The sequence below is a fragment of the Thalassotalea hakodatensis genome (assembly GCF_030295995.1).
Lineage (GTDB): Bacteria > Pseudomonadota > Gammaproteobacteria > Enterobacterales > Alteromonadaceae > Thalassotalea_C > Thalassotalea_C hakodatensis.
Map to the genome: position 1 here is coordinate 288358 of NZ_AP027365.1, position 57671 is coordinate 346028.

Genomic DNA, 57671 nt, shown 5'->3' on the forward strand with positions numbered 1-57671 from the left:
GGAGTTTACTTTCAATGACTATATGGCGAGTATAGTTGGCAAATAGCGTGTTTATCACCTCTACGCAAGCACAACGTTTTTCCCTGCATAGATTTTGCGAAATTCGCTCGGTTTCATTGCTTTAAATTGTAAAAAACGGCGATTGAAATTGGAAATATTATTAAAACCACAAGTATCACTAATGGTGTAAATTGGCTTTTGACTATTTATCAACAACGAACATGCCTTGCTAATACGTAATTGATTAACAAACTCAGTGAATGTTTGCTCAGTGCGGTGCTTAAAAAAACGATGAAAATGGTTGGTGCTCATATGTACTAATTCTGCAAGGTGTTCCGCACGAATAGTTTCGGTGTAATGTTCATGGATGTAACGAATAACTTTATCCAATTTATCGGTTGAAGGATCAGAGGTGAGCACAACGCTGTAGCCACTGCTTGATAACGGCTGCTTATCTGGATCATTGGCCATAATATCTAATATGTTAAGTAAGCCGATGAATCGTGTGCTAGCGTCAGCATTTTGCATGGTTGAAAATACCTTAGCGGCATTAACAACGGCTTGTTTACCAAAGGTTATCCCTCTTTTTGACAACGATAGCAGTGGTTTGAATTTTTCTAAATCAGGCATACCAAATACAAGACTTTCTAGCCAGCTGATAGGGAGTTGAGCCACATAAACTTGCTGCTTTTTCCCTTTGACGGCAGGGGAAGAACACCAAGTATGGGGTAAATGAGGCCCGAGAAAAGCCATATCAAATTCATCGTAATTATCAATATTATCACCAACATAACGTTGACCTTTGCTATTCAGCGTTAATGCTATTTCGTACTCAGGATGGTAATGCCAATGAAAACCAATATGTTCTTGCTCATATAACCAATAACGCCATGAGGAATTTTCGGAAGGAATAATTTTTTCAAATAATAATTTCATGGTGTTAGTGGTGTTACGAGTGCTAATAGAAAAGTATCAGTAAATGATGGAAAAGTATATCAATAGATGATTGATACCCAGCACACTAGTATTCAGCACGTTTTTATTGATCGTTTACATTCAAACACTGAATATTTTAAGCATCGTTAAAGGTATTGTTGCAGTGAAGATATTGTTCAGCACGTTTATATTGTGGTTGAGAGATAATATGTTCAAAACGGATTTAATGGTTAACACTGGATGAGGCAAGGACTGTAAGGTGACTTCCAGAATATGTATAACACTCACCTCATAAATTAAATGTACTTAACTATTAAGTTTGGAGAAAATAGTGCAACGTTATATCGCTCTTGATGCCTTCCGTGGGCTCACCATCGCATTGATGATTCTGGTTAATACGCCTGGTACATGGTCACATGTTTATGCGCCGTTACTACATGCAAAATGGCATGGATTGACCCCAACAGATCTGGTTTTTCCATTCTTTATGTTTATTGTCGGTTCGGCAATGTTTTTTGCTTTTAAAAAAGTCGACTTTCAATTAGATGCCCCATTAGCCTTTAAAGTGATCAAGCGCGGGTTTTTAATTTTCTTAATCGGTTTTTTACTCAACATCTATCCTTTCACTGGCGATCCTGATACGTGGCGCATTATGGGTGTGTTACAACGTATTGGTATTGCCTATATTTTCGCTGCTTTTATTGTGCTGCTATTTAGACAGCGTGGGGTGTTAATTACTTCTGCTCTTATCCTTGTTGGCTATCACTTTTTGTTAATGACGGTCGGTGAAGGGGCTTACACATTAGAGAGTAATTTAGTACGCCAAGTTGATATTGCTGTGTTAGGAGCTAATCATATTTATGGTGGCTTCGGCGTACCGTTTGATCCCGAAGGGCTCGTGAGTACGATACCTGCGATTGTCAGTGCTTTATTTGGCTTTGAAGTTACTCGCTTTATTAGTCAAATAAACGATAAACGTGATTCTATGATTAAGCTCATTCAACTAGGTTTTCTAGCGCTTATTGCTGGCTTGGCCCTAGACTTCGTTATACCTATTAATAAAGCATTATGGACAAGCTCCTACGTCATTTATACGGCAGGTTATGCTTGCTTAACCTTAGCGGTTTTTGTTTATCTGATTGATATTAAAAAATATGAAAAGCCAGTTAAACCTTTATTAGTATACGGCACAAATCCATTGTTTATTTATGTGTTGTCTTGGGTTTGGGTAGCAAGTTATAACTTTTTCCCTGTTGGTGACGGGACTATTCATCACTTTATGTTTAATAGCTTAGCTATTGTTTTTCCTGAAAAACTCGCCTCGTTTTTGTTTGCCTTTTTGCATGTTGTGTTTTTCTGGTGGTGTTCAAAATGGTTATATGAACGCAAGATTTTTATTAAAATTTAGCAAACTCGCGTTGAAGAATTCTGTGAGCGTGAACTAAAAATGTTGCTATAAGTGAAAACTTTTCTACTGGTGAACAAGTGAGTAATACAGTAAAACTAAAGTGTGTTTCAAATAATTAACACGCTGATGGAATATTAATACAACAATAAGGACACTTACATGAAGACAAATTACACAGGAGTCGCACTTGTACTCGTTACGTTCTTTGCTATTTCTTTTATCACCAATATTCTGGGACCGCTATTTCCATCGCTGGTTAAAGATTTTGATATTAGCCTAGCTGTCGCGGGTTTTTTACCGTTTTCTTTTTTTGCTGCTTACGGTGTGATGTCAATCCCTTCGGGTATTTTAGTGGATAAATACGGTGAAAAATTCGTCATGTTAGCCGCTTTTGTCATGGCTGCTACCGGGTCTTTCCTTTTTGTGTTGAACCCTAGTTTTTTTATGGCGATGGGGTCGTTATTTTTAGTGGGTACTGGTATGGCAATGTTGCAGGTAGCAATTAATCCATTATTGCGCGTATCAGGTGGCCAAGAGCACTTTGCTTTTTACTCAGTGCTAGCTCAATTGCTTTTCGGTGGTGCTGCAACTCTAAGCCCTATTGTGTATAGCAATGTTGTTCAGGCGATGGCAAGTGGTGAAACGTCTGGCATCATAGGTTTTTTCAATAATAATGTTCCAGCGAATATGAGCTGGCTTTCAATGTATTGGATTTTTGCCGCTGTATCTGTCGCAATGCTTATCTTAATTACGTTAATTAAATTGCCAAAAGTTGAGTTAAAAGAAGACGAAGCTGTTGGTGCGATTGGTATTTATAAGCAATTATTGAAAAACAAATCAGTGATATTATTTTTTATCGGTATTGCTGCATATGTCGGTACAGAGCAAGGTGTTGCTAACGCCATTTCAATTTTCTTAGAACGCTACCATGGTTTAGATCCCGTTATCGTAGGCGCTGAAGTCGTTAGTGATTTTTGGTTAATGCTGACACTAGGTTGTTTGTTAGGTTTGGTGTTGGTTAAGTTATTAGATAGCCGTTTAGTCTTGAAAATTTTTTCTGGGGCTGCAATGATAGCGCTGTCATTTGCGTTATTTGGTAGTGCAGAAGTCTCGGTGAATGCATTTCCGCTAGTGGGTTTTTTCCTATCGGTAATGTGGTCAGTAATATTTTCACTGGCGTTGAATTCAGTCGCAGAGCATCACGGTTCTTTCGCTGGCATCTTATGTACCGGTATTGTCGGTGGTGGTTTAGCATCACCTTTGATAGGTGCAATAGCCGACATAACTGGCGATTTACGTGTGGGTATGATCGTGGTGTATATCACCTTAGGTTATATTTTTACTATTGGTTTTTGGGCAAAACCTTTAGTGGTGAACAAAACAATTAAGTTGTTTAACAAACACCATGCTGATTCAACAGTTACGTAATATGAATAGAGATAAGAGAAGCTTTTAAAATGGCTGCTCATTTGGGGCAGCTAAACGATAAGGTAATAAACACATGAAATTATCACGAATATTTTTGGCATGCAGTGCAATGGCTTTTGCTATTGCAGGTTGTAGCCAAGAAGGTACTGTCAGTAAAGTAGATACAGATAAGCCGTCCAAGCTAGCAAGCATAGATCAAGCCTCGCTTGATACGTTAGCGACAACACTTGATGTAAAATACCAAGTGTTAAGTAATATTGAAACTGATTGCCCTGATCGTGATGGTAAAGCAGTTAAACATTGTTTTAGTGCTCATATTAAATTTACTTCGCCAGAAGATATTAATGTCAATGATTGGCACATTTACTATTCACAGGTTTATCCTATTTATGCAGGAAAATCAGATACTCTAGACATTGAATTTTACAATGGTGATATACATCAAATTTCACCAACAGATAAGTTTTCTGGCTTTAAGGCCGGTGAAACCCAATCAATACAAGTGTATATGGCGGCTACTCATGTCACTCACTCACAATTAATGCCAAATTATTGGATAGCGGGTAATAGCCTGAAGCCAGCAGTCATTGATAGCACACGAACAACCATTGATCCTGAAACAAAATTAGAACTAACACCTTGGATAGAGCCTTACACGGATATTCCAAAGCAAATAAAATCAACACCAGAAGATATTAACCAATATGCAAATGCTGAGTGGTTATATGAGCACAATGCTGATGTTGAAGTAGATAGCCGTCAGTTGGCGACTACCGTTATACCGACCCCTCGTGAATTAACCGTCACTGATGCTGAAAAACAGCTTGATGTTTCACAAGGTTTAGCAGTGAGTTATCAGGGTTTAGAAGCATCTGATGTCAGCGCAGCATTCGATCGTTTAGCAACACTCGGTGTTGAACAATCAGATAACGGCATTGCAGTTAGTATTCGTATCACTAAAGGGCTACGAACTGCTGAGAGCTATCAATTAACCACTTCTGATCAAGGCGTTACTATTGCAGCAGCTGATTTAGCGGGTGCTTTTTACGGAGTACAAACGTTAGCAAGTTTATTACTGGTTGATGAACTTACATTGCCTTATGTCAATATTAACGATGCGCCGAAATATTCATACCGTGGACAACATATGGATGTTGCACGTAATTTTCATAGTAAAGAGATGATCTTTCGTCTTATTGAACAAATGGGTGCATATAAGTTAAACAAATTGCATATGCATTTAGCGGAAGATGAAGGATGGCGTATTGAATTACCGAGCTTTCCTGAGCTGACAGATATTGGTTCAAAACGTTGTTTAGATTTGTCAGACAAACATTGTATGCAGCCGCAATTAGGTGGTGCAGATGCAAGCGAACGTGATGGTTACTACAGTGTGCAAGATTATCTTGATATTTTGAATTATGCGAGTCGTCATCATGTCCAAGTTATTCCTTCATTAGACATGCCAGGCCATTCACGAGTTGCAGTGAAAGCGATGGAATCGAGATACCATCGCTATATGGCAGAAGAAAATGAAGTTGAAGCGACTAAATACTTATTATCAGATTTAGAAGATAAAACAGAATATCGTTCCATTCAACATTATAACGACAATACCATTAATGTGTGTTTAGAGTCGTCATATGCGTTTGTTGATCAAGTATTAGAAGATTTAATTTCTTTGCATAAACAAGCAAAACATCCACTTAATATGTATCACATTGGCGCTGATGAAACAGCAGGCGCTTGGGTTGAATCGCCTGCATGTAAGGCATTAGTCGCTGATACAAGTAACGATGTTTCTGATATCAAACATTTAGGCGCGCACTTTATTGAACGTGTTTCTAACATGATCGTCAGTAAAGACATTTCTGTTGGTGGTTGGAATGACGGCTTAGGTGAAACGCACGTTGAGAACATGCCTAAAGATGTGTATTCGTACATTTGGGGAGCTTTACCATGGGGCGCGCATAAGATGGTGAGCGAGCAAGCACATCGTGGTTGGAATGTTGTGTTATCAGTGCCTGATGTTTTTTATTTTGATTTTCCATATGAAGTAGATCCTAAAGAACGTGGCTATAATTGGGCTTCACGTCGTATTGACAGCCGTAATGTGTTTAATTTTATCCCGGATAATTTACCGATAAATGCGGAGTTTCGTTTAACAACGTTAGGTAAACCTTTTGAAATTGATGATACCGTGCAAAAAGATGAAGATGGCAATGTGGTACATAAACCTTTACCAGAAGGTTTTACCGTAGCTGGCGTTCAAGGACAAATCTGGAGTGAAACCATACGCAGTGAAGAGCAAGCCGAATACATGCTTTATCCGCGTTTATTGTCATTAGCCGAGCGCGCTTGGCATGAGGCAGAATGGTCAGTACCTTATAACTATAACGGTGCTAAATACTCTAAAGATACAGGTTTGCTAACAGAAGAGCTAAAAGCGCAGCGTGATGCAAAATGGCAAGCATTTGGCAATGCCATCGCACAAAAAGAGCTGATTAAGCTTGATAAACTTGGCGTGTTTTATCGTGTACCGACTGTTGGCGCAAAACTAATAGACGGCAAATTGCATATCAATAGCTCATTGCCTGGTTTACCTCTTGAATATCGAGTCAATGGCGGTGAATGGCAAGCTTATGATGCACCGGTTGCGGTATCTGGTAGTGTAGATGTAAGAGCACGTAATGCTGCCAAAGATCGTGCAGGTAGAAGTTTCAACGTTCAGTAATATACTCAAATATGACGCCGAGTATCCATTAATGCTCGGCATATCTTCTAACGTTATTAGGTTTTCCAATGCAACCCACTTCGTTTGTTACTTTAGACATTGGCGGTACTAAAGTAAATTTTGGTCTATTCCGCGACGGCATTATTGAACATAATCAAGAAATACCCTTTTGTGCGCATGGTAGTTCAGCACAGATACGTCAGTTTTTAATTGATGGCATTGCTGCAATGATTGCTTCAGATACTACAGCTATCTGTATCGGCGTACCTTGTATTGTTGATGTTGAAAATGGCATCGTATTCGATGCGGTCAACATTCCTGCATGGCAAAAATATCCACTAAAAGATGAATTGAGTGACTATTTCGATTTACCCGTATACATCAATAATGATGTAAATTGTTTTGTTGCAGGAGAAGCCACTTTTGGTGATGTTGCCCGTTTTGAGAAAAATGTAGTTGGAATTTGCCTAGGTACTGGCTTTGGTACAGGGTTTTATTTAAACGATCAATTGTATGCTGGCCATAACTGTTGTGCGGGTGAGCTCGGCGGCATTCCGTATTTAAAGGGAACACTTGATGATTATTGCTCAGGTTCTTTTTTTACTAAAATACACCAAGTAAATGGTGCCGAATTGGCTGAAAGAGCACGCTCGGGTGATGTTGCGGCACAAGCTATTTTCGATGAATTTGCTCAGCACTTAGCAAAAGGCATCAGCTATTTAATGTTTACGGTTGATCCAAAAGTGATTGTTGTTGGTGGCTCTGTCGCTAAATCGTTTGATTTGTATATTGATTCACTTAGGCAGTCATTAGATAGTTTTCCTTATAAAAAAGTACGAACTAATCTAATTATCGTAAAAAGTGAACTAGATAACGCTGCTCTTCTTGGCGCAGCAGCCTTATATATAGGCAGTTGTTAATGCAGGTTCTACCTGGCTAGACATCATATTTTCAACAGATGGTAATAAATCAATCATCGTTAACATGTCAGCGGTATTACCGCGTGTTGCGTTAAAAATACGTAATAGTATTTGATTTTTACGACAGAAATTTTTCAATATCAACAACATACCTAAGCCCGCTGAATCAATATAAAGTGTGTTTTTAAAATCAATATCAATGTGAGTAGTCTGTTGACGACATATTCTTTTCAAGGCGCAAACAGTTTGATGGTGAGCAAAGGTAAACGTTTTATTTACTTCTAATAAAACAATAAGGTTTTGGTAACTAACCTTGGGTGCAGCGTTCATTAAAAAACCTTGTAACGAACGTCCATGTTGACAGTAAATGACCTAGAAAAGCGAGCTAGAATTATACGTGCTAACTCGTCCGACCACAAGTATTTGTCATCAATATAAAATAAGCAGTTAGCAAATTTTTTGAAAATGTAGTGGCATTGAAACAACGTTTTACCCTTATTTATATCAATAAAATTTATCTTTTATCTAAAAATAACTAATTATATTTATCTAATGGTTGGCGATACAGTCAGTTGATGACGCACGCAACAATCTGATGAATATGCTAAATGCATTACACTGCTACATTGATGGGCAGTTTCAACCAAGTGAAACTTACTTTGATAATGTTAGCCCGATAAACGGTGAAAAAATTGCGGATATTGCTGAAGCGAGTCCACAGCAAATTGATGCCGCAGTTCAGGCTGCAAAACAGGCACTTAATGGTGACTGGGGCCAAATGAGTGTTCAGCAGCGAAGCGTGTTATTGCATAAAGTCGCTGATCGTATTGAAGCAAGGTTAACCGAGTTTATTGACGCAGAAATAGCGGATACTGGCAAATCACTTCATCAAGTTGAAACCATCGATATTCCTCGTGCCGCAGCAAACTTTCGTACCTTTGCAGATCTTGCAAAATTTCATTCTGGTGAAACGTTTATGACGGAAACAGCTAGTGGTGAGCAGGCGCTCAATTATTCGGTTAATAAACCGTTAGGGGTTGTCGCGATTATTTCACCATGGAATCTCCCTTTACTGTTGGCAACCTGGAAAATAGCGCCAGCACTGGCTTGCGGAAACTGCGTGATTTTGAAACCTTCTGAAGAAACATCATCGACAGCCTTTTTATTAGCGCAAGTTATGGATGAAGTAGGTATGCCTGAAGGTGTGTTTAATCTGATATTAGGTCGTGGAAATAGGGTAGGTGATTTACTCACCGAGCACGGTAAAGTGGATGCGATCACATTTACTGGGTCGTCATCTACAGGGCAACATATCATGAAAAGGGTAGCCTCAGGAGTTAAATCGATTTCTTTTGAACTTGGCGGTAAAAATGCTGCTATCGTTTTTCAAGATGCAGATATTGATAAAGCCGTTGCCGGCGTAGCTCGCTCTTCCTTTACTAATTGTGGTCAGGTATGCCTATGTACTGAGCGCGTCTATGTACACCGTGAAATATACCAAGAATTTGTCGAGCGCTTAGTAAAAGCAGCCAAAGCAATAAAAATAGGTTACCCGAAAGAGCCAAATGTGCTTATTGGGCCATTAATTTCCAAACAACATCAACAAAAAGTATTGTCCTATTACCAACAAGCAAAAAAATCAGGGGCAAAGGTTCTTACCGGGGGAGGTGTGCCTAATTTTGGTGATGAACGTGATAACGGTTGTTTCATTGAGCCAACCATTATTACGGGGTTGTCGGATGAAGATCCGGTCAATCAAGAGGAAATTTTTGGCCCGATATGTCACGTCGCAATGTTTGATAGTGAACAAGAGGTGATCAGTCGAGCTAATAACACAGTTTATGGCCTTGCCGCCGCTATTTGGACGGAAAACTTATCAAGAGCGCATCGAGTAGCACCGAAAATGGAGGTTGGTCTTGTGTGGGTAAATACTTGGTTTTTACGTGATCTTCGAACACCTTTTGGTGGCGTTAAATTATCGGGCATCGGTCGAGAAGGGGGCGCGCATTCTATGGCATTTTATAGCGAACCTACCAATATTTGTATCAACATTGATAAGAGCGAAAAATGACGATGGAAAGTAAAGTATTAGCAAAAAAAGCCGTACCGCGAGGAACATTTCCACATGTAAAACGTGCAGGTGATTTTATCTATATTTCAGGTACGAGCTCAAGACGGCCAGATAACAGCTTTGCTGGCGTGGAAGTGGATGAGTTCGGTGCAACGACCTTAGATATTCGTGCTCAAACTACCGCAGTAATCGAAAACATTCGTGATATTTTACATTCCGTTGATGCAGAGCTCTCAGATTTGGTCGAGATAAGTACGTTTTTGGTCAGCATGAATGACTTTAAAGGCTATAACGAAACCTACAGTGAATTTTTTGATTTTGATGGCCCAACAAGAACAACCGTTGCTGTGCATCAACTTCCACATCCTCATCTATTAATAGAGTGTAAAGCAATCGCCTATAAGCCCTTAGCAAAGAGCGAGAAATAGCTATGAAAGCAAACTTAGCTGCGTTTAATTTTATGCAGTGGATCGAAGAGCATAAAGAGCTATTGCAGCCACCTGTCGGAAACGTACAAGTTTGGCAAAATACCGACATGATGGTTACCGTTGTCGGTGGTCCAAACCAGCGAACTGATTTTCATGATGATCCCGTTGAAGAATTCTTCTATCAACTTAAAGGCGATATGGTATTAAAAGTGATTGAGGACGGTCAGTGTAAAGACGTATTTATCCGCGAAGGAGATGTTTTCTTCTTGCCTAAACACGTTAGACACTCGCCACAACGTCCTACGGTAGGCAGTATTGGTTTAGTGATCGAACCTAAACGACCTAAAGGCGTGAAAGATGCCTTTGAATGGTATTGTTTTGAATGTGGTGAATTAGTGCATCGCACTGAAGTGCTGTTGACATCAATCGTCGATGATCTCCCTCCTTTGTATCAGGCTTTTTATCAAGATAAACAAGCAAGAACTTGCCCCCACTGTCAAACGATACACCCTGGTAAAGAGCCACCGAAAGGTTGGGTATCACTTGAGGAGCACAGCTAATGCAGGTGGTTGATATACATTCACATTTTTTCCCAAAAGAATGGCCGAGTCTTCAAGAGAAATTTGGTGGTAACGATTGGCCTTGGTTACAACATTTACCGAATGAAAAAAATGAAAGTGGCTTTGCCAAAGCGATGTTAATGAAAGGCGATAAACCATTTCGTCCTATCTATGCCGCTTGCTGGGATCCTGAAATAAGATTGGCAGAAATGGACGCCCAAGGCGTTTCGCAGCAAATTATTTCTGCCACGCCGATTTTATTCGCTTATGAAAAGCCCCTTGAACAAGCGGTGTACTGTGCGCAGATATTCAATGATGCCGCGCTAGAGATTTGCCAACAAGGTAAAGGGCGTTTGTTTTCTATGGCACAAGTGCCTTTACAAGATGCAGATGCTGCGTGTGAAGAAGCAAGTCGAGCAATGAACACCGGTCATGTTGGTATTCAAATTGGGAATCACGTGGGCGAGAAAAACATGGATGACGAAGGCGTATTAACCTTTCTTCAACATTGTGCTGCAGAGAACATACCGGTTTTTGTGCACCCTTGGGACATGATGGCAGCAAGCCGCACGAAAGATTACATGATGGGTTGGACGGTAGGAATGCCTGCTGAAACGCAGCTTTCGATCGTGTCGATGATTTTGGGTGGTGGCTTTGACCGTATTAGCCGCGACTTAAAGATTTGCTTTGCCCATGGTGGTGGTGCATTCGCTTTTTTACTTGGCCGATTGGAAAATGCTTGGCTTCATCGAGATATTGCCCGTGGTAAGTCTGAATATCCGCCTAGTCATTACTTAGATAGATTTTATTTAGATACCGCGGTGTTTGATCATGATGCGCTCGAATTATTGGTTAAGAAAATGACCACCGATCGTTTGTTGTTTGGTACTGATTACCCTTTCCCGTTAGGTGAGCAAAAAATGGGCGCATTAATTAAAACCGCGCCAAATTTATCGGATGCCGAAAAGCAACAAATGCTCGCCACGAATGCACAATTATTCTTTTCTTTGCCGACTTGTTAATTGAGAATGTTATGACCTTTGAAAATACCCTAGCTTATGCACAAAAACTTGATAATGAAGATCCATTAGCGAGTTATCGAGATAAATTCTATCACCCGGTCATAGAGGGAAAGCAGGTTTTGTATTTCACCGGAAACTCTTTAGGTTTACAGCCGAAAGCAGCAAAAGAATATCTACAAGTAGAACTTGATGATTGGGCTGCATGGGGAGTAGAAGGGCATTTTCACGGTCGAAATCCTTGGGTGAGTTATCATGAACTGTTAACACCAGCAAGTGCAGAACTTGTTGGTGCAAAAGCATCAGAAGTGGTGTGTATGAACTCGTTGACCACCAACTTACATTTATTATTTGTCAGCTTTTATCGTCCGTCTAAGCAGCGTTTTAAAATTATCAGTGAAGCTAAAATGTTTCCATCTGACCGCTACTTACTGGAAACTCAAGTAAAACATCATGGCTTTGAACCTGATGAAGCCATTATCGAAATTTCACCGCGAGAGGGTGAATTTACCATCAGAGAAAGCGATATTTTAGCCGCGATTGAAGAGCACCGTGATGAACTTGCCTTAGTGTTTTTCGGTGGGGTTAATTATTTTACTGGCCAGCTATTTGATATGAAAAAACTAACCGCAGCTGCACATAATGTTGGCGCATTAGCGGGTTTTGATTTGGCACATGCTGTTGGTAATGTGCCATTGAAACTTCATGATTGGCAAGTAGATTTTGCCGCTTGGTGTACTTACAAATATCTCAACGGAAGTGCTGGTAATGTCGGGGGAATTTTTGTGCATGATAAGCATGGTCAAGATACCGAAATTCCCCGTTTTGGTGGTTGGTGGGGGCATAATAAAGAACGTCGGTTTTTAATGGAAAACACCTTTGAGCCCATGGCAGGCGCTGAAGGTTGGCAATTAAGCAATGTGCCGATAATGGGGATGGCGGTGTTGAAATCATCACTTGATATTTTTGAAAAGGCTGGCATGGATGCGCTACGAAAAAAGAGCCTTACACTCACCGCCTTTTTGCAATATGTGTTTAATGATGTTGTTAACAAGTTTACTCATATTAAACTGCAAATTATTACTCCCGTAGCACCAGAGCAACGAGGATGCCAATTATCAGTAAAGCTTATTGGTACCGATAAACGATTTTTTAATCAATTAACTAACGCTGGTGTGATCACTGATTTTAGAGAGCCAGATGTGGTTAGGCTTGCCCCCGTGCCGCTGTATAATTCCTTTGAAGATATCTATCAATTCGGTCAACAATTAAACGCCTTGCTTAAGGAAATGGCCAATGATAGCTAAGCCATCTATTGCGATTAACGGTGCTGGGCCTGTTGGCGCATTATTAGCGCTGATGTTAGCTAAGCGCGGTTACCCTATTGATCTATTCGAATCTCGACCAGATTCACGAAAAAGCAATATCTATCAAGGTAAATCGATTAATTTAGCGCTTTCCGATCGTGGTTGGAAAGCGTTAAATGCAGTGGGCGTTGATGAAGAAATTCGTCAACAAGCGATTCCCATGTATTGCCGTGTCATGCACGATATTGAAGGGAATATCACCAAACAAAATTATGGCAAAGATAGTCAAGCCATTTGGTCTGTTTCTCGCTCAGGTATTAATGAGCAATTAATGACATTAGCCGAACAGCAAAACAATGTGTCACTACATTTCTCTCATCGACTCACCCAGCATGATTTTGACACAAACACCGCGACTTATATTGATGCAAATAAACAAATCAAACAACATCAAACCGATTTACTTTTTGGCGCTGATGGCACGTTTTCTAAAGTAAGACGATTAATGCAAGAACTGCCGCTGCAGCGAATAAGCTATAGTTTAGAGTACATGCCGCAAAGCTACATTGAATTAACCATTCCGGCTGGGGAAAACGGCGAACATCTGATGGAAAAAAATGCGCTTCATATCTGGCCACGTAAAGATTTTATGCTGATCGCATTACCGAATGCTGATGGCTCGTTTACTTGCACCTTGTTTATGGATCATCAAGGTGAGGTTTCATTCTCTGCGTTCACTGAATATGAAACAGTCGCAGCGTTCTTTGAACAGTATTTTGCCGATGCGCTACCGTTACTCGTTAATCCGATAGAAGAATTTCTTGCGAAGGCACCTTCACCGTTATGTTTGGTACATGTTTACCCTTGGTTGGTTAATCATCAAGTAGCACTTATTGGTGATGCTGCACATGCAATGGTGCCATTTTATGGTCAAGGCATGAACTGTGGCTTTGAAGATTGTCGTGTGTTGTGTGAGCTACTGGATAATTTTCAGGGAGACTGGCAGCAAACATTAATGGCCTACCAGCAGGAGCGAAAAGAAAATGGCGATGCGATTATTGAATTAGCAAAGCGTAACTTTATTGAAATGAGTGACTTAGCCGGCGATGAACGCTTTCTGTTACGTAAGAAAATTGAAGCTCGCTTTCATCAACGTTATCCTGAATTATGGATCCCGCTCTATTCAATGGTGACATTTTCACCCAATATTTCATACAAAACTGCACTTGAAATAGGTGACATTCAAGCCAAAATTATGGATGAAATTATGCAGATAGATAATATTGAAAAATGCTGGCAAGACGAATCTGTAATGACAACCCTATATGAATTGAGCCGCGATTCTATTCCGCTAATTCAGCAGGAGAGATAACATGAACTGCCCATATCATCCCTCTCAATCGAAAAAGACAACATCAAATTATCGCGAAATGGAAGAGAGCATTCATACTAACTTTGAAGATGATATGTCGTACGGTGATTATTTATGCCTTGAGCAAATTTTAACCGCACAAAAGCCACTATCTGCACAACATGATGAAATGTTATTTATTACAATTCATCAAACCAGTGAATTATGGTTAAAGCTCGCTGGGCATGAATTAACTGCTGCCATTACAAATATTCAACAAGCAGACTTTGGTCACGCTTTTAAAGTGATTTCTCGCGTTAAACATATACTCAATCAATTAACCCAGTCTTGGAACATTTTATCAACATTGACGCCTGTTGATTACTTGAAATTTCGTGATGCGTTAGGCCACTCATCTGGATTTCAATCATATGGTTATCGTAAACTTGAATTTTTATTAGGGAACAAAAACGCGAGTTTATTAGCGGTGCATAAAAATCAACCGGAAAGTTATCAATCTTTAAATGCTGTGCTTCATGCGCCAAGCTTATACGATGAAGTACTTCGAGCATTAGCAAAAAATGGCTTGGCTATTGATAAGCACGTACTTGAAAGAGATTTTACCCAACCCTATCAGCAAGATGAATCTGTGCTGCAAGCATGGTTAAACGTTTATCAACATGCTGATGAACATTTCCAGATGTATGAGCTTGCTGAAAAATTGATTGATATTGAAGATGCCTTTCAGCAGTGGCGGTTTAAACATATGTATACGGTGCAACGTATTATTGGTCATAAAGCAGGAACAGGTGGTTCGTCTGGTGTCAGTTTTTTAAAGAAAGCATTAGATATTAGTTTTTTTCCTGAACTGTTTGCTTTACGTACTCATTTATAATTGTGAAATTATTTTTATCGTTATAGCATGATATATCAGTAATATTGATATGTTGAAACTCAGTGGACATTAGCAAAAGCCAATTAACGATCAGTCATTTAAAAATGATTTGTCAGTTAGCTGAAAGTGAAACGGTAAAAGAGGCGGCTCAAGCATTATTTATTTCTCAGCCGGCATTAACCAACCGTATTCGCGAGGCTGAAAAACGTTTAAATAGCCAATTATTCTACCGCCGTGGTCGTCGAATTTATATGTCGAATGCGGGTAAACGTTTGCTGGTATCAGCCAAGAAAATTTTACAAGAATTAGCGCGCGTCGAACATGATATTTCTCGCTTAACTCATGGTGTTGAGCAGGTGCTACGCATTAGTATGCCGCACTATGCAAACTTTTCATGGCTACCTGATGTACTTGAAGGTTTTTCGTTAAGCTACCCTCAAATAGAGCTTGAAATTACTTCGCAATCACCGGTTAAACCGCTTCAAGCTTTGCATAATCATGATGTAGATGTGGCTATTATTTCTAGTGCTAAGGCCGAGTTAGAAATAGATGCAGAGCAATATGTTGCTAAAGTGATCACGCAAGATGAGTTAGTCGCTTGTTTATCTAAGCAACATCACAAATCAAATCAGGCGTTTTTGATGCCGGAAGATTTCGCCGATCAAACCTATGTGACAAATTCAACTGAAGCAGAAACTGAACGTGAATATGAGTTGTTTTTTAAACCAGCAGGGGTTATCCCGCCAAAAGTGTTACAAGTAGGTTTTAATGATGCCATTCTCGCGTTAGTTAAAGCAAATGTAGGTGTGTCTATATTTTCTCAACGTCAATTAACCCGTTATCTACCTGACGCTTCCTTAACAACATGTCAATTAGGTGAAGCCGGGTTACCGGTATTTTGGCATGTTGTTTATCGCAAACATGATCCTATTATTGCGCCGGCAGAAAAATTATTTTCTCTTTTATCTCAACATTATAACTAAACATTATAGTGTTATGAGTAAATTTATGCCTTTTTGTGTTACTAAGTAACCATTAGTTTGATATATTGTTGTTATATTTTAACATTGATGTCTGTTGAAAGGCGATAATATGACAACAAGCAAACAGCAACTGCATGTAAATAAAGGCTTTGGCGATGTAACCGCGTTAGAGGGCTCTGGTTGGAATATTCTTAATGAAGAGGTTGGCTTACCCGTAGCGGTACTTGATGAGGCATCTTTACAGAGTAATGCGCAGTGGATGCAATCTTTTAGTGAGCAAGCCGGTGTTAAATTAGCTCCGCATGGTAAAACTACCATGTCCCCAGAGCTTTTTAAGCAACAGTTGTCACAAGGATGTTGGGGCATAAGCTTGGCAACTATTCCTCAGGTGGTAAGTGCTTACAAACAAGGCGTTAAACGCTTTATACTTGCCAATCAATTAATCGGTAAATTTCACTGTCAGCAACTAGTGGAAATTTTACAAGATCCTGATGTTGAATTTTATTGCTTTGTTGAATCAGTGGCTAATGTTGTGTTTTTAGGTGAATTTTTCCAACAGCAAAAAGCAACGTTAAACGTGTTGATAGAAATAGGCGTGCCAGGTGGTCGTTGTGGTTGGCGCGATGTTGACAACATTGAGCCACTTGTTGATGCAATTTCAGCACAACCTGCGTTGCAGTTATCGGGTGTTAGCTTTTATGAAGGCGTGATTCACGGTGAAGATGCACAAGCAAAGATAGTGCATTTTATTGAGCGTATTAAGCAATTGTTTAATACGCTACAGCAACAAGGCCGATTCAACGGTGAAAATGTGATCATTACTGGTGCTGGCTCCGCTTGGTATGATGTCGTCGCTAACGCATTAACTCAAGAACAATCATTAAACTTTACCGCCATTATTAGACCTGGTTGCTATTTGATACATGATACCGGCATCTATCAAGATGCGCAGCAAACGATCATGCAACGCAGCCAACTAGCGTGTGATATTGGCGGCGACCTGATTTCTAGCCTTTACGTGTGGGCGTATGTTTATGCTACGCCTGAACCAGGATTAGTCATTGTCGGTTTAGGTAAGCGAGATGCTGCGTTTGACGCAGGGTTGCCAACCCCTACCTTGTATTATCGCCCTGGTAACGACAAACCACAGCAAGTACCTAATAGCTGGGAGTCGGTAAAAATAATGGATCAACACTTGATGCTCAAGGTTGACGAAAGTGCCGATTTACAACCTGGCGATATGATGTGTTTTTCAACGTCACACCCGTGTCTAACGTTTGATAAATGGCGTTTTATTGGCATTAGTAATGACCAACATGTGATCACAAAACAAGTGGCGACTTACTTCTAAATGGATATTTTAACCCGAATAAGTCAGCGTTATGATCACATGCGCCCGGCGGAACAAAAAGTAGCAGATTTGATCCGAAAAGATTTAAAGTTTGCCAGTCGTTGTGCCATTCAACAGTTGGCGAAAAAAGCAGGCGTGAGTCATGCCAGTATTACCCGTTTAGCAAAAACGTTAGCTTGTGATGATGTACGTGATTTAAAACTGCAGCTAGCACAAGTTGCTGCCGTTGGAGAGCGTTTTCATAATGAACAGCATATCGAACAACAAGATATGCCAGAGGTATATCAATCTATTCAAGATATTTTGCAGGTTAATCGGGGTTTAATCACCAAAGATAAATGTATCACGGCAGCTGAATTAATTTTAGCGGCAAATCATTGTTTAATTTTTGGTGTAGGCGGTGGTAGTACCATCTTTGCGCAAGAGTGCCAACATCGATTATTCCGCTTAGATGTCAAAAGTAATGCGTATTCTGATCCCATGTTAATGCGGATGACAGCAGCAAGCATTGATGCCAATGATTTACTGATTTGTTTATCGTTAAGCGGTAAAAGCCCTGATGTGTTAGAAGCTGCCAACATCGCTAAGGAGTACGGTGGCAAAGTCGTTGCTATTTGTCCAGAAGGCGAGTTATCAGCGTTGGCTGATGTGCACTTGCCTATCACCACTCAAGAAATGGATTTTATTTATATGCCAAGCGCATCACGGTACGTGTTATTAGCTGCGATTGACATGCTAGCAAGTGAAGTAGCGTTTAAGAATCAGCGAAAGTCGCGTGAAAAATTGCGCCGAATTAAATTACAACTTGATGAGCATCGTGGTTGTGCGAGTAGAACACCATTAGGCGATTAAAAGGAAGCATGATTTGTACGATTTGATCATTAAAAATGCACAAGTAATAGATGGCAGCGGAGCCCCTGCTCAGCAAGTTGATGTTGCCATTTGTGGAGACAAAATTGCTACGGTAGGTGAGTCACAGGCATTTAGTAAACATGTTATTGATGCGAAAGGTTTAGTGCTTTCGCCAGGGTTTATAGATGTTCATACCCATGACGATCTGGAAGTTGTGCGTAACCCTGACATGCTCGCCAAAGTGAGTCAGGGGGTTTCTACCGTTGTCGTTGGAAATTGCGGCATCAGTGCTAGCCCCTATCAACTTGGCATTGAACCACCAGACCCTATCAATTTGTTGGGCAAGCAGGGTGAGTTTAACTTTGCTTGTTTGTCTGAATATATTGATTATTTATCATCAGCACCGCCTAACGTGAATGTCGTCGCATTGGTGGGTCATACGGCATTACGCGCGCAGGTAATGGATGATTTATCTCGAGGTGCTACCGATGATGAAATTGCTAAAATGCAGCAATTACTCCGCCGTGCACTTGAACAAGGTGCAAAGGGGTTAAGTACAGGGCTGGCTTATAAAAATGCTAAAGCGTCAACTGAGCACGAAACACAAGCTCTTGCCAGTGTACTGCATGATTTTGATGCATTATATACCACGCATTTACGCACAGAGTTTGACGGGATTATTGACGCGTTAGATGAGGCGTTTACCTTAGGGAAGAAAGTGCAATCACCGGTGGTTATCTCTCATTTAAAATGTGCAGGGAAGCAAAATTGGGGCAGATCAAAAGAGATCATAGCGCATGTTGAGCAGGCCGCACAACAACAGCCGATTGCCTGTGATTGTTATCCGTATCACGCAAGTTCTAGCACCTTAGATTTAAACCAAGTGACTGATGATTTTGAAATTTTTATAACCTGGTCAGATGCAGAGCCAACAATGGCTGGTCAGAGCTTGGCGGCTATTGCGAAGACGTGGAATGTGAGCTTACAGGATGCAGCAAAACGTTTAATGCCAGCAGGTGCTGTTTACCACGGTATGAACGAACAAGATGTTGAAGCATTTTTAAAATATGACAGAAGCATGATTGGTTCAGATGGCTTGCCGTGTGATCCACATCCACACCCTAGGTTGTGGGGAGCGTTTCCTCGCGTACTTGGACGATACAGCCGAGATAAGTCATTATTTCCGTTAGCAACTGCAATTCATAAAATGACAGGAAAGTCGGCGGAAAATTTCAATTTACACAATCGAGGACTGATTAAATCAGGCTATTACGCTGATTTAGTGTTATTTGATCCAAAAAGCATTATTGACAATGCTGACTTTACTGCACCTTTTGCTGTTTCTTCTGGCATTAAAAAGCTGTGGGTCAATGGTCGGTTAACTTACCAACAAGGTGAAGGGGTATGCCCTACAGAGCATTCTCCTCGCACCGGACAATTTTTAAAACATACATATATCAAGAGGAATAAATCATGACAATTACTCGTTTTGGCGCTGATGGCGGCGTAGGTACAGGTGGTCAACATTTACCGTTTTCAAGTGCAGTAGAAGCTGGCGGTTGGCTTTATGTTTCTGGTCAAACACCGATGACCGATGGTGAAGTTGTCGAAGGTGGTGTTGTTGAACAGTCACGCTTAGCAATTGATAACTGCATTAAAATTATGACAGATGCGGGGTACGGTTTAGAAGATGTGGTGCATGTGAAAGTGATCTTAACCGATGCACGTTATTTTCAATCGTTTAATAAAGTCTTTAAAGAATACTTCGGTGAACATCCACCAGCGCGTATTTGTGCCGTTGCTGACTTAGTGGTTGATGTAAAAGTTGAAGTTGACGTTACGTGTTATAAAGCACCGTAAATAAAGAGGGAGTGAGCTAATGGAAGGTGTTTTCTTCGTTGCATTCGCGCTATATGTGTTAGGTATGATCGGACTGAGTTGGTGGGTATCGCGCCGACAAACGTCGGGTGAAGACTTTTTACTGGGTGGTCGCAGTTTACCGTTACTGCTTACCTTAGGTACTACCGTCGCGACTATGGTTGGTACTGGCTCTTCGATGGGAGCGGTGGGTTTTGCTTATCACAACGGCTGGGCTGGCATGCTGTACGGCATAGGCGGCGCCATTGGTATCTTGCTATTAGCGTGGATATTTGCCCCTATGCGCAGATATCAATTTATGACCATGAGTGAAGAAATAGCGTTTTATGTTGGTGCTCATCCTTTAATCAAAAACTTATTGGCGATTGTAATATACATCGCCAGTATTGGTTGGCTAGGCGCACATATCATTGGTGGTGGCATGTATCTTTCTTGGCTGACTGGCTTAGATATCAACACCGCTAAAATGATTATTGCGATTAGTTTCGCTATTTATGTCATTATTGGCGGTTATACTGCTGTGGTTTGGACAGATTCAATTCAGGCGCTGATCTTATTTGTTGGCTTTATTTTAATGGCATATTTTTCAGTGGACTATGTAGGTGGCTGGCAAGCAATGCTAGATGCACAACCAACAGCGAACACTTCTTGGTTTGCAATAGATAAAGTTGGTGCCTTGCATGCTTTATCATTAAGTTTAGCGATATTAGTAGGTATTTTGGCAACGCCGTCATTTAGACAACGGATATATTCGGGTAAAAGTGTTAGCTCAATTCGTCGCTCTTTTATTTATTCAGGTGTGCTGTATCTGGGATTTTCAATTGTACCTGCAATCATTGGCATGTCAGCGTATGCGATTAATCAAGATTTAGACAATGCTTCATTTGCCTTTCCTCATCTTGCATTGAATGTGATGCCACTTGCGTTAGGGGTGTTAATTATTATTGCGGGTATATCTGCGACATTATCAAGTGCAAGTTCAGATGCGATCGCAGCAGTGAGTGTAGCTATGCGCGATTTATATCGCTTAGTTACTGGCAAAATGCCAAAGCCTGATCGCGTGATTTGGTTGTCACGTTTTAGCCTGTTTTTTACCATCAGCATCGCGCTTGGTTTTGCACTATTGTCGGATGATATTATTTCCTATATTACCAAGATGATCGCTATATTAATGTCTGGTATGTGTGTTGCTGGCTTACTCGGTCGTTTCTGGCCAAGATATAACTGGCAAGGTGCGTTACTCACCTTATTGTGTTCAACTGTTTGTGCGTTAGCGGTAAGTTTAATACCACAATGGGAAAGTTACTGGGGTAATCCTGTTATTCCTGCGCTAATTGCCGGTACAATATCGGGTATTATTGGCAGTTTAGTGACACCAGCGTCAGAATTAGACGAACAACATGCATTGGATGTCTTAGCGAAAGAACGGAAGCAAATGGAGTAAGCCTTGAATAATATTGTATTTTTAGGGGAATGTATGATTGAGGACCACTCAGACGGTTTGTTCCGTTTCGGTGGTGATACGCTCAATACTGCGTTGTATTTAGCTAGGCTTACTGAAAATGTACCGATAAATGTTGCGTTTGCGACGTCAATTGGTATTGATTTAGACAGTAACTTATTACTCGCCGCGTGGAAAAAAGAAGGCATTGATACCAGGTTTGTTACTCAGCTTGTCGATAAATTCCCTGGTCGTTATCGTATTAAAACGGATAAACAAGGTGAGCGAAGCTTTAAATACCAACGAAGTAATAGTGCTGCTCGATATTATTTAACCTCATCACCAGGCGCTTTAACCCGATTTATTGCTGGTCGTACAGGTGATTATTTATATGTTAGCGGGATTAGCCTAGCGATTATTTCTCCTGAAGATAGAGTGTGGCTATTTGATGCATTAGCACGTTTTAAAGCGAATGGTGGCAAGGTTATTTTTGACAATAATTATCGACCGGTACTGTGGAATAAAAAAGAGGTTCTACCTACTTATCAGAGCGCAATGGCGTTAGCGGATATTGCTTTTTTAACCGATGAAGATGAATTTGAAATTTATCAAGATAATTCATTGGATGGTATTATTTCTCGCGCAAAACAATACAATACAACGGAAACCATTATTAAACGGGGCAGTGAACCTTGTATTATTATCAATAGCCAAGGTGAGCAACAAGCGGTAAGTGCTGAACCTGTCACTAATCTTGTTGATACCTGTGCTGCGGGTGATGCATTTGCGGCAGGTTATCTTTCACAACGGCTTCAGCATGCAAGTGTTGAACATTGTGCGCAATTTGCCCATCGAGTTGCAGGTAGAGTTATTCAGTACTCAGGTGCCATTGTTGACCGCAAGGTTATGGCCGATCTTTTTTGACGTAAAAGGTAAAATTTAATGTTTAATCGATTATTTTCTATTGCTCTTGTTATGTTGTGCCTAAACATCAACATGGTCTCGTGGGCTAACGATTTGTCACTCAACGTAATGCCCTACCCTAAAACAGTCATTATTAATGAGCAGGAATTTACCATTAGCGATGGCTTTTCGATTTCGGTAGAAGGTGGGAGTAAACAACGTTCCGCTCAATTGAAAAATACCTTAGAGTCACAAATCAGTACCTTTGGCTGGCAAGTTTCTACAACGAATGATAAGGCAATACCGATTGTTATTCGTATTAACCAAGGGGGGGGGTTGGATTATCAATTTCCGGCGTTACATCAAGATGAAAGTTATCAACTCACGCTAGATAACCAGCAAGTATTGCTCGAAGCAAAATCTGACTTCGGTGCATTGCATGGCGTGGCAACATTGACACAATTGCTTTATCAAGCAAAAAGTAACCAGGTGTTGGCCCAGCTTACCATTAAAGATCTTCCTAGGTTTCCATGGCGTGGCTTTATGCTAGACAGTGTTCGCCACTTTATTTCTATTGATGCGATAAAGCGTCAATTACGTGGTATGGCTGCGGCAAAGTTAAATGTATTTCATTGGCATCTTACCGATGATCAAGGGTGGCGTATTGCCCTAGATAGTTACCCTGAATTACATAAAAAAGCCTCTGACGGACAATATTATACCAAAGCACAAATTCGTGAAGTGGTTGAGTATGCAAGCTTGCTAGGCATTCGCGTAGTACCCGAGTTTGATGTACCAGGTCATGCGTCTGCTATTGCTGTTGCATATCCCCATTTAATGAGTGAGCAAAAACACTATCAAATGGAAGATGGTTGGGGAGTATTTGAACCGTTATTAGATCCAAGTAACCCTGAAGTCTATCAGTTTATTGATGGTGTGATTGCAGAGTTAACCACGCTATTTCCTGATCAATATTTACACATTGGCGGTGATGAAGTTGATCCAACGCAATGGAATAATAGTACTGAAATTCAGGCATTCATGAAAGAAAATAGCTTGCAAGATGCGCATGCATTACAAGCATTTTTTAATCAAAAAGTGGCTGGAATACTGGCTAAACATCAACGTAAAATGATGGGGTGGGATGAAATATTCCATCCAGATTTGCCACAAAATATTATGGTGCAATCGTGGCGAGGTATGGAAAGCTTATCAAAGATCGCTGTCAGTGGTTATCAAGGCCTGCTATCTACAGGTTTTTATATCGATCAGCCTCAAAGTAGTGCTTATCATTATCGAAATGAGCTGCTTCAACAACGCCCTAGAACGGCGGTTCAGCCAAAAGAGGGGCAACAAGTCGTCGCTTATCAATTTGAGATGCCTCGTTTGAAAGGCAGCGCAGTTAACGGTACGTTAGCCATGGTGATGCATAATGATTACGTGTTACACGCTTATGTGAAGCTTAACAATAATCACTTCAAAAAGGCGAATGTTGATAGGCATCTAGTGCTCAGTAAAGGGGAAGTCAATGTTGCTATTGATAGTTGGATGGGACCAACGCGTGGTGAGTTTTTACTAACGGATGAACAATCAACAGGGCGCATATTAATTGGCAATACCTATTATCCAGTATCAATTGCACCGATAGATAATTTTGATTATAGCCAAGTCACGTTACTACCCAATATTTCACCGATTGCCGCGCGAAATATTTTAGGTGGCGAAGCGACGTTATGGAGTGAATTAGTGACAGAGCAAAACCTTGACGTACGTGCTTGGCCGCGATTGTTTGTTATAGCCGAGCGTTTTTGGTCATCTAAATCACTGAAAAATATTGATAACATGTTTTCGCGTTTGATGGTGTTAGATAAGTTTTCGCAGCAGATAGGTTTGCATCATAAACAGCAATATCGTGCAGGTTTACAATCACTTGTTTTTGCTAAAACCAACATCACACCTTTAACGGTATTGGCTGAGCAATTAGAACCAGCAAATTATTACACGCGTCATCATATTAAGTTTCAGCAAGATAAATATCACCAAAATGCACAGTTGAATCGTTTTGCTGATTTTTTACCTGTTGAAAGTATGGCGTTAATTGAAATGCATCAACAATTGAAAGCCTTTCAACAAGGAGATAAAAACGCATTGCAAGGTATTATTGATCGGTTACGGGTTTGGCACTTCAATTTTGACAAGGTGATATCACTAGTGAAAATTGCACCAAAGCTTGATGATTTACCAGATGTTATCGATCAAGCAAGAGATATTAATACCTTGGCGTTAACCATTGCACAAAGTTGTTACAACGGTGTAAAGATTCGCCATGATGAAGCGAAGCGTATTAAAAACACGTTACACCGTTTACATAAAGAAGGTAAAGAGATCATTGTTGCCAGCAATTTATTTACTGAGCGGCTATTAGCAGCTTGTAAGGCTTAACTTTACGCTTCCATTTGCTTAAGCACACTATTGAATAGTGTGCTTTTTTTATCTGATAACGTGGTGATCACATCAAAGTGGTTTTTATTTTCAATATTCGCTAATAATACTTTGTTGCAGCCTAAACAATTTAATTGATAAAAATCATTCGATTGGCGTTTAAATTCGTCTGTTTCATGATCACCATAAGCAACGATAAAGCGTGTTTCATTACAATGTGTTAATTTATTTGCCGCTAATAATGGACTCAAGTGAGTAATTTCATCTTGTGTTAACGCTAATGCTTCATTGATATAGGTAAATTGAAGTGGCGTTAAATCATAAATACCGCTAACCGCACAAACACCTTTTACGGGATTAGCAGGGAGATCAAACGTTGTTTGCCAGTCAGTCATTGCAGCCATAACAGCTAATTGTGCGCCTGCTGAACTTCCAGACAAATAAATTTGGTCTTTATCATAACCGTACTGGTCTGCATGACGATAGAGCCAAGCAATGGCATTTCTAACTTGGTTTACAATTGTTGTTAATGAGGCTTTTGGCGCTAGCGTGTAATTTATTACTGCAACATGGTAACCATGTTGTTGAAAATTGTTCGCAGCAAAGCAACTTTCTTCCTTGCTTAGCTCCTGCCAATAACCACCATGAATAAAGACTTGTAGCTTTCTTTTTATTGAAATAGTCGAACGTTGCGAATTGTGGTGATGGGGAAGAAATAAGTCGAGGGTTTCATCAGGGCTTTGACCATAACGTAAATTTTCTTTTAACGAGCCATGATGAGAGGCAAGTTGTTTTACTTGCTGGCTTTGTTCTGCGTATTGCTGTAGATAAATATCTAAATTGGCAACACAACTGCTAGGTGAATATTCCCTAGCTAACGCCTGTAATGAAAAATTTCGATAAACGGTTTCTGTCATATGATTAGCTACTTGTTTAACCAGAAGTCCTTGTAAAGCGAAAATTGATAGTAGTCACTATAGCGGATTTACGGACATTTAATTAGTCCCTATTTATTCGATAATTGTTTCAATAAAGTTAACGTTATAAGCATAAAATATAGTTGTTAACAGACTAAATGTAACAAAATATTAATATATTACACAAATCACATCTTTTAATGCCGTTATGAAAAAGCATATGATATAACCAAATATATACAAAATATTTTCATATTTTGTGCTTCCGCTAAATTTAATACATAACAAAAATATTGAGCTCCTCATGAAATTAACAAAAATAAACAAAGCAGTTACTGTTGCCTTGGCAGTGGGTGTTGTTGCATTAACAGGGTGTGAAAAAAATGCCTCTGCCCCTGAGCATGTAACAACTCAAAAAACACAAGCCACAGCGGCTCGCCAACAAAGTGAGTCATTATTTGAAGAATACGCTAAAATGCGTGCTCAACAAGTTAGCAACGTTAATTATCACCTTCAAGTTACCCTCGATAATACTTCTGAAAGTTTTTCAGGTGTCACAGACATTGTGTTTGACTTAACCAATGATAATCAAAATGATTTAACCATCGATTTTGATGAGGGCACAGTCTCATCTGTCAAAGTGAATGGTAAAGAAGTAACATTTAACTACGAGAAATGGTTTATTACCATTCCAAAAAGTGAGTTATCTGCTGGAAAAAATACTGTCACAGTTGCTTATGAGCGTCCATATTCTACCGATGGTTCAGGCTTACATCGTTTTGTAGATCCTGAAAATGGTGAAGTGTATCTCTACACAGATTTTGAACCTTACGATGCTAATCGCTTATTTCCTCATTTCGATCAGCCAGATTTAAAAGCAACGTATTCCATGAAAGTGACGGCACCTGATCATTGGAAAGTGATCACTTCAGTAAGAGAAAATAAGATTGAAGAAAGTGGTGATAACAACGTATGGCATTTTCCTGAATCCGCAAAATTTTCATCCTATATTTTTTCATTACATGCTGGTAATTACGCCGTTTGGGAAGATAAATTTGAAGATATTCCATTACGCTTATTTGCTCGTCAGAGCTTAGCGGAATATGTGAATACCGATGAGTGGTTCACACCGACTAAGCAAAGCTTTAAATTTTTTAATGATTACTTTGGTGTACGTTATCCTTTCGTTAAATACGACCAAATAGTGGCGCCAGATTTTAATGCCGGCGCGATGGAAAATGTTGCTGCAGTAACCTTCAATGAAGGCTATATATCACGAGGTGAAAAATCAACTAGAGCCAAAATGAGCTTAGCGAATGTGATTGCTCATGAAATGGCGCATATGTGGTTCGGTAATTTGGTGACCATGCGTTGGTGGAATGGCCTATGGCTGAATGAAAGTTTTGCAACTTACATGGCGAATTTAGAAGTAGCAGAGGCCAGTGACTTTAAAAATAATTGGGATGTCTTTTATTCAGGCACTAAGCAGTGGGCATATCGCAGTGATGATTCAGTGAATACTCATGCTATTGAATTGCCAGTTCCATCAACAGGAGATGCATTAACAAATTTTGATGGTATTACATACGGTAAGGGGGCTTCAGTGTTAAAACAGCTACCTTATTACCTTGGCGAAGAAAACTTCCGCGTTGGGGTTAGTAATTACTTGAAAAAGTTTTCTTACAAAAACACTGAATTAGAAGACTTTATCGGCGAGCTTGGTAAAGCAGCTGATATGGATATGGAACAATGGACTCAAGACTGGTTATACAATGCAGGTCTTAATACGATTAAAGTTAATTATCAATGTGACGCAGATAAAATTACAGAGATGAACATTGTTCAAAGTGCACCTGATGACTATCCAACATTACGTGAGCAACGAGTACAAGTTGGTTTGTATCAATTAGATGGCGAGAATATGGCATTAGCTAATGCAATACCTGTTATGTATAAAGGTGAAAGCACTAAGGTAAGCGATGCTATTGGCCAAGCCTGCCCTGATATAGTGTACCCTAACGAAGGGGACTGGGGGTTTGTTAAAGTTGATCTTGATGAAAAGTCACTGGCGGCCGTTGAACAACATATTAATGCTGTTGAAAGTGCTACGATGCAACTAATGCTATGGCAAAGTCTTTCAGATAGTGTCAGAGATGCAAATCTAGCTGCCGATAAATTTGTGAATTTTGCTATAGCTAATATTGAAGGTGAACAAGATTATAATGTGATCCGAAAAATATCAGCTAGTTTAACCACTGCTATGGGTTACTTAAACACAGCAACTCGTCTGGAAAAACAGGATTATTCCGCCTTATATCAAGATGTTGAAAATCTCTACTTACGTTTGTTAGAGAAAGCACCTGCTGGCTCTGATCTGCAAAAAATGTGGTATGGTCGTTATGTATCTTTTAGTAAATCAGATAAACATCTGAAAAACTTACTTGCGATATTACAAGGTGAGCGTAGTTATGAAGGGTTAACCATTGATCAAGATAAACGCTGGGGCATACTCGCACAACTAAATCGTTATCAATATGGTAATTATGTTGCACTATTAGATAGTGAAAAAGAGCAAGATAATTCTGATACCGGAGTTAAAAATGCCATTTATGCTGAAGTGGTTCGCCCAGAAGCAGATGTGAAAAAGAAATGGTTTGATGTGGTGATCAATAATCCTGAAAATCTCAAGTTATCTACACTACGTTACATTATGTGGGGGCTTTTCCCAACAGAACAATCAGCATTAGAGGCACCATATAAAGAAAGAATCCTGGCGCACATTCCTAAATTAAATGATGGAAGTGACTTAGGCTTATTAGGGGCATTTGCCAGTAGTATGATACCCAGCGAATGTACTGCTGAAAGTGAAGCGGAACTTGCGACATTGATTGAAGAATACAAGTCAATGAAGCCTCAAGTGTTGAAAACGGTTAAAGCGAGACATCAAAATGTTGGTCGTTGTATTAAAGCGTTAAAACTACTCTAAACAGACATATAATGTTCATTGCTAAAACGCTTCATTTTTGAAGCGTTTTTTATGTCATGTATTCTGCCAACGTCAATTTTTGCGTATAAATTTAAAGAAGTGTAAACAACGTTTATTTTTGTCTTTATGTATTAAACAAGATCTTGACGCGTGACATATTCAGCGATCTAGGATAAAACGGTAAGGGTAATCACACCAAACTGGAGTTAAAAGAAAATACGAGTGCGAGTTTTTATTCATTATTTATTTTACTGGCTAGTGACTTTTTTAGCGTTTGCTACACAGGTAAATGCGAATGACAAACGTATTGCTATTATTGATACGCCTTATGAAGAGAATGCAAGTCATCAATATTTTGTTGATTTAGTTCACTTTCTTCTCGATGTGTCACGCGAAAAATATGGTGAAGCAACGATCGAATTATATTATGCAGAAAATAATACGCATGAAAAGACTTTAAACCTTATTAGTACCGGTTTGTTAGATTTGTCTTGGGCAGGAACGACTAAGAATTTAGAAAGAAAGCTGTTACCTATTCGAATACCATTATTGGGTGGCTTGCTAGGGTACCGTGTGTCGATTATCAGAAAAGATGATCATGATAAGTTTTCGAAAGCTTCTGTTGAACAGTTCAAATCGATGATTGCTTGCCAAGGACAAGTTTGGGGAGATTCTGATATTTTGGAAGATAATGGCTATAATGTAATGCGTATAAGCCGTTTTGATTTAATGTTTAAAATGTTAGCTCATGGACGTTGTGACTACTTTCCACGAGCTGTTTATGAAGGGTACAATGAACTGAACGCTATCATTAAAAAGTACCCTAATTTAATGATGTTTGATGACAAAATTCTGCATTATCAATTTCCTTTGTACTTCTTTGTTGAACCACAAAACATAATGCTGGCAGAACGATTACGTTACGCATTAAATAAAGCGATTGATGACGGAAGTTTTATAGCGTTCATGCAACGTCACCCGCTTACAGAAGCAATATTTCCGATTGAAAAGTGGTCAAATAAAAATATTATTCGCCTGCATAATCGTTTTCTCCCTGCTGAAACTCCGATAAAAGAAGCGAAATATTGGCTCCAATTAAGTGAGTATTAACGCTTTAATCATCGATTGGGTTATTTAATAATAGTTGGGTGATCTCTTGTTGATATTGGTGTTTCTTTTCTTCATTAAAGCCAACATGCCGGCTAACAACGTTACCACTTCGGTTGATTAAAATACTACTTGGCATACCTTTGAGTTTAAATGCTTTGGCCACTTTACCTCTAGGATCGTAAAATACAGGGAAGCTTGCGGGATACTGTTTTAAGAAATCTGTGGCGTTTTGCTTAATGGCATCAAGGTTAACACTCAACACAGTAAACCCATCATCCTTGTAGCTTGTGTGAATTTCATTAAGCCAAGGAAATGAATCTTTACAAGGAATACACCAAGACGCCCAAAAATCGATTAGAACGACTTGTCCTTTTAATTGATGAACTTGTTGTTCAAACTCATCTAGGGTGTTGTTAGCTTGGCTTAAATGGATATTACTTAATAGCAGTAGAACAAAGAATATTTTTTTCATTATCGTAGTATCAATCGCGTAGTTGCATTGATGATAACAAGCTTTCTTAAAAAGGTTAACAACAGGCGATACTTGTTTCTTCCTCGCCTAACATTGTTTGCATTGCAATTAAAAGTTGATAGCACTATAACTAACAATGTCGATCTTGATTGCTTATCGTTTATTTTCGGCAAATGACATGAGGAAATGATTACACTTTAAAGCATAAAGTACTTATTTAATCGCCTGTAACAAATTGTGTGTATCGGGTTGTTAAACGTAAAAAGTGAACAGCTGGTCGTAAGGGGACTCTGTTTTCAAATATTATTCTTTATGCTCATATTACAACCAAAAGAGAGTTGGCTATTATGGAAAAAATGATAATTATAAATGGTGAAAAGTATCAGATTGATGTTGATAGCAATATGCCATTGCTATGGTTTCTACGAGATAGGTTAGAAATAACAGGTACTAAATTTGGCTGTGGAGCTGGCTTATGTGGCGCTTGTACTGTCCATGTAGATGGCGTTGCAACACGAGCATGTATTACACCTGTAGGTGTGTTAGCTGATAAAAAAATCACGACAATTGAGGGATTGTCAGAAACCGGCGAGCATCCATTACAAAAAGCCTGGGTGGAAAATAATGTGCCACAATGTGGCTATTGTCAAGCAGGGCAAATTATGAATGCCGCTAGCTTTTTACAACAAAACCCAACACCTTCTGCTGAAGAAATTGACACCGCGATGCAAGGCAACATATGCCGATGCGGTACTTATCAGCGAATCAAGAAAGCAGTTGCTGATGCGGCTGATGAGCTGGCTAAGGAGGTGTCATAATGTCGATTACCAACGAAAGTCGAAGACAATTTCTGAAAGCATCAACCTTGGCAACAGGTGGTTTAGCGATCAGTATCAACTTACCTGCACATGCGGTAGCCTTTAGTGAAGACGCACAAGAATCAACGTTTTCACCCAATGCCTTTATTCATATACAAGATAATGGCGACGTGTTGATTTATTGTGGTCGATGTGAAATGGGGCAGGGTATCAATACCGCCTTACCCGCGGCTGTTGCTGATGAGATGGACGCTGATTGGCAAAGAGTTACTGTAAAGCAGGCCGATGGTAATGAAGAAAAATACGGGCCACAAGCAACCGGAGGTTCGGCTAGTATACGTGTAATGTTAACACCCATGCGTGAAGCCGGCGCCAGTGCAAAAATAATGCTTATCGCTGCTGCAGCTAAAGTGTGGAATGTTGACCCTAGTAGCTGTTATGCGGAAAACCATGTTGTTCATCATCAAGCAAGCGGTAAACAGCTTTCTTATGGACAATTAGCAAGCTTAGCGGCAAAACAAACGGTGCCAGAGGTGGTGACGCTCAAAGCCAAAAAAGACTTTAACTACATTGGTAAATTTATTGCCAACCAAAATATTGAACAAATTATTAAAGGGCAACTTACTTACGGTGTTGATACAAAATTACCTGGACTGAAGTATGCGGCTATCGTTCATTGTCCTGTATTAGGCGGTAAACTGAAGACATTAGATGACAAAGATGCGCGTGCCATTAAAGGTGTTATTGATGTTGTGGTTATTGATCGACTCGCTATTCCTTATGGTTCTATAGGTGGTGTCGCTGTTGTTGCAGATAATAGCTGGACAGCTCAACAAGCAGTTAAGAAGTTAAAAATAGAGTGGGATCTTGGTGAAAATGCGCATTATGACACTGTGAAATATAAAGCGCAGTTGGTTAAAAACGTAGAAACGCCAGCACAATTAGTGACTGAACGCGGTAATGTGACTGAAGGATTATCAGGTGCGGCTCAAACACTAAAAGCGACATACACAGGTGGCCATTTAGTACATGCTCCAATGGAACCAAATGCCAGCGTGGTTTGGGTGAAAGATGATAGTTGCGAAGTATGGGCTGCAACGCAAAGCCCTGCGGATATTCAGAAAGTGTTAGCGCAGTTTTTAGGTCGCGAAGCAAAAGATATAGCAGTACATGTGACTATGTCTGGCGGTGCTTTTGGTCGTAAATTTAAATGTGATTACGTGCATGAAGCAGCGGCAATCTCACAAAAAATTAACGCGCCGGTACAATTAACGTGGACACGCGAAGAAGACACGAAAACTGGGTATTATCACTCAATTAATGCGCAGCATATCGAGGCAGGGATAGATGAACAAGGTAATATTAAAGGTTGGTTACATAGAGTCGCATTTCCTTCTATAGGTACCTTATTTAATCCTGCTCAAACGCGACCTAGTAATAGCGATTTTAATGCGGTTGACAATTACCCCTATGGCATTGAAAACTTTCGCAGTGAGAGTGGTGAAGCAAAAGCCCATACCCGTATAGGTTGGTATCGTGCTGTTTATGCGATTTTCTACGGTTTCTCGTTTAGCAGCTTTACTGATGAATTAGCTTACTTAGCTGGTAAAGATCCGCTTACCTATTTAAACCAATTATATGATAATAACACTAACCCAGACCAGCAAGAACAAGCGGCTCGCTCAAAACATGTTGTTAATCTCGCTGCTGAAAAATCCGGTTGGTTTGAGCGAGATAAACTAACTAAAAATCAAGCGATTGGCCTTGCAATTCATTATAGCTTCCAAAGTTATGTTGCTATGGCTGTTCGTGTGGAAGTCAATGGTGAAGATATAAAAGTCTTACAGGTTGATTCAGCAATTGATTGTGGTCAAGTGCTAAACGTAAATGGGGCAACGGCGCAAATGGAAGGGGCCGTAGTCATGGGGATGGGGTTAGCACTTCGTACAGAGGTAACGTTTAGAGAGGGTGCTGTGGTTAATACTAATTTTCATAATTACCCTGTTATGCGAATCAATGAAATGCCGCAAGTTAATGTACATATTGTTGATTCTGAGCATCCCTCTACAGGGCTAGGGGAACCAGGTGTTGCTCCTTTTGCACCGGCATTAAGCAATGCTGTATTCGCAGCTTCTGGGAAGCGTTATCGGGACATCCCTTTCAAGCCAATGTCAGTGTAATGTTAAAGAGGTAATAGGCAAAAACCAGTCAACAACGTTGACTGGTTTTTAGTTTTATTGACAAGGATATTTGCGCTACTTTTGTGTCATTGCGCGTAACATCCAGGCGGTTTTTTCGTGAACTCTCATGCGATCTGAAATAAGCGCCATTGATGATTCATCATCAGCTTGCTGTGCTTCTTTTAGTGCAGAACGACATGTTTTAACGAGTGTTTCATGGTTTTCCAACAGCGTTGCTAACATGCCTTGTGCATCTGGCGTTTCTTTCGGTTCTTTGACTGAGCTTAATGAAGCAAAGGCTTGATATGTACCAGGAGCAGGAAAACCTAAGGTGCGTATACGCTCTGCAATTTCGTCAACGGCTTCAGCCAATTCGACGTAATGTTCCTCAAACATTAAATGTAACTCACGAAACAAGGGCCCTGTTACATTCCAATGGAAATTATGACTTTGTAAATACAAGGTATACGTATCAGCTAACAGTGAGTTTAATTGATTGGCAACTTGTTGACGAGCTTGATGTGCAATACCAACATCAATTGACATAAAGATTACTCCTTGTGAAATTATTTAATTCACACTGATAAAAGCAGAAGCTATGCCAAGAATTGAAAATATATTAAAAACAATGCGTTACTGTTCTTTGATGAAGTGTTTTACTAGTGATCTGCTAAAGAGAAGGGTAAATATTTTCACGGGTATGGTAAAAATTACCGAATCAGCGATATAAACGAAGAGCAGGTGTTAATCCGTATAAATACGAGGCTCATGTATTTATACGGATTGCGATTACTTCAATTCAGTTTTACTTTTGCTTAGGAATAAGCAGAAACCAAGTACCGCGGATAAAAGTGAACCGGCTAATATCCCAAGTTTTGCATGCGCTAATGAATCAGCGGCCCCAGAAAATGCTAAGTTAGCGATAAATAATGACATGGTAAAACCTATGCCGGCAAAACAACCTAGTGCTATAACATCACGCCAAATCATATCTTTTGGTTTTTGAGCGAAACCAAGCTTTATCGCGAAGTATGCAAAGAAAAATATGCCTAATGGTTTACCGACCAGTAAGCCGAGCATGGTCGCCCAAAAAACGGTTGCAGAACCCATTGATGCGCTGTTATCTGGCATTATCACACCAGCATTCAATAAAGCAAAAAGTGGCAATACCAATAAGCTTATCGGTTTGCTTAATTTACTTTGCCAGCGCTGCACAGGGGTTGTTGCAGTGATTGCAATATCTTCGGCCGCTTCGGCTAAATCATGTTGTTGCTGTTGTTCTAGTATGGTTGTGTCGTTACTATCCATGCGCTTGAAGCGACTTACTAAACGTTCCATATTCCGTGCAAACCAGTGAGTATCAGCGTAAGGCTTCGCTGGTACAGTTAAGGCTGCTAAAATACCGGCTGTTGTTGCGTGTACGCCAGAGTGAGAGACAAACCACCATAACACTAACCCGGCAAACAGGTAAAACCATGCCCATCGTATTCCTAAAAAGTTGGCTAATACCATCAACGATAATGTGATCGCACCATAACCTAACTGCAATAAAGAAACGCTATCGGTGTAAAAAAAGCTGATAATTAACACAGCACCCATGTCGTCAACGATTGCCAGTGCAGTGATAAGCACTAATACCGAGGTAGGGACTCTGCGACCGAGTAGCACTAATAAACCGATGGCAAAAGCAGTATCGGTTGCCATCGGGATCCCCCATCCTTGCCAACTATCGCCTGCCATTAACGTCATAATGGCTAAGTAGGTAAGTGCTGGAATAACCATCCCACCTACAGCCATAAAAATTGCCAACATTGAACTTTTCGTGTCTTGTAACTCACCTGCAAGCACTTGATATTTAATTTCTAAGCCTAGTAAAAAGAAAAATAGTACGATTAAGCCTTCATTTACCCACTCTACTGCTGAGTGAATGATATAGCCCTCTCCCCAAATAAAGCCAACGTGATACTCTGTTAACCACGTATACGTTTCTTGCCACTGAGAGTTTGCCATAAATAAAGCAATAAACGTGGCGATCAATAACAACATGCCAGCTGATGATTGGCTTTGTAGGAAGCTTTGCAGTGGAGAAATAATGCGATCGAAATTACGCTCTAATGGCATACGTTCGCGTTCTTGTTCTTCAATATCTATTTTCATTTAAAAAAACCTAAAAAAATAAAACAGGTAATGCTCTGTAAAAGCTGCGAAAAATATAATGTATAAGCTACTTAATCTAATGGTATTCTGTTTGGTAGCTCAAGATTTGATCGTCCGTTCACTCTGGCTTAATAATGTATCGTGCATTGCTTTTGTACGTTGATAAGAAAGAGATAGTTGCTCGCCGATTAAATCGAAATTCTTCTTAATGAGTGTATCTTTAGTATAACGTTGAATATTGTTTAGCAAATCGATTGTTTGTTGCGTATGTTTTAATAGTTGTTTAAGCGCAAGTAATTGTTCTACTGTGCTAGTTTCTACAGATACATTTGTTGAGGGCGACTTTGTTAGCCCAAATTCTTGTTGAATGAGCGGGGTTTGTTTGATCATTAAGTGATTTAAGCTTGAAACTGCCTCTAATCTAGTATCAATTGGCTTGGTTAAATCAATTGTCATTTGCTTATTGGCTAATTGGCATTGAATAGAGAGAAAGTTTTCAGTTTCTTCATAGCAAGCTTGTAACGCTTGTTGAATAAGCGCTAAATCACCAAACCTATGTGCTGTCTCTACGTTATTGGTCACGTTACTTCACCTTTTCAATGTAGTTAACATGACAACAACCAATATATGTGCCAATCTAGTTAGTCTTGATATAAAGCCTTATACCACCATACTTAAGGAATACGTTTATTTATAATCCGGTAGTTTTTACAGGGTTAATTTGTAACTTTGACAACTTAAACATACATGGAATATACGCATGTCTTATCCTTCGGCGTTAGTTTGTGTTAATCAAGCGCAATTTATGCAGCTTATTTCTTCTTTATCGTTAACGAAAAATTTTACTGTTATTGAACCAGATCATTGCGACTGGCTCAGTGGGTTAAGTGATTCGCCTGATGTTGCTATTATTGAAGTAAATACCTTTGAGCAATCACATTACGATACGCTACAAGCACTTAATTTTTGTCCTGAAACAGATATTATTTTTTTAAGTGAAGGAATACCAAATCCATTGTTAGATAAAGCTGTGGTTAGGTGTGCTGCCTACCATTATAGAACTCCGATTAAAAGACACAATCTTGCAGAAGTTATAGAAGAGCTGACTGCTGAATATCAACAGCGTCCACGTAAAACAAAAAGTATCGAATCAAGTGAGTTAGATCAGTTTGGTTTATTATTTGGTTCTTCCCGTGCGATGAAAAAGCTGTATAGAAGTTTACGTAAGGTCGCTATGTATGACACCAGTATTTTGATTGTTGGTGAAAGTGGTGTTGGTAAAGAGCTTGTCGCTAATACTATTCATAATGCCAGTGAACGTGCTGAATCCCCCTTTGTAACCGTAAATTGTGGTGCGTTATCTAAAGATTTAGCTACCAGTGATTTATTCGGTCATGTAAAAGGTGCATTTACGGGCGCAGTTGGCGATCGCACCGGTTTTTTTACGGAAGCAAAAGGTGGCACGTTATTTCTTGACGAAGTGACTGAAATGCCAGAAGAGTTACAAGTTCAGTTGTTACGCGTATTAGAAACAGGAGATTATAGCCCTGTTGGTAGTAACAAAGTGTTAAACTCTAATGTACGCATTATTGCCGCGACTAACCGAGATTTAGCGCAATCAGTTAATCTTGGAGTGTTCAGAGAAGATCTCTATTTTCGTTTAGCGCAATTTTTATTACATGTACCACCTTTAAGAAGTAGAGGCGGTGATGTTGAGGGTTTAGCAAAGCATTTTTTGGCCTATAAAAATGCCAGTGCAGGATTTGGTAAAAAAATTTCTGATACCGCAATAGCAAAAATAAGCGATTATCATTGGCCAGGCAATGTTCGAGAATTAAAGCACGCTGTTGAACGTGCTTATATCATGTCAATCGATGTGATTGATGGTGAACACATTATCCTTGAAGACCCACTAAATGATGAAGTGAATGATCAATCTGTACCCACAGGTATTCCACTTGCTGAAGTGGAAAAACAAGCTATTTTAAATACATTAGAAGAGCAACATGGTAATAAAAGTGATACCGCGAAGCTATTAGATATTAGTGTTAAAACCTTGTACAACAAGCTTGAAAAATATGATGAATAGCAAGCACTCATACTATTCATCAGCACACATTACTATGGATAGGGCTTGCGGTTTAATATAAATATCAAGCGCTGATGCTTGTCGTGTTTCACCATCAATAATATAGTCGATAGGCTCATCAGCGGTAATGATTACTTGTTTACCTTGGCTGTGTTGCACGTTATCTCCAATGTGAGTAGCAGTAAAAGTCGACTGTGCTAAATCCGCTAAACTCGCCAGTGGTATTGCGTTATCTGGCAGGGCGTTTATCCACGTTAAATCAAGCTTTCCGTCGGCAAAGTTTGGTGCGCCATTACCCTGAGCTAACATAGTCGTAAATGGTGCCGCATTTGCTACAACAAGGCTCGCTATTGATACTGTTTTTGCCGGTTGTTCATCGATTGTTACGGTTAAACCTTTTGCTTGGTGATCGATAACGGACTCAGTAAATCCTTGTAAATAAGCTAGTGCACCGCTGTCATTCTTTTTATTTCTATCTGCTGCCGACACCATTTGATGTTCAATCCCTAAACCACATAATAATAAAAAGGTTTCGTTGTTACATTTACCTGTGTCAATCGACGTATCAACACCTTCAATTATATGTTTACAGGCGTTAGAAATTGGCGATAATTTAGCAACGCTGCCTTGAAGAGCATGGACTAATGAATTTGCAGTGCCTAAAGGCATTAACGCTATACTGGTATTATGCTCTATCGCAATTGTAGCAACCTCTTTAATAGTACCATCACCACCGCCAGCAATCAGCAAATCTACAGACTCTGTTATCGCTTGTTTGGCTATTGATTCGGCGCTTTTTTCTTTTGTTGTTTCATGTATGTGTAAGTCGAAAAATGGCGACAACTGTTCTACGATATCTGGCTTAACTTCTGGCCAACTACCTCGTCCTGCTACGGGGTTGGCAATAAGCCAAGCTTTTTGTTTTAAGGCTAAGCTTTTATTTCTTGATAGTTGATCAAGCCATTGTGTTTGTTGTTCTGTTAATTTTAAGGATGGGTATTGTTTTTTGAACTCTTTCATCGCTAGCGCAGAAAATTTAACTTTATTTGTTGCTAAAAAGTATGCAGAAAGCACTACTGCTGCGCTGTTGTCATCACAATAGATAAGACAGTTTTTCTGTTGAGTAATTTGCTTGTGCAGCCATCGCAATGATCTGAGCAAATCATTTTGCTTAAGGTGGGTAAATGAGATTGATAAATAATCAATGTTTTCATCTTTATTAAACCAAGATGTGACGTTTAAAGGGTTAGAAAGATCTAGCATGGCATCAATGTTGTGTTTTTCCATTGCTTCTTTCGTCATATGAATCGTTGGTGATATAAAAAGGTTAGATGTAATTTTTATTGGTTCTTTTCGGATGTTTTTACGTGTACATATATATGTCTCGCCTTTTTGCCATGCGTAATAAGGAAAGAATAGCGAACGAAACCACCATGGGACCTTATTGGTTTCTTTTTTGAGCCAGAAAGCTGTGTATCTTGCGGAGTCGTTAAGTGTCGCTAAGCCAATAGACATAGCACACCAGATTAATAGCACTGATATGATAGGCTTATCTAACCATAAACCGATAATGACTAACACGGGTAACCAAAGATAATTTAATTGTCGCATGAAACTTCCTCAAAAAAAGACCTGACAGAAGTTGCCAGGCCAATACATTTACAGCGAGTAATAAAAGGTTTTAAACGTCGGGAAACTAGCGAAAGAAGTAGATGACGGCATATAATTATTTCTCAAGAATATAAAATCAAAACAACTACTTCTTTGCTACACATTTGTCTAAAAACTAAGTATTAATAAGTATTATGAAGCGGTAATAATCGTTAAGTCTTCTGATACTTCAACTACATCATCAATATTCTTAGCCATTTGAATGACTAATTGTTTTTCAGACGTTGAGTCAACTTCACCTGATAATGATACACGACCGTTTTCAACGTCTACATTGATGTCAGTACCATCGATATCAGAGTCTAGTAAATAACGAGATTTCAATACCACTGCGATTTTGGTATCAACCATTGCACCGACTTCGTTATCATTTTGTTTCGAGTCATTTCTGTTGTCTCTATCAGGCTTCATTACTGTAAGTTCGTTGTTAACAGCCTTTACACCATCAACACCGTGTACAAGCTCTTCAGCAAGCTTACGCTCAACGTCTGATTCAACTTCACCTGTTAGGGTAACTTCACCCTTTTTAACGGTGGTGTTGATATCGAATGAATCTAAATTGCCATTAAATAAGAGTACAGCTTCAGTTTTACCGTCAATCCATGCATCTTTTGCTTCTTTACTCCAATCATTTTCATTCGCTGCAGCAGATGTCATTGTTAACGTTGTTGCAATTAATATAGCACTTGATAAATATTTCATCATTTCTCCTTGATTTCATTTAACATGTTCAAATGCTAATAAGCGAACACTGTGCCAACTCCTAACTTATTGTTTTAATATTGAAATTTTATTTTTGTTTGAGGGTGCTGTGAAAGATTTACAGGGTGAAGTGAAAAAATAGCCATAGAAAGTAAAGGGTATATTGATATTTTTTCATGGCCAACAATGAAATAACATTTCTTTACGGAAAATGTGGATAAAGCACTAAGATTACCACGGAAATTAGGGTACACTTATTAGAAATGGGCGGTTAACGAGAGATCTTGACTTGAAAGTAAAAACATTAAGTTTTTTCTCACTGTATTGCGTTGTTTCTTTTATGAGTGTAGCGCAAGAAGCAGCAGTAGATTACGATAAATGGTTAAAAGATAAATTTCAGCAACAGCATGAAGAACTGTTACCCGTTGTGGCTGTGGCCGATATGTTTTTTGGCTGCAATAAAGCGCGTAATGTAGATGCTAGCCAGCCCAGTGTTAAACAGTTGATTACGAAAATGGGTCGAGACGAACTTGCATTGAAGTTATCGGATTGTTTAGCTGGTGAATTGCCTAATTCAGATACTGCTCTTAATTTTGGTTTAATTGGTTGTTTTGATGAGCAATTAAAAGGTATGCCAGAAAAAGATAAGAAGGTTAAACAAAAATTAGTTAAGCAGGCAATTGAGAAGTTATCAAAATCAGACCGACAAAAATCGTTTACCCATTGTGTTACTGATCAAGCGATTTCTTATCTGAAATAATATTATGCTGTTCGTTAAACGAACTGGGAAGAATATCAACGCCAAACCACTTTCCTAATTTTATCACAATAGGAATGGTAATTGGCGCAAACGGTAAAACGGCAACAACACCTATACCTAAGCCTTTTAAAACATCAATAAATTGTTTATTGGCAATTTTCATTTCCTCGGAAGATGCTTGACGCAATGTGTAACGTTTATACGTAAACAGCATTTCTTTGGTTTCTTTCTTCTCTTGTTCGAGGGCGAGTTTAATCATCACCAATTGTCGTTTCAATAGTGAGGTGTTTTTCCGTCGCTTGATGGAAACAACACGACGTGGGGCTTTAAAAACATGACGCCAAACTTTCATGGTTTATATTCTACCTTGTTTCTCGTAGATTAAACATCTACAAAAGCAATACAAGTCATACTAATGATATAACTATTTGACTTATTTAAAATTACATTAGCGTGTTATTGCCTTTCAAAGCGTATGTATTGCAGACAAATCAATTCTGTACTAACAATGCTTGCCGTTACACCTTTTGGTTTTCGCAAAAAGTTGTCAATATTTATTTCATTGAGTATAAACGTATTGTTGGCATAAACGACAAACAAAGGAAGAAAACAGCTACATTCTATAATCTTTTCAGTATGTTGAAATAATGTTGTCACTTGTTTTATTTTTTGAATGATATTTTTATCATTTTGATATTTAATCAACTAATAACATTTTGTAATAACTCTTTGGCTTACTTAATAAAAAAAGTTTAATAATTTGTAACAAATCGAGGAAAATTGACACATACTTCCTTTATCATATTTACAACGAATAGCTTATAGTAGCTGTAATTAAAAAATTATAAGAATGGTGAGGGTATGGGACAAGAAACACCGAAGGTTTTAGTCGTCGACGACGACATGCGTTTACGCGCATTATTAGAGCGTTACTTAGTGGAACAAAGCTTTGTGGTGCGTAGTGCTGCTAACGCAGAACAAATGGATCGTTTGTTAGAGCGTGAAAATTTTCATTTATTGGTGCTTGATTTAATGTTACCAGGTGAAGATGGTTTATCAATTTGTCGTCGCTTAAGACAAATGAATAATGATATTCCTATTGTTATGCTTACTGCTAAGGGTGACGAAGTTGATCGCATTATTGGCCTAGAATTAGGTGCTGATGATTATATGCCTAAACCTTTTAATCCTCGAGAGTTGTTGGCGCGAATAAAAGCAGTATTGAGAAGAAGAGTTACTGAAGCACCAGGCGCGCCATCACAAGAAGAAAACGTGGTCGAGTTTGGTGAGTATTCGCTCAACCTTGCCACACGTGAAATGTGTAAAGGCGATATTAATATGCCACTTACCAGTGGTGAATTTGCAGTGCTAAAAGCGCTGATCACCCACCCGCGTGAACCTTTATCGCGTGATAAATTAATGAATCTAGCTCGTGGAAGAGATTACTCTGCATTAGAGCGCAGTATTGATGTGCAAGTTTCACGATTACGTCGCATGCTTGAAGAAGACCCTGCTAAACCAAGGTATATTCAAACTGTGTGGGGCTTAGGGTATGTCTTTGTGCCTGAAGGTAAGGCTGTTGCTTAACCATTTATGAGAATTTTGCCACGTAGTGCTTTTGGGCAAACCATATTATTAATTGGTATTTTATTATTGATCAATCAGGCAATCACGCTTGGTTCAATAATGGTGTATATTTTACAACCCAATTCTGATCAAATAGAACAATTATTAGCTAAACAAATTCGTGTTATTTTTATTGAAGTTGATGAACCTGTACTCAGTGCGAGTATGGTGAAGGCATTTCAACAAGAAACCGGTATCAATGTATACACTGAACAAGACGCCATGGAACAAGGTTTACGTGGCGCTATCTACAAAGAAATAGCCTCCCGTAATATGTCTAACTTATTAGGGGGACCAGCCGAAGTAAGGTTCACCCAAGAAGATGATTTTCTTTACTGGGTTCGTCCACCTCAAGCTCCTGAGTACTGGGTGAAAATACCATTAAATAGTTTAGAAGAAGCAAACTACACCCCCCTTGTTATTGTACTCATGATTTTAGGAGGATTAAGTGTCATTGGTGGTTGGCTTGTTGTTAGGCAATTAAATAGGCCTTTAAAAGCACTACAATCGGCAGCCCATCAGGTGGGGCGTGGCGCATTTCCAGAACCGCTTAATGAACATGGCACTACGGAAATTGTGGCGGTAACGCAAGCTTTTAATCATATGTCTAAAGGCATCAAACAGTTAGAGGAAGATAGAAATTTATTAATGGCAGGTATTTCTCATGATTTACGCACGCCATTAACACGGATCAGACTGGCAACTGAAATGATGTCAAAAGAAGATGAGTTTCTCAAGGAAGGCATCGAAGGCGATATTGATGACATGAACACCATCATAGATCAATTTATTGATTATATTCGCCATGACAGTAAAGACACAATGGAGCTTACGGATCTTAATGTCTTGATTGGTGAAGTGGTTCAGGCTGAGTCAAATATTGATAGAACTATAACATTTGAGGCCGGCGATACCCCCAAAGTACCAGTAAGGTATGTGGCGATCAAAAGGGTAGTGTCGAATTTAATCCAAAATGCCTTACGTTATAGTGATGAGGATATTAGGCTTAAATCGGGTATTGATAAGGCAAGTCAAAGCGTTTACTTTGCTGTTTGTGATTCAGGGCCAGGTATTCCTGAAACGGATATAGACCGTCTATTCCAACCATTTACTCAAGGTGATAAAGCTCGAGGCACTGAAGGTAGTGGTTTAGGGTTGGCGATTATTAAACGGATTGTAGATACCCATAACGGTAAAATAATATTATCGAATCGCGAAGAAGGTGGGTTGTCTGCGAAAGTTTCCCTACCACTTCATCAGCCATAAAAAAAGCCGGAATAACCGGCTCTCTTCTGAGTTGAGTATCGTTACACTCGTGGTCCTGCTTTTACTAAAGATTTACCGTTATCTGTATCGGTAAATTTAGTAAAGTTTTCAATAAATCTATTGGCTAAACTTACGGCTTTTTCATGCCATTCGTTGGTATCTTGATACGTCGCTCTTGGATCAAGAATATTATCATCAACGCCTGTAATACCCTTAGGTACAGCTAAGTTAAATAATGGTAATACTTCTGTTTCTGCATTATCAATAGAGCCATCTAAAATTGAATCTATAATAGCGCGGGTTGCTTTAATTGAAATACGCTTACCAGTGCCATTCCAGCCAGTATTCACTAAATATGCTTCAGCACCAACGTTTTGCATTCTATTGCGTAATACTTCAGCGTACTTCGTTGGGTGTAAACTTAAGAATGCTGCACCAAAACAACTTGAGAACGTTGGCGTTGGTTCTGTTATACCGCGTTCAGTACCAGCTAATTTGGCTGTAAATCCAGAAAGAAAATAATATTCCGTTTGCTCTGGTGTTAATTTTGCTACTGGTGGCAATACACCAAAGGCATCCGCCGTTAAAAAGATAACTTTTTTTGCATGTCCCGCACGTGATACAGGTTTTACGATGTTTTCTATATGGTGAATAGGGTATGACACACGAGTGTTTTCTGTTTTAGAGTTATCGTCGTAGTCAATTTTTCCATTTTCATCGACCGAAACATTTTCTAATAACGCATCACGACGAATCGCATTGAAAATGTCAGGTTCATTTTCTTCGCTTAAATTGATAGTTTTGGCATAACAACCACCTTCGAAATTGAAGACGCCATTATCATCCCAGCCATGTTCGTCGTCACCGATCAGTTCACGCTTCGGATCCGTTGACAGTGTTGTTTTACCCGTACCAGAAAGGCCAAAGAATATGGCTACATCACCTTCTTTACCAACGTTAGCACTACAGTGCATTGAAGCAATCCCTTTAAGCGGTAGCAAGTAGTTCATCATTGAAAACATGCCTTTTTTCATTTCTCCGCCGTACCAAGTACCACCGATAAGCTGCATTTTTTCGGTTAAGTTAAACGCAACAAAATTTTCTGAATTAAGCCCCTGTTCTTGCCATTTATTATTGGTGGTTTTAGCACCATTCATTACGACGAAATCAGGTTGATAATTTTTTAACTCTTCTTCAGAAGGTCTGATGAACATGTTTTTAACGAAGTGTGCTTGCCAAGCAACTTCCGTGATAAAGCGTACTTTTAAACGAGTATCTTTATTGGCACCACAATAGGTATCCACAATGAATAGTCGCTTTCCAGAGAGCCGGCTGGTAACCAAGCCCTTTAAATGATCCCAGGTCTCTTGCGTCATGGGTTTGTTATCATTCTTGCCTTGATCTGACCACCATACCGTGTCTTTTGTTACGTCATCACGAACGATGTATTTATCTTTCGGAGAGCGTCCCGTAAAAATACCCGTATCAACCGCTACAGCTCCTGATTCAGTCACTGTACCTTTATCAAAACCACTGAGTTCTGCTTTGGTTTCTTCTGCAAATAACACTTCATACGACGGGTTATAAACCACTTCTGATATATCAGTAATGCCGTATTGAGATAAGTCTAAGTTTTGTAACAAAGCAGTCATAGCGTGTCAGCTCCTAAAGGTATGACGTTCGGGTTAAGAATGTTTCAATCTGTATTGAGGCGCAATTTTAGGCGATCATAAAATAAAACGAAAGGTTTTTTTGTTTCGAAGTGAAAGTTTTCAGTGTAACTTTCAGTGATGTTAATTGAAAACCAATAGAGATATAGTTAACTGACTGGTACTTTTATGAATGTTCAATGCTCAAAAGGGGTAGAGCGTAAGTAAGGTTATACGTAAAAATGTAGGAATTGAAACAAAAAAAGTGAAACCCAATGGCTGAATTTCACTTTTTTAATACTAAAAGCTATCGAAACGAAAGAATATTCCACCAAATATATTGGTTAAAAAATCTCACTTTCAGCATTTTTGTTGGAGTCAAAAATTTCATGGCTATTATCACTGGTTACATATTCGCTTGGTGCAGAGCCAAAAATAAAATATTCAAAGGTACTACTTCGATCAGTTTTATCGGTTAATTTTCCAGTGGCTTTATCGATACGCACAGAAATGATATTTTCAGGTTGAACAAATGGTTCAACAGGAAGTGTTTGCAAAGCTTTTTCCATAAAGTCTATCCAAGCAGGTTGTGCAGACTTCGCGCCAAACTCTCTTCCAGTGATCTGATTTTTATCTAAGTTGTTATTGTACGAAGTACTACCTAAATTACGTGATGGATCATCGAAGCCTATCCAAGCTGTTGTGACAATGCGTCGACTAAAACCAGAAAACCAAGCATCTTTTGCTTCGTTGGTTGTTCCAGTTTTTCCTGCTATATCCCTTCTTTTAAGGCTTCTTGCACGAAAGCCAGTGCCTTGCCAACCGGGTGAAACTGACCAGTCAGCCCCCCAAATAGCTTCATTTAATGCTTGTGTAATTAAAAATGCATTTTGCTTGCTGATTACCCGTGTTGCGCGTTCGTATTGAGGAGTGTTTTCATCTATTGATGAGTCTATTATTTCTGTTGTAAGTGGATCTGCAGAAATTGCTATGTTCTCATTTTCTGCATCGCCTTGTTGATTAACCAACTCACTGCAATCATCACAAGCGAGCTTGGGACTTGCTTGAAAGATAATATTACCGTCGGCATTTTCTATCCTGTCGATAATATAAGGTTCAATTAAATAACCGCCATTGGCAAAGGTTGCAAAACCTGTTGCCACCTCTAAAGGGGTTAATGAGGCAGAACCGAGTGCTAAAGATTCATCACGAGGCAACTCGTCAGGAGCAAAACCAAAAGAGGCCAAATGTGGGATCATTTTATCTAAACCAACAGCGCGAAAGAGCCTAACTGCAACCACGTTTTTAGATTGTGCCAAGGCTCTTTTTACGCGAATTTCACCACTGTATTGTTCCGGCGAATTTTTTGGTCGCCAAACAACACCTGTTCGTTGATCCCATTGATTAATAGGTACATCATTAACCAATGAGGCTAAGGTAAAGTTGTTTTCTAATGCTGCAGAATAAACGAATGGTTTAATGTTTGAACCGACTTGACGCTTAGCTTGAGTAACACGGTTGAACTGTGATTGTGCATAATTAAACCCACCAATAACTGCTTTGATTGAGCCATCATCAGGAGAAAGCGAGACTAAGGCAGAACTTGCTGAAGGTAATTGACTTAATCTAAGCTGTCCTTTTTCTTTGGTCACGTAAATAACGTCACCATAATGTAGAATTTCAGCCGCTTGTTTTGGAGCAGGCCCTTGTTTGTTATCGTTGAAAAATTCTCGAGCCCAAGATAAACCTTGCCAATTAATGTTCTCTGTAGAGAGATCAGAAAACATGATTTGTACCGAACGTTCGTTTACTTGTGAAACAATGGCAGGTATTAAAGGCTCATAGGGCGGTATTTGCGATAAAGCTTCTTGTATCTCTTTATCTGAAAGGGGAGTAACAGGCTGTTCAGCTTCGATATTTCCTTGTTCGTCCTCATCTTTAGGTTCTCGCAAGTGCATAATCGGGCCACGATAGCCATGCCGCTGATCATAAGCCATTAAGTTGTTAATCACCGCTTTTTTTGCAGCATTTTGTAAGGAAGTCGATACTGTGGTGAACACTTTATAACCACCGGTATAAGCTTGTTCTTTGCCAAAGCGCTCAATCATTTCTTGGTGAGCCATTTCGGCAGCATAAGGTGCGTTAAGTACAATTTCAGCGCCATGCTTTTGCGCGGTTATCGGTGCATTGAGTGCTTGTTGATACGCTTGCTCGGTAATATAGTTCGTGACTAACATTCTATGTAATACAACAGCTCTACGTGCCTTTGCACGCTCAGGATTACTAATTGGGTTTATCGTAGAGGGGGCTTTTGGTAAACCCGCTAACACCGCCATTTGTGCAAGGGTAAGATCTTGTACATCTTTGTTATAATAAACTTGTGCAGCGGCACCGAAACCAAATGAACGATGTCCAAGTGGAATTTTGTTCATATACAAAGCCAAAATTTCATCTTTCGTTAGCAACATTTCAATATGGAACGCGGTGAATATCTCCCGAATTTTTCGAATGTAGGTTTGCTCGCGAGTGAGAAAAAAGTTACGAGCGACTTGCATGGTGATGGTACTTGCGCCACCTTTATTTTGCCCCATAACTTGACCGATAATTGCCCGGGTCATGCCGATTGGATCCACACCGAAATGCAGATAAAAACGATCATCTTCAGTTGCAAGTACCGCATTGATAAGCTGCTGTGGCATTTCATCAATGGATAAAGGAATGCGCTTTTTCTCACCAAATTGGTTCATTAAGTTACCATCAGCGCTATATATGGTCATTGGGGTTTGCCACTTAACACTTTTTAAAGAGGTTACGCTTGGCAGATCATCACGCATATATAAGTATAAAGCGCTCAGTGCTAGAACACCCGCACAGCCGATGTAAAATAGGACTTTGATCGTTTTTCTGAAAGATTTCAAATTAAACTGCTCGACAAAAATTTACAAAAATTGACTATAACTACTAGTATATCCTTTAAAACCATGTAATAAATGTATTTATATGGAAAATATATCTATATTATTATAATAAAATGATTTAGTAGGAAGTTATGCTTAGTAATCTATTGAGAAAGAAAGCTTCTCTCATTGTCGGAATTGACATTGGTTCGCACTCTGCAAAAGCTGTTTTGCTTAGTCAAACTGGCGATTCCTATAAATTAGAATCGATTGCTACAGAGTCAATGCCAAGAGGTGCTTTGATCGATAGAGAGATTCAAGATATCGAAGCCGTTGGCAAAGTGATTGCAAAACTTCGCACACAAATCGCCTCTTCTGCTACCTATGCTGCTGCTGCCGTTTCAGGGCAAACCGTCATTACGAAAGTTATTTATATGGATGTTTCATTGAATGAGCAAGAACTTGCCAGCCAAATTGAAATTGAAGCCGACAGTTTGATCCCATATCCACTTGACGAAGTGAGCCTGGACTTTGAACCTCTTGAAGTAAATGAATCTGACCCGACTAAAATTAATGTATTACTCAGCGCTGCCCGTACAGAGTCGGTTGAAGCAAGGGTTTCTGCTTTAGATACCGGAGGCTTTACTACAAAAGTAATCGACGTAGAGTCATACGCGATAAGTCGTTCATATGATTTAATTTTATCGCAATTACCTGATGATGCGAATGACAAAGTTGTTGCGATGGTAGATGTAGGTGCCATGATGACACTTTTTTCAGTGACACAAAATGGAGAACATCTTTATAGTCGCGACCAAATGTTTGGCGGTGAACAATATACCCGTTCAATCGTTTCTTATTATAACCAATCATTTGAAGAAGCTGAGCAGGCAAAGGTTACACATAATCTTCCACCAAATTATACGTTTGAAGTGTTAGCGCCTTTTCATACTATTTTTGTACAGCAAGTACGTCGCGCGATACAAATGTTTTTAACTTCTAGTGGTAAAGAAAAAATTGATTACCTTGTTGTGTCAGGTGGTTGCGCGCAAGTTGAAGGTTTAGAAAAACTATTGAATGAAGAGCTTGGTATACATACCATTATTGCGGATCCATTCACTGGGATGGAAATTTCAGCTGATATCGATAAAACTGAACTCTCGCAATCAGCAAGTCAATACATGGTTGCCGCTGGATTAGCGCTAAGGAGTTTCTCTACATGGCATATATAAACTTACTACCATGGCGTGAAGAAGCTGAAAAAGCCAAACAGCGACAATATTTTACGTTATTAACAGCGGTTGCTTTAGTTGCGTTTGCTGTCGTTTTTTTGATTGGACAGTTTTATCAATTACGCATTGATGGTCAACTAGAAAGAAATCGCTTTTTACAAACTGAAATAGCGATTTTAGATAAACGTATTAGTGAAATAAAAACCTTAAATGAGAAAAAACAAGAGTTAGAAAAACGTATCTCAGTTGTTGAACAATTACAGCGTAGTCGTAATGTCGGTACGCAAGTACTGGATGAAATCGCTAAGATTGTGCCTTCAGGCGTTTATTTAACCAAGATGGAAAAACAAGGCAATACTATTCAATTGTTAGGTAAAAGTGAGTCAAACAATCATTTAGCTAATATGATCCGTAACATTGAAGGCTCAGATTTATTAACGGATGCCGTGCTTGAATCTATTACCTCTAACGACGCAACAAGTAAATTATTAAGTGATTTTAAAATGCGTGTTCGTATTAAAGGTTTATTAAACGCAAACGAACAAACAGCAACCCAAGGGGCGAGTAAATGAAGATAGATTTCTCGCAATTTGACAACTTAGAACTCGACAATATTGGCAACTGGCCACCGTTGGCAAAAGGAGTGTTTGCAACGTTCCTCGCCATTGTTGTGATAGCGTTGGGCTATTTTCTTATTGTCTCAGATAAAATCAAACAACTCGATAGGGTTGTTGCTGAAGAGACAACGTTAAAACAGCAGTATCAAAGTAAATATTATGTTGCAGCCAATTTAGAACGCTTTCAACAACAGATGGTTGAAGCCGAAACACTTTTTGCTGAACAATTAAAAAGTTTACCTGAAAGCCATGAAACGCCAGGTTTATTAGACGATATTACTTTTGTAGGCACTACTAGCGGCTTAGATTTTGTTAAATTAAATTGGCAGCCAGAGATAACACAAGAGATATATATTGAACTACCTATCGATATAGAAGTTGTTGGTTCTTATCATGAATTTGGAAACTTTGTGAGTAAAATCGCAGGGTTACCGCGTATTGTTACCTTGCATGATTTTGACATTAATATGGTAGCCGATACAAACGGACAGTTAAATTTAAAATTACAGGCTAAAACCTATCGGTATAGGGAGACAGCACAATGATAAAACAACGATGCTTACCTCTTTTATTAATATTTTTAGGTGGCTGCTTTAATGATAAAGCTGATTTACATGCACATATTGAGCAGGTGAAATCAACAACACCAAGTACGATAGAGCCAATGCCAGAAGTGCCAGTGTTTAATCATGTAGAATATGGTGCGTCAACGTTAAGAAGTCCATTCGATGCACCAAAACCTGAAGCGATTCAAGAAAAAATCCAACAAATGTCAGGTTGTTTAAGTCCTGATCCTCGTAGACGCAAGCAACCGTTAGAAAAGTTCGCAATAAGTGATCTATCAATGCGGGGTACGTTAGGTGAGTTGGGTATTACATGGGCATTGGTTCAAGCATCTGATTCAACACTTCATCGTGTTGCGGTAGGAAGCTACCTAGGGCTTTATAATGGTCGAATTACTGAAGTCAGCCAAGATAAAGTCAAGGTTGTAGAGTTAATCCCAGATGGTGCTGGCTGTTGGGTTGAGCGTGAAACGACTGTTGCTATGGTTGAAGCAGAGAGTCAAGGGCAAAGGAACTAATGATGTTGCAAATAAATAAAATGAAAATGAAAGGTGTTAAGTGGCAACATAAGTTTGTTGTATTGGTTATTTTGTCGGTATCTTCGATATTTTCAATGGCCACTGAGGTAACTTCCTTACGTTATAACACACTGCAAAATGATGAAATCGAACTGGTTTTTTCATTATCTCAACCAATAGTTGAGTTACCAAAAGTTGAAACGTCAATGACGCCAGCGCATATTGATATAACATTTGAGGCTGACAGCTTTAATCAAGCATTGCTAGAGACCAGCATTAAACATGCAGGCGTTGAAACGGTCACCATGCAAAAAATTGCTGGCAATATTGTTGCTCGGGTTTCGTTAGATAAATTAGCCATTTTTGATGTGAGTGCTCAAGGACATGAATTTTCATTGCTTCTAAATAAAGATGTTGCTCCGAAAGCGATTAACAATTTATCGCCTGTGGGTGGTCAGTTTATTAACAAAATATCGAATATTGATTTTCGTCGTAATAAAGATGATCAGGCACAAATTATTGTCAGCCTTGATGATAGTATGGTTGCTGTTGATGTTAGTGATCGTCTAGGCAAGTTATTTATTGAATTTCATAATACAGAAATTACCGAAGATCTCTTATATCAATTAGATGTGACTGACTTTGGCACTAAAGTGACGACCATTGAAACCTTCAAAGAAGGAAAGAATGCACGCTTAGTCGTGGATATTGATGGCAGTTTTACTTTTGAACATAAACAGCAACAAAATGTGTTCTCGTTAACGGTAACCGAAGACGTGAAAGCGCCTGGTTATTTAGCAGATTCAGAAGACTTTAGCGGGCGTGCAATTTCTCTTAATTTTCAAGATATTCCAGTAAGAACAGTGTTGCAAATTATTGCAGATTTAAACGGTTTTAATTTAGTGACCAGTGATACTGTTGCAGGCAATATAACACTTAGGCTTGATGGTGTTCCTTGGGATCAGGCATTAGATATTATTTTAAAGGTTAAAGGATTAGATAAACGCATGGAAGGTAACATTTTAATGGTTGCCCCAGGCGATGAACTAGCCGCTAGAGAAGCTCAAGAATTACAAGCTCAACAACAAGTCGCTGAACTGGCTCCCCTGTATTCTGAATATATCCAAGTTAATTATGCAAAAGCGATTGAATTTGCTGCTCTTGTTAAAAATGAAGAAAACAGTATTTTATCACCTAGAGGTAGTGTGAGTGTTGATGAAAGAACGAACACCTTATTGATCCGCGATACCGCACAAAGTATTGAAGATGTTAAACGAATGGTGAGCGTGTTAGACATTCCTGTACGGCAGGTAGTGATCGAGTCTCGTATGGTAACGGTTAAAGATAATATTAATGAAGAACTCGGTATACGTTGGGGAGTTACTGATACCGACGGCGAGTATGCTACTTCGGGTTCTATAGGAGGCACTAATTCTGCTAATAACGGTTCAGTACCTTCTTTATCGGATAGGCTTAATGTTAATTTACCGGCCTCTTCTGCTGCTGGTAGTATCGCCTTTCAGGTTGCTCGCTTAGCTGACGGAACGATTTTAGACTTAGAATTAAGCGCGCTTGAAAATGAAAATAAAGGTGAGATTATTGCTAGTCCTCGTATTACTACCGCAAATCAAAAAGAAGCTTATATAGAGCAAGGTGTTGAAATTCCATATCAAGAAGCAGCTTCAAGTGGTGCAACGTCAACACAGTTTAAAAAAGCGGTATTGAGCCTGAAAGTAACACCGCAGATCACTCCGGATAATCGTATAATTCTAGATTTAATCGTGACGCAAGATACCGTTTCTGAAGTGACTAATGGCAGCGCACCGGCGATAGATACTCAAAGAATAGGCACACAAGTGTTGGTTAATAATGGTGAGACTATCGTTTTAGGTGGTATTTATCAGCAATCAGTGATCAATAGCATCTCAAAAGTACCTGTTTTAGGTGATATTCCTTACTTCGGTTGGATGTTCCGCAACACAAATAACTTCAATGAGAAAAAAGAACTGCTTATTTTCGTCACGCCGCGTATTGTAACTGAAAGATTTTAAAGACTTTTTGCAAGTAAACTGTGTTTTTGTCCATTGCTTACTTGCAATCTAGGGTTAACAATTGCGATAATTACGCCCTTAAAATTTTCGAGGGAGGTTCCCTCTTACCCATAAACGCAAATTAATTAACGAGTATTAAGTTAGTCTCATGGCAGAAAAACGTAACATTTTCTTGGTGGGCCCAATGGGCGCAGGCAAAAGCACCATAGGTAGAGAGTTAGCTGATAAACTACATTTAGAGTTTTATGATTCAGATCAGGAAATCGAGCGTCGCACAGGTGCGGATATCTCTTGGGTTTTCGATTTGGAAGGTGAAGAAGGTTTCCGTATCAGAGAAGAGCAGGTTATTGATGATTTAAGCCAATTACAGGGTATCGTGTTAGCGACCGGTGGTGGCTCAGTGATCAGTGATCATGTGAGAAATCGTTTATCTGCACGTGGTATTGTTGTCTATTTAGAAACAACCATTGATAAACAAGTAGCGCGTACACAGCGTGATCGCCGTCGTCCTTTATTGCAAACGTCTGAAGAGCCACGTTCTGTGCTTGAAAAACTAGCAGTAGAGCGCAACCCTTTATATGAAGAAGTTGCCGATGTGATTGTACAAACTGACGATCAAAGTGCAAAAATTGTCGCGAATAAAATTGTTGATCGCCTAGATTTTTAATATGGCCACTTTACAGCTTGATTTAGCTGAGCGCAGTTATCCAATTTATATTGATAGTCACCTTTTAAAAGCAGGAGATCTGCTTACAAAGCATATTCGTGCAAAGCGAGTTTGTGTGGTGACTAACGATGTAGTATCTCAATTGTATTTGTCATCAGTAAAAGAATTGTTGAGTGGCTTTCAGGTAGATGAAATTATCTTACCTGATGGAGAAGCAGAAAAAAGCTTACATAATTTCGAAAAAATCATGTCGCATTTACTTGCCAATACCCATGGCAGAGACACAACATTGATCGCTTTAGGCGGTGGTGTTATTGGTGATATAACTGGCTTTGCTGCTGCTTGCTATCAACGTGGCATCGATTTTATTCAAATTCCTACCACGTTACTTTCTCAGGTTGATTCATCAGTAGGCGGTAAAACAGCGGTTAATCATCCTCTAGGGAAAAATATGATTGGTGCTTTTTACCAACCTAAAGCGGTACTAATCGATATTAACAGTTTAGCTACGTTACCAGCACGAGAGTTTTCTGCTGGTATGGCTGAAGTCATTAAGTATGGTATTTTAGGTGATCGTGAATTCTTCTATTGGCTTGAGCAACACATAGATGCGATAAAATCATCAGAATCTAATGTATTAATTGAAATGATAGAACGCTGTTGTCAGTGCAAAGCTGATATTGTTTCCCAAGATGAAACAGAAGCTGGATGTAGAGCGCTGTTGAATCTCGGTCATACGTTCGGTCATGCAATAGAAGCAGAACAAGGCTATGGTAACTGGCTACACGGCGAAGCAGTAGCTACTGGCATGGTCCTTGCTGCTAAGCTTTCAGTAGCATTGAATTTGCTAGAAGCGTCAGAACTTCGTCGAATTGAGTCTTTACTTGCTGCGTTTGATTTACCATTGGAAGCTCCTGAAACAATGGATTTTCATTCATTTATCAAACACATGCGCAGAGACAAAAAGAACATCGGCGGGAAACTTCGCCTTATTATACCCAACACTATTGGCCAAGCGGTTATGCGTGATGATATTAGTGAGGATATGCTTCAGCAAATTCTGTAGAAAGTACAGAAAGGTGAAACATGTCAGCACTGGCGCATAACAACGAAAATCAACAGTCTTATATAAACGAGGTTACCTCAATTAGCTCTGTCGCTAGAGTTGATTATATTCTACGTTTTTCAAAACATGCTGTTGTCGTTATTGACGAAGACACCATGCGTTATTCTTCATTGGGTAGCCAGTATCTTGCAAATTTATCTAATGATTTTAATGCTGCTTATTTAACAATGTCGCCAAGGCTTGATGATTTACAGGTTCGCTGTCGTATTATTGAGCAGCTATTTGGCAATGTATTATTTGATCCTGAGCAATCAGTAGCCGTCAGTTTAATCAACCTGATAAAGCAACACAAACAACCCGTAAGTATTGTAGTCGAGCATGCACATCATCTTTCTTTTCAATTATTGCATGAATTAACTCAACTGGCTGAAATAGCGAAAAAAGCCAATTTAGCGATACAAGTGGTGATGTTAGCCATGACATCAGTTGGGCAAAAATTAACCGAACATGCAATGCTGTTTGATAAAAAACTCTCTATTGTAGATGCATACAGCGGCCAGCTGATCCCACTTAATGACAAACGTTTTAACGCTGGCAATCAATGGCAAACATTATCACAGTTTAAGAAGTATCTTGTCGGCTTTTTAGGGTTGACTGCTATTGGCGCATTGATTGTTTATCAACTCTATCAGGTAGACACGTTTAATTTTAGTAAGCTTAAGCCAGTATCTGAATCTGTAGAAATGCCTGTGGTAAAGCAAACGAGTGAACAAGCTAACCTTGAAGAGAAAGCAGGCAACATTCCTCTAGAGGCAGAAAGTACTGGCAGTGAAAGTGTTGCTAGCGCTGCGGTTAATATTGCTATAGCCAACGCAGAAGAAATATCTAACAGATTATTAGGTAAAGAGACGTTATCTCAAAGTACAGAAAAAAAGGTGGTTGAAAAGGCATCTGTGTTAGATATTGCAACTGCACTTACCGCAAAACAACCAATTGTTGAACAACCCGTAAAACAAGCACCTTTAGATGAGAAAACCAAGGCAGTAGAAGCTATCGAAAATAATGATGCGCTAAAAGTACAATCATCCACAACACTTGAGCCTGCACCGTTAAGTTATTATGCAAACAAAAGTGGGTTTGTATTACAGTTTGCAGTAATTGAACAAGAGAAGTCGAAACAAGCATTCATTGATAGCGTAGCAGCGATTGAAGTGTACCAATACCAACGAAATGTTACGCAAGGAACGGTTACGGTATTAACATCTAAAATCTTTGAATCGAGAGTATCAGCGGCTGATTGGTTGGCGACTGCACCAGAAATTATCAAGAGTAGACAACCATTTATTCGATCAGTAAAGAGTATAAATGCTGAAATTGATGATTATCAACGCTCCCAATCTTAATCAAATCAAGTTACAATTCACCCGTTGAGTAATGAAGTGGCTTGGTTGCCATATTAGGGTTTTTAAAGCTAAATGGTAAAAAAGCAACGAGCATTTCTAAAATGGGCTGGTGGAAAATACAGCCTTACAGAAAAAATAAACACGTTATTGCCAAATGGCGAACGATTAATTGAACCTTTTGTGGGTGCGGGATCAGTCTTTCTTAATAGTGATTTTGAGCGTTATGTACTAAACGATATTAATAAAGACTTAATTAATCTCTACCAAACTATTCAACAAGATCCCGTTAACTTTATTGACGATGCTAAACGCTTTTTCGTTAGTGAGAATAATCTGCCTGAAGCCTATTACCATTTGCGCAGCGAATTTAATGCTACGGTCGATAAGCACTATCGTTCGTTATTGTTTTTGTATATGAACCGCCACGGTTACAATGGTTTATGTCGATATAATAAGTCAGGCGGTTACAATGTCCCGTTTGGTAAATACAAAAAGCCTTATTTCCCAGAAGCTGAGTTAGAGTTTTTTGCGGAAAAAGCAAAGAAAGCCATTTTTATTTGCGAGGGCTATCGACAAACCTTTGCTCGTGCTAATGATGGTGACGTTATTTATTGTGATCCACCTTACGTACCATTGAGCAAAACAGCAAGCTTTACCAGTTATGCTGGTAATGGTTTTGGCTTAGACGAACAAGCAGATTTAGCAAACGCTGCTGAAGAGGTAACGAGCGAGAAGAAGGTCAGTGTGTTGATCAGTAATCACGATACCATTTGGACACGTAAAATATATCAAGGCGCGAAAACACGAAAGTCGATCAAAGTGTCACGAACGATTAGTCAGAAAGGTACTACGCGTAAGAAAGTTGCAGAATTGATGGTACTTTATAAATAACGCAGTGTGTTATGTTTATTTTACGACTAAAGAAACTACAGTAAATAAACCAAGTACAAACAAAATGACAGCAATTAAACCAACTATCACGAAGTGGCTAAATTTACCTTGAGAGAAGTCTCGTTCCCTATTTTTATTACTTTGTACACCTAAAAAGGCGGCTGCAACGCTTTTTACTGTTTCTTTTAATGGCTGTGCGTTTTTCATAGTGCGTTTCTTTAAGAATAAATAAAACGATGAAAACCACTTTAGCATTAAAACCAAATCGGGTCATTATTTAAGCTCAGGTTAACTATGAAATAAAATTAAGCGACTCTTGTTAATTGAGATAGCACAATTTCTTATACAAAGCTGAGGTTATTGAATCAATTAGACCGTTAAAGAAAAAGGCCTGATGATTGAATGTTTCCATCGTTTGAAACCGTTCAGTATCAGGCTTTTTTGAGAATGGTTACT

50 protein-coding genes (1 of these 50 running past the window's edge) are annotated in these 57671 nt (G+C 39.3%); 36 read left to right on the forward strand and 14 right to left on the reverse strand.

The genetic code is table 11. The features are described 5' to 3' along the window. Positions 1-60 precede the first annotated feature (60 nt). Positions 61-936, reverse strand: a complete 876-nt coding sequence (locus QUE72_RS01190) for an AraC family transcriptional regulator (protein ID WP_286271019.1) — start codon at positions 934-936, stop codon at positions 61-63. Positions 937-1267: 331 nt separating this feature from the next. Between QUE72_RS01190 and QUE72_RS01195 the strand changes: the two genes are divergently transcribed. The 4 genes from QUE72_RS01195 (at position 1268) to QUE72_RS01210 (ending at position 7426) form a co-directional block, all read left to right on the forward strand. Beyond that, entirely contained in the window at positions 1268-2344 is a 1077-nt protein-coding gene (locus QUE72_RS01195) for an acyltransferase family protein (RefSeq protein ID WP_286271020.1), read from the forward strand. A 159-nt stretch (positions 2345-2503) separates the two neighbouring features. Continuing rightward, entirely contained in the window at positions 2504-3772 is a 1269-nt protein-coding gene (locus QUE72_RS01200; RefSeq protein WP_074497755.1) for an MFS transporter, read from the forward strand. Positions 3773-3845: 73 nt separating this feature from the next. Further along, positions 3846-6506, forward strand: coding sequence for a family 20 glycosylhydrolase (locus QUE72_RS01205; protein ID WP_286271021.1), 2661 nt, complete (start codon positions 3846-3848; stop codon positions 6504-6506). Between the two features lie 68 nt (positions 6507-6574). Continuing rightward, the gene (locus QUE72_RS01210; protein ID WP_286271022.1) at positions 6575-7426 is read left to right on the forward strand and encodes an ROK family protein; all 852 of its coding nucleotides are present in this window, start codon (positions 6575-6577) and stop codon (positions 7424-7426) included. Here QUE72_RS01210 and QUE72_RS01215 read toward each other — a convergent pair. Continuing rightward, a complete protein-coding gene (locus QUE72_RS01215; RefSeq protein ID WP_074497762.1) occupies positions 7406-7756 on the reverse strand; it encodes an STAS domain-containing protein in 351 nt (116 codons plus the stop codon). The genes QUE72_RS01210 and QUE72_RS01215 overlap by 21 nt on opposite strands. 265 nt (positions 7757-8021) lie before the next feature. Between QUE72_RS01215 and QUE72_RS01220 the strand changes: the two genes are divergently transcribed. The 15 genes from QUE72_RS01220 (at position 8022) to QUE72_RS01290 (ending at position 24907) form a co-directional block, all read left to right on the forward strand. After that, complete coding sequence (locus QUE72_RS01220) at positions 8022-9497, forward strand: 2-hydroxymuconic semialdehyde dehydrogenase (RefSeq protein ID WP_286271023.1); 1476 nt, start codon at positions 8022-8024, stop codon at positions 9495-9497. Next, positions 9494-9925, forward strand: a complete 432-nt coding sequence (locus tag QUE72_RS01225) for a RidA family protein (RefSeq protein ID WP_074497766.1) — start codon at positions 9494-9496, stop codon at positions 9923-9925. The genes QUE72_RS01220 and QUE72_RS01225 overlap by 4 nt, the downstream gene beginning before the upstream one ends. Positions 9926-9927: 2 nt before the next feature. Beyond that, positions 9928-10485: a 3-hydroxyanthranilate 3,4-dioxygenase gene (locus QUE72_RS01230; protein WP_286271025.1), complete on the forward strand. Its 558-nt coding sequence runs from the start codon at positions 9928-9930 to the stop codon at positions 10483-10485. Beyond that, positions 10485-11507: an amidohydrolase family protein gene (locus tag QUE72_RS01235; RefSeq protein WP_286271026.1), complete on the forward strand. Its 1023-nt coding sequence runs from the start codon at positions 10485-10487 to the stop codon at positions 11505-11507. The genes QUE72_RS01230 and QUE72_RS01235 overlap by 1 nt, the downstream gene beginning before the upstream one ends. 11 nt (positions 11508-11518) lie before the next feature. Then, on the forward strand, positions 11519-12811 hold the full coding sequence (kynU, locus tag QUE72_RS01240; protein WP_074497774.1) for a kynureninase: 1293 nt from the start codon (positions 11519-11521) through the stop codon (positions 12809-12811). After that, positions 12801-14183: an FAD-dependent oxidoreductase gene (locus QUE72_RS01245; protein WP_286271027.1), complete on the forward strand. Its 1383-nt coding sequence runs from the start codon at positions 12801-12803 to the stop codon at positions 14181-14183. The genes kynU and QUE72_RS01245 overlap by 11 nt, the downstream gene beginning before the upstream one ends. A gap of 1 nt (position 14184) precedes the next feature. Further along, the gene (gene kynA, locus QUE72_RS01250; protein WP_286271028.1) at positions 14185-15057 is read left to right on the forward strand and encodes a tryptophan 2,3-dioxygenase; all 873 of its coding nucleotides are present in this window, start codon (positions 14185-14187) and stop codon (positions 15055-15057) included. Positions 15058-15119: 62 nt separating this feature from the next. Then, complete coding sequence (locus tag QUE72_RS01255) at positions 15120-16040, forward strand: LysR family transcriptional regulator (protein ID WP_286271029.1); 921 nt, start codon at positions 15120-15122, stop codon at positions 16038-16040. Positions 16041-16149: 109 nt separating this feature from the next. Continuing rightward, positions 16150-17391, forward strand: coding sequence for an amino acid deaminase (locus QUE72_RS01260; RefSeq protein WP_286271030.1), 1242 nt, complete (start codon positions 16150-16152; stop codon positions 17389-17391). After that, on the forward strand, positions 17392-18243 hold the full coding sequence (locus QUE72_RS01265; protein ID WP_286271031.1) for a MurR/RpiR family transcriptional regulator: 852 nt from the start codon (positions 17392-17394) through the stop codon (positions 18241-18243). It begins immediately after the preceding gene. A 13-nt stretch (positions 18244-18256) separates the two neighbouring features. Then, a complete protein-coding gene (locus tag QUE72_RS01270) occupies positions 18257-19720 on the forward strand; it encodes an N-acyl-D-amino-acid deacylase family protein (protein ID WP_286271033.1) in 1464 nt (487 codons plus the stop codon). Beyond that, complete coding sequence (locus tag QUE72_RS01275; protein WP_074497784.1) at positions 19717-20103, forward strand: RidA family protein; 387 nt, start codon at positions 19717-19719, stop codon at positions 20101-20103. The genes QUE72_RS01270 and QUE72_RS01275 overlap by 4 nt, the downstream gene beginning before the upstream one ends. A gap of 19 nt (positions 20104-20122) precedes the next feature. Beyond that, a complete protein-coding gene (locus QUE72_RS01280; protein WP_286271036.1) occupies positions 20123-21565 on the forward strand; it encodes a sodium:solute symporter family protein in 1443 nt (480 codons plus the stop codon). A 33-nt stretch (positions 21566-21598) separates the two neighbouring features. Beyond that, positions 21599-22486: a sugar kinase gene (locus QUE72_RS01285; RefSeq protein WP_286271038.1), complete on the forward strand. Its 888-nt coding sequence runs from the start codon at positions 21599-21601 to the stop codon at positions 22484-22486. 18 nt (positions 22487-22504) lie between these two features. Beyond that, positions 22505-24907 carry a family 20 glycosylhydrolase gene (locus QUE72_RS01290; RefSeq protein ID WP_286271040.1) on the forward strand — a complete coding sequence of 801 codons (2403 nt, stop codon included), beginning with the start codon at positions 22505-22507 and terminating at the stop codon, positions 24905-24907. 2 nt (positions 24908-24909) lie between these two features. Here the strand turns inward: QUE72_RS01290 and QUE72_RS01295 are convergent, their stop codons facing one another. Then, positions 24910-25824, reverse strand: coding sequence for an alpha/beta hydrolase (locus QUE72_RS01295; RefSeq protein ID WP_286271041.1), 915 nt, complete (start codon positions 25822-25824; stop codon positions 24910-24912). A 304-nt stretch (positions 25825-26128) separates the two neighbouring features. Between QUE72_RS01295 and pepN the strand changes: the two genes are divergently transcribed. Together pepN and QUE72_RS01305 are read left to right on the forward strand one after the other, a co-directional pair. Further along, the gene (gene pepN / locus QUE72_RS01300) at positions 26129-28810 is read left to right on the forward strand and encodes an aminopeptidase N (RefSeq protein WP_286271043.1); all 2682 of its coding nucleotides are present in this window, start codon (positions 26129-26131) and stop codon (positions 28808-28810) included. A 222-nt stretch (positions 28811-29032) separates the two neighbouring features. Next, complete coding sequence (locus QUE72_RS01305) at positions 29033-29920, forward strand: type 2 periplasmic-binding domain-containing protein (RefSeq protein ID WP_083601948.1); 888 nt, start codon at positions 29033-29035, stop codon at positions 29918-29920. Between the two features lie 4 nt (positions 29921-29924). Here the strand turns inward: QUE72_RS01305 and QUE72_RS01310 are convergent, their stop codons facing one another. After that, complete coding sequence (locus QUE72_RS01310) at positions 29925-30392, reverse strand: TlpA disulfide reductase family protein (RefSeq protein ID WP_286271045.1); 468 nt, start codon at positions 30390-30392, stop codon at positions 29925-29927. Positions 30393-30739: 347 nt separating this feature from the next. On the opposite strand from QUE72_RS01310, the gene QUE72_RS01315 reads away from it, so the two are divergent. Then, positions 30740-31210, forward strand: a complete 471-nt coding sequence (locus QUE72_RS01315; protein WP_074497798.1) for a (2Fe-2S)-binding protein — start codon at positions 30740-30742, stop codon at positions 31208-31210. Continuing rightward, complete coding sequence (locus tag QUE72_RS01320) at positions 31210-33390, forward strand: xanthine dehydrogenase family protein molybdopterin-binding subunit (protein ID WP_286271047.1); 2181 nt, start codon at positions 31210-31212, stop codon at positions 33388-33390. The genes QUE72_RS01315 and QUE72_RS01320 overlap by 1 nt, the downstream gene beginning before the upstream one ends. Positions 33391-33465: 75 nt before the next feature. On the opposite strand, the gene QUE72_RS01325 is transcribed toward QUE72_RS01320, so the two are convergent. The 3 genes from QUE72_RS01325 to QUE72_RS01335 form a co-directional block, all read right to left on the reverse strand. Continuing rightward, positions 33466-33936, reverse strand: coding sequence for a Dps family protein (locus QUE72_RS01325; RefSeq protein ID WP_286271049.1), 471 nt, complete (start codon positions 33934-33936; stop codon positions 33466-33468). A gap of 243 nt (positions 33937-34179) precedes the next feature. After that, entirely contained in the window at positions 34180-35547 is a 1368-nt protein-coding gene (nhaA, locus tag QUE72_RS01330) for a Na+/H+ antiporter NhaA (RefSeq protein WP_074497806.1), read from the reverse strand. A 99-nt stretch (positions 35548-35646) separates the two neighbouring features. Further along, on the reverse strand, positions 35647-36129 hold the full coding sequence (locus tag QUE72_RS01335; RefSeq protein ID WP_074497809.1) for a hypothetical protein: 483 nt from the start codon (positions 36127-36129) through the stop codon (positions 35647-35649). A 178-nt stretch (positions 36130-36307) separates the two neighbouring features. On the opposite strand from QUE72_RS01335, the gene QUE72_RS01340 reads away from it, so the two are divergent. Next, complete coding sequence (locus QUE72_RS01340; protein ID WP_286271050.1) at positions 36308-37636, forward strand: sigma-54 interaction domain-containing protein; 1329 nt, start codon at positions 36308-36310, stop codon at positions 37634-37636. A gap of 12 nt (positions 37637-37648) precedes the next feature. Here QUE72_RS01340 and QUE72_RS01345 read toward each other — a convergent pair whose 3' ends face one another. Both QUE72_RS01345 and QUE72_RS01350 read right to left on the reverse strand, forming a co-directional pair. Beyond that, the gene (locus tag QUE72_RS01345; protein ID WP_286271051.1) at positions 37649-39247 is read right to left on the reverse strand and encodes a diacylglycerol kinase family protein; all 1599 of its coding nucleotides are present in this window, start codon (positions 39245-39247) and stop codon (positions 37649-37651) included. Between the two features lie 192 nt (positions 39248-39439). After that, on the reverse strand, positions 39440-40012 hold the full coding sequence (locus QUE72_RS01350; RefSeq protein ID WP_322111096.1) for a BON domain-containing protein: 573 nt from the start codon (positions 40010-40012) through the stop codon (positions 39440-39442). A 337-nt stretch (positions 40013-40349) separates the two neighbouring features. Here QUE72_RS01350 and QUE72_RS01355 point away from each other — a divergent pair, with 337 nt between their 5' ends. Further along, positions 40350-40769: a hypothetical protein gene (locus QUE72_RS01355; RefSeq protein WP_286271053.1), complete on the forward strand. Its 420-nt coding sequence runs from the start codon at positions 40350-40352 to the stop codon at positions 40767-40769. Here QUE72_RS01355 and QUE72_RS01360 read toward each other — a convergent pair. Beyond that, positions 40738-41121, reverse strand: a complete 384-nt coding sequence (locus QUE72_RS01360; protein WP_074497817.1) for a hypothetical protein — start codon at positions 41119-41121, stop codon at positions 40738-40740. The genes QUE72_RS01355 and QUE72_RS01360 overlap by 32 nt on opposite strands. 509 nt (positions 41122-41630) lie before the next feature. Here QUE72_RS01360 and ompR point away from each other — a divergent pair. Together ompR and envZ are read left to right on the forward strand one after the other, a co-directional pair. After that, positions 41631-42356, forward strand: coding sequence for an osmolarity response regulator transcription factor OmpR (gene ompR, locus QUE72_RS01365; RefSeq protein ID WP_286271055.1), 726 nt, complete (start codon positions 41631-41633; stop codon positions 42354-42356). Between the two features lie 6 nt (positions 42357-42362). Then, the gene (envZ, locus tag QUE72_RS01370; protein WP_286271056.1) at positions 42363-43661 is read left to right on the forward strand and encodes a two-component system sensor histidine kinase EnvZ; all 1299 of its coding nucleotides are present in this window, start codon (positions 42363-42365) and stop codon (positions 43659-43661) included. Positions 43662-43702: 41 nt separating this feature from the next. Here envZ and pckA read toward each other — a convergent pair whose 3' ends face one another. Both pckA and QUE72_RS01380 read right to left on the reverse strand, forming a co-directional pair. Beyond that, complete coding sequence (gene pckA, locus QUE72_RS01375) at positions 43703-45313, reverse strand: phosphoenolpyruvate carboxykinase (ATP) (RefSeq protein WP_286271057.1); 1611 nt, start codon at positions 45311-45313, stop codon at positions 43703-43705. Positions 45314-45654: 341 nt separating this feature from the next. Next, positions 45655-48228 (reverse strand): penicillin-binding protein 1A, encoded by a 2574-nt coding sequence (locus tag QUE72_RS01380; protein ID WP_407704945.1) that lies wholly within the window; start codon positions 48226-48228, stop codon positions 45655-45657. Positions 48229-48359: 131 nt separating this feature from the next. On the opposite strand from QUE72_RS01380, the gene QUE72_RS01385 reads away from it, so the two are divergent. The 9 genes from QUE72_RS01385 to QUE72_RS01425 all read left to right on the forward strand — a co-directional run bounded on the left by QUE72_RS01385 (position 48360) and on the right by QUE72_RS01425 (position 57215). After that, entirely contained in the window at positions 48360-49439 is a 1080-nt protein-coding gene (locus QUE72_RS01385) for a pilus assembly protein PilM (RefSeq protein WP_074497824.1), read from the forward strand. Then, on the forward strand, positions 49427-50011 hold the full coding sequence (locus QUE72_RS01390) for a PilN domain-containing protein (RefSeq protein WP_286271059.1): 585 nt from the start codon (positions 49427-49429) through the stop codon (positions 50009-50011). The genes QUE72_RS01385 and QUE72_RS01390 overlap by 13 nt, the downstream gene beginning before the upstream one ends. Beyond that, positions 50008-50601, forward strand: a complete 594-nt coding sequence (locus QUE72_RS01395; RefSeq protein ID WP_074497830.1) for a type IV pilus inner membrane component PilO — start codon at positions 50008-50010, stop codon at positions 50599-50601. The genes QUE72_RS01390 and QUE72_RS01395 overlap by 4 nt, the downstream gene beginning before the upstream one ends. Beyond that, a complete protein-coding gene (locus QUE72_RS01400) occupies positions 50598-51137 on the forward strand; it encodes a pilus assembly protein PilP (protein ID WP_074497833.1) in 540 nt (179 codons plus the stop codon). Before QUE72_RS01395 ends, QUE72_RS01400 begins: the two co-directional genes overlap by 4 nt. A 2-nt stretch (positions 51138-51139) precedes the next feature. After that, positions 51140-53188, forward strand: a complete 2049-nt coding sequence (locus tag QUE72_RS01405) for a type IV pilus secretin PilQ (protein ID WP_286272934.1) — start codon at positions 51140-51142, stop codon at positions 53186-53188. Between the two features lie 148 nt (positions 53189-53336). Continuing rightward, positions 53337-53855 (forward strand): shikimate kinase AroK, encoded by a 519-nt coding sequence (gene aroK, locus QUE72_RS01410; RefSeq protein ID WP_074497838.1) that lies wholly within the window; start codon positions 53337-53339, stop codon positions 53853-53855. A gap of 1 nt (position 53856) precedes the next feature. After that, positions 53857-54921, forward strand: a complete 1065-nt coding sequence (aroB, locus tag QUE72_RS01415; RefSeq protein ID WP_074497840.1) for a 3-dehydroquinate synthase — start codon at positions 53857-53859, stop codon at positions 54919-54921. A 20-nt stretch (positions 54922-54941) separates the two neighbouring features. Beyond that, entirely contained in the window at positions 54942-56324 is a 1383-nt protein-coding gene (locus QUE72_RS01420) for a hypothetical protein (RefSeq protein WP_074497842.1), read from the forward strand. A gap of 72 nt (positions 56325-56396) precedes the next feature. After that, positions 56397-57215: a Dam family site-specific DNA-(adenine-N6)-methyltransferase gene (locus QUE72_RS01425; RefSeq protein WP_074497844.1), complete on the forward strand. Its 819-nt coding sequence runs from the start codon at positions 56397-56399 to the stop codon at positions 57213-57215. 15 nt (positions 57216-57230) lie between these two features. Here QUE72_RS01425 and QUE72_RS01430 read toward each other — a convergent pair whose 3' ends face one another. After that, entirely contained in the window at positions 57231-57422 is a 192-nt protein-coding gene (locus QUE72_RS01430) for a DUF2970 domain-containing protein (RefSeq protein ID WP_074497846.1), read from the reverse strand. Between the two features lie 248 nt (positions 57423-57670). Next, position 57671, reverse strand: a 1-nt sliver of a protein-coding gene (locus tag QUE72_RS01435; RefSeq protein WP_286271067.1) for a TorF family putative porin. It continues 668 nt past the right edge of the window; only 1 of the gene's 669 nt is visible here; the start codon falls outside the window, past its right edge; its stop codon straddles the right edge of the window (only 1 of its three bases is visible, at position 57671).

Excerpts from the sequence above, each read along its gene's own strand:
- QUE72_RS01190 (WP_286271019.1), bottom strand. The coding sequence starts at position 936 with ATGAAATTATTATTTGAAAAAATTATTCCTTCCGAAAATTCCTCATGG.
- QUE72_RS01200 (WP_074497755.1), top strand. The coding sequence starts at position 2,504 with ATGAAGACAAATTACACAGGAGTCGCACTTGTACTCGTTACGTTCTTT.
- QUE72_RS01205 (WP_286271021.1), top strand. The coding sequence starts at position 3,846 with ATGAAATTATCACGAATATTTTTGGCATGCAGTGCAATGGCTTTTGCT.
- QUE72_RS01210 (WP_286271022.1), top strand. The coding sequence starts at position 6,575 with ATGCAACCCACTTCGTTTGTTACTTTAGACATTGGCGGTACTAAAGTA.
- QUE72_RS01215 (WP_074497762.1), bottom strand. The coding sequence starts at position 7,756 with ATGAACGCTGCACCCAAGGTTAGTTACCAAAACCTTATTGTTTTATTA.
- QUE72_RS01220 (WP_286271023.1), top strand. The coding sequence starts at position 8,022 with ATGAATATGCTAAATGCATTACACTGCTACATTGATGGGCAGTTTCAA.
- QUE72_RS01225 (WP_074497766.1), top strand. The coding sequence starts at position 9,494 with ATGACGATGGAAAGTAAAGTATTAGCAAAAAAAGCCGTACCGCGAGGA.
- QUE72_RS01230 (WP_286271025.1), top strand. The coding sequence starts at position 9,928 with ATGAAAGCAAACTTAGCTGCGTTTAATTTTATGCAGTGGATCGAAGAG.
- QUE72_RS01235 (WP_286271026.1), top strand. The coding sequence starts at position 10,485 with ATGCAGGTGGTTGATATACATTCACATTTTTTCCCAAAAGAATGGCCG.
- kynU (WP_074497774.1), top strand. The coding sequence starts at position 11,519 with ATGACCTTTGAAAATACCCTAGCTTATGCACAAAAACTTGATAATGAA.
- QUE72_RS01245 (WP_286271027.1), top strand. The coding sequence starts at position 12,801 with ATGATAGCTAAGCCATCTATTGCGATTAACGGTGCTGGGCCTGTTGGC.
- kynA (WP_286271028.1), top strand. The coding sequence starts at position 14,185 with ATGAACTGCCCATATCATCCCTCTCAATCGAAAAAGACAACATCAAAT.
- QUE72_RS01260 (WP_286271030.1), top strand. The coding sequence starts at position 16,150 with ATGACAACAAGCAAACAGCAACTGCATGTAAATAAAGGCTTTGGCGAT.
- QUE72_RS01265 (WP_286271031.1), top strand. The coding sequence starts at position 17,392 with ATGGATATTTTAACCCGAATAAGTCAGCGTTATGATCACATGCGCCCG.
- QUE72_RS01275 (WP_074497784.1), top strand. The coding sequence starts at position 19,717 with ATGACAATTACTCGTTTTGGCGCTGATGGCGGCGTAGGTACAGGTGGT.
- QUE72_RS01280 (WP_286271036.1), top strand. The coding sequence starts at position 20,123 with ATGGAAGGTGTTTTCTTCGTTGCATTCGCGCTATATGTGTTAGGTATG.
- QUE72_RS01285 (WP_286271038.1), top strand. The coding sequence starts at position 21,599 with ATGATTGAGGACCACTCAGACGGTTTGTTCCGTTTCGGTGGTGATACG.
- QUE72_RS01290 (WP_286271040.1), top strand. The coding sequence starts at position 22,505 with ATGTTTAATCGATTATTTTCTATTGCTCTTGTTATGTTGTGCCTAAAC.
- QUE72_RS01295 (WP_286271041.1), bottom strand. The coding sequence starts at position 25,824 with ATGACAGAAACCGTTTATCGAAATTTTTCATTACAGGCGTTAGCTAGG.
- pepN (WP_286271043.1), top strand. The coding sequence starts at position 26,129 with ATGAAATTAACAAAAATAAACAAAGCAGTTACTGTTGCCTTGGCAGTG.
- QUE72_RS01310 (WP_286271045.1), bottom strand. The coding sequence starts at position 30,392 with ATGAAAAAAATATTCTTTGTTCTACTGCTATTAAGTAATATCCATTTA.
- QUE72_RS01315 (WP_074497798.1), top strand. The coding sequence starts at position 30,740 with ATGGAAAAAATGATAATTATAAATGGTGAAAAGTATCAGATTGATGTT.
- QUE72_RS01320 (WP_286271047.1), top strand. The coding sequence starts at position 31,210 with ATGTCGATTACCAACGAAAGTCGAAGACAATTTCTGAAAGCATCAACC.
- QUE72_RS01325 (WP_286271049.1), bottom strand. The coding sequence starts at position 33,936 with ATGTCAATTGATGTTGGTATTGCACATCAAGCTCGTCAACAAGTTGCC.
- nhaA (WP_074497806.1), bottom strand. The coding sequence starts at position 35,547 with ATGAAAATAGATATTGAAGAACAAGAACGCGAACGTATGCCATTAGAG.
- QUE72_RS01340 (WP_286271050.1), top strand. The coding sequence starts at position 36,308 with ATGTCTTATCCTTCGGCGTTAGTTTGTGTTAATCAAGCGCAATTTATG.
- QUE72_RS01345 (WP_286271051.1), bottom strand. The coding sequence starts at position 39,247 with ATGCGACAATTAAATTATCTTTGGTTACCCGTGTTAGTCATTATCGGT.
- QUE72_RS01350 (WP_322111096.1), bottom strand. The coding sequence starts at position 40,012 with ATGATGAAATATTTATCAAGTGCTATATTAATTGCAACAACGTTAACA.
- QUE72_RS01355 (WP_286271053.1), top strand. The coding sequence starts at position 40,350 with ATGAGTGTAGCGCAAGAAGCAGCAGTAGATTACGATAAATGGTTAAAA.
- QUE72_RS01360 (WP_074497817.1), bottom strand. The coding sequence starts at position 41,121 with ATGAAAGTTTGGCGTCATGTTTTTAAAGCCCCACGTCGTGTTGTTTCC.
- ompR (WP_286271055.1), top strand. The coding sequence starts at position 41,631 with ATGGGACAAGAAACACCGAAGGTTTTAGTCGTCGACGACGACATGCGT.
- envZ (WP_286271056.1), top strand. The coding sequence starts at position 42,363 with ATGAGAATTTTGCCACGTAGTGCTTTTGGGCAAACCATATTATTAATT.
- pckA (WP_286271057.1), bottom strand. The coding sequence starts at position 45,313 with ATGACTGCTTTGTTACAAAACTTAGACTTATCTCAATACGGCATTACT.
- QUE72_RS01385 (WP_074497824.1), top strand. The coding sequence starts at position 48,360 with ATGCTTAGTAATCTATTGAGAAAGAAAGCTTCTCTCATTGTCGGAATT.
- QUE72_RS01390 (WP_286271059.1), top strand. The coding sequence starts at position 49,427 with ATGGCATATATAAACTTACTACCATGGCGTGAAGAAGCTGAAAAAGCC.
- QUE72_RS01395 (WP_074497830.1), top strand. The coding sequence starts at position 50,008 with ATGAAGATAGATTTCTCGCAATTTGACAACTTAGAACTCGACAATATT.
- QUE72_RS01400 (WP_074497833.1), top strand. The coding sequence starts at position 50,598 with ATGATAAAACAACGATGCTTACCTCTTTTATTAATATTTTTAGGTGGC.
- QUE72_RS01405 (WP_286272934.1), top strand. The coding sequence starts at position 51,140 with ATGTTGCAAATAAATAAAATGAAAATGAAAGGTGTTAAGTGGCAACAT.
- aroK (WP_074497838.1), top strand. The coding sequence starts at position 53,337 with ATGGCAGAAAAACGTAACATTTTCTTGGTGGGCCCAATGGGCGCAGGC.
- aroB (WP_074497840.1), top strand. The coding sequence starts at position 53,857 with ATGGCCACTTTACAGCTTGATTTAGCTGAGCGCAGTTATCCAATTTAT.
- QUE72_RS01420 (WP_074497842.1), top strand. The coding sequence starts at position 54,942 with ATGTCAGCACTGGCGCATAACAACGAAAATCAACAGTCTTATATAAAC.
- QUE72_RS01425 (WP_074497844.1), top strand. The coding sequence starts at position 56,397 with ATGGTAAAAAAGCAACGAGCATTTCTAAAATGGGCTGGTGGAAAATAC.
- QUE72_RS01430 (WP_074497846.1), bottom strand. The coding sequence starts at position 57,422 with ATGAAAAACGCACAGCCATTAAAAGAAACAGTAAAAAGCGTTGCAGCC.